The organism is Micromonospora palomenae (assembly GCF_007829925.1).
GTDB lineage: Bacteria > Actinomycetota > Actinomycetes > Mycobacteriales > Micromonosporaceae > Micromonospora > Micromonospora purpureochromogenes.
The window spans coordinates 1-57,671 of the sequence record NZ_VIXA01000005.1; the positions used below are offsets into that span (position 1 = coordinate 1).

At 72.4% G+C, this 57,671-nt stretch carries 41 protein-coding genes; 24 read left to right on the plus strand and 17 right to left on the minus strand.

Annotation, left to right across the window (positions count from 1 at the left end; genetic code table 11):
- The 3 genes from FHX75_RS26995 to FHX75_RS27005 all read right to left on the minus strand — a co-directional run.
- Positions 1–492 (minus strand): PepSY domain-containing protein (locus FHX75_RS26995; RefSeq protein ID WP_154943180.1); only part of this gene is annotated, 492 nt, incomplete at its 3' end.
- 90 nt (positions 493–582) lie between these two features.
- Positions 583–1,860 carry a sensor histidine kinase gene (locus FHX75_RS27000; protein WP_154943181.1) on the minus strand — a complete coding sequence of 426 codons (1,278 nt, stop codon included), beginning with the start codon at positions 1,858–1,860 and terminating at the stop codon, positions 583–585.
- A complete protein-coding gene (locus FHX75_RS27005) occupies positions 1,857–2,555 on the minus strand; it encodes a response regulator transcription factor (protein ID WP_154943182.1) in 699 nt (232 codons plus the stop codon). Before FHX75_RS27005 ends, FHX75_RS27000 begins: the two co-directional genes overlap by 4 nt.
- Before the next feature lie 103 nt (positions 2,556–2,658).
- Here FHX75_RS27005 and FHX75_RS27010 point away from each other — a divergent pair, with 103 nt between their 5' ends.
- The 4 genes from FHX75_RS27010 to FHX75_RS27025 all read left to right on the plus strand — a co-directional run bounded on the left by FHX75_RS27010 (position 2,659) and on the right by FHX75_RS27025 (position 7,281).
- Complete coding sequence (locus FHX75_RS27010) at positions 2,659–3,120, plus strand: septum formation initiator (protein WP_154943183.1); 462 nt, start codon at positions 2,659–2,661, stop codon at positions 3,118–3,120.
- Positions 3,121–3,401: 281 nt separating this feature from the next.
- Positions 3,402–3,794, plus strand: coding sequence for a cupin domain-containing protein (locus FHX75_RS27015; RefSeq protein ID WP_088963697.1), 393 nt, complete (start codon positions 3,402–3,404; stop codon positions 3,792–3,794).
- 93 nt (positions 3,795–3,887) lie between these two features.
- On the plus strand, positions 3,888–5,672 hold the full coding sequence (locus tag FHX75_RS27020) for a glycoside hydrolase family 15 protein (protein WP_154943184.1): 1,785 nt from the start codon (positions 3,888–3,890) through the stop codon (positions 5,670–5,672).
- A gap of 280 nt (positions 5,673–5,952) precedes the next feature.
- Complete coding sequence (locus FHX75_RS27025) at positions 5,953–7,281, plus strand: pectate lyase (RefSeq protein ID WP_246158712.1); 1,329 nt, start codon at positions 5,953–5,955, stop codon at positions 7,279–7,281.
- 97 nt (positions 7,282–7,378) lie between these two features.
- Here the strand turns inward: FHX75_RS27025 and FHX75_RS27030 are convergent, their stop codons facing one another.
- A complete protein-coding gene (locus tag FHX75_RS27030) occupies positions 7,379–8,572 on the minus strand; it encodes a threonine synthase (protein WP_154943186.1) in 1,194 nt (397 codons plus the stop codon).
- 14 nt (positions 8,573–8,586) lie between these two features.
- On the minus strand, positions 8,587–9,633 hold the full coding sequence (locus tag FHX75_RS27035; RefSeq protein WP_154943187.1) for a DNA polymerase ligase N-terminal domain-containing protein: 1,047 nt from the start codon (positions 9,631–9,633) through the stop codon (positions 8,587–8,589).
- A gap of 85 nt (positions 9,634–9,718) precedes the next feature.
- On the opposite strand from FHX75_RS27035, the gene FHX75_RS27040 reads away from it, so the two are divergent.
- The 6 genes from FHX75_RS27040 (at position 9,719) to FHX75_RS27065 (ending at position 25,972) form a co-directional block, all read left to right on the plus strand.
- On the plus strand, positions 9,719–10,507 hold the full coding sequence (locus FHX75_RS27040) for an aldo/keto reductase (RefSeq protein WP_154943188.1): 789 nt from the start codon (positions 9,719–9,721) through the stop codon (positions 10,505–10,507).
- A gap of 714 nt (positions 10,508–11,221) precedes the next feature.
- Positions 11,222–14,356 (plus strand): FG-GAP repeat protein, encoded by a 3,135-nt coding sequence (locus tag FHX75_RS27045; RefSeq protein ID WP_154943189.1) that lies wholly within the window; start codon positions 11,222–11,224, stop codon positions 14,354–14,356.
- A 92-nt stretch (positions 14,357–14,448) separates the two neighbouring features.
- On the plus strand, positions 14,449–17,955 hold the full coding sequence (locus tag FHX75_RS27050; RefSeq protein WP_211364628.1) for a LamG-like jellyroll fold domain-containing protein: 3,507 nt from the start codon (positions 14,449–14,451) through the stop codon (positions 17,953–17,955).
- A 107-nt stretch (positions 17,956–18,062) separates the two neighbouring features.
- Complete coding sequence (locus FHX75_RS27055) at positions 18,063–24,863, plus strand: polymorphic toxin-type HINT domain-containing protein (RefSeq protein ID WP_154943191.1); 6,801 nt, start codon at positions 18,063–18,065, stop codon at positions 24,861–24,863.
- Positions 24,864–24,885: 22 nt separating this feature from the next.
- On the plus strand, positions 24,886–25,266 hold the full coding sequence (locus FHX75_RS27060) for an Imm32 family immunity protein (protein ID WP_154943192.1): 381 nt from the start codon (positions 24,886–24,888) through the stop codon (positions 25,264–25,266).
- Positions 25,267–25,702: 436 nt separating this feature from the next.
- Entirely contained in the window at positions 25,703–25,972 is a 270-nt protein-coding gene (locus tag FHX75_RS27065; protein WP_154943193.1) for a hypothetical protein, read from the plus strand.
- A gap of 83 nt (positions 25,973–26,055) precedes the next feature.
- Here the strand turns inward: FHX75_RS27065 and FHX75_RS27070 are convergent, their stop codons facing one another.
- Positions 26,056–27,186, minus strand: a complete 1,131-nt coding sequence (locus tag FHX75_RS27070; RefSeq protein WP_154943194.1) for a glycoside hydrolase family 12 protein — start codon at positions 27,184–27,186, stop codon at positions 26,056–26,058.
- 384 nt (positions 27,187–27,570) lie between these two features.
- On the opposite strand from FHX75_RS27070, the gene FHX75_RS27075 reads away from it, so the two are divergent.
- Both FHX75_RS27075 and ctaD read left to right on the plus strand, forming a co-directional pair.
- Positions 27,571–28,677 carry an FAD-dependent monooxygenase gene (locus tag FHX75_RS27075; protein WP_154943566.1) on the plus strand — a complete coding sequence of 369 codons (1,107 nt, stop codon included), beginning with the start codon at positions 27,571–27,573 and terminating at the stop codon, positions 28,675–28,677.
- A gap of 129 nt (positions 28,678–28,806) precedes the next feature.
- Positions 28,807–30,561 carry an aa3-type cytochrome oxidase subunit I gene (gene ctaD, locus FHX75_RS27080; RefSeq protein WP_154943195.1) on the plus strand — a complete coding sequence of 585 codons (1,755 nt, stop codon included), beginning with the start codon at positions 28,807–28,809 and terminating at the stop codon, positions 30,559–30,561.
- Positions 30,562–31,170: 609 nt separating this feature from the next.
- Here the strand turns inward: ctaD and FHX75_RS27085 are convergent.
- The 4 genes from FHX75_RS27085 to FHX75_RS27100 form a co-directional block, all read right to left on the minus strand.
- Positions 31,171–32,394, minus strand: a complete 1,224-nt coding sequence (locus FHX75_RS27085) for an MFS transporter (RefSeq protein ID WP_154943196.1) — start codon at positions 32,392–32,394, stop codon at positions 31,171–31,173.
- A 64-nt stretch (positions 32,395–32,458) separates the two neighbouring features.
- Positions 32,459–33,040: an isochorismatase family protein gene (locus FHX75_RS27090; protein ID WP_154943197.1), complete on the minus strand. Its 582-nt coding sequence runs from the start codon at positions 33,038–33,040 to the stop codon at positions 32,459–32,461.
- Positions 33,041–33,056: 16 nt separating this feature from the next.
- A complete protein-coding gene (locus FHX75_RS27095) occupies positions 33,057–34,343 on the minus strand; it encodes a nicotinate phosphoribosyltransferase (RefSeq protein ID WP_154943198.1) in 1,287 nt (428 codons plus the stop codon).
- 16 nt (positions 34,344–34,359) lie between these two features.
- Positions 34,360–37,038 carry a LuxR C-terminal-related transcriptional regulator gene (locus tag FHX75_RS27100; RefSeq protein ID WP_154943199.1) on the minus strand — a complete coding sequence of 893 codons (2,679 nt, stop codon included), beginning with the start codon at positions 37,036–37,038 and terminating at the stop codon, positions 34,360–34,362.
- A gap of 204 nt (positions 37,039–37,242) precedes the next feature.
- Here FHX75_RS27100 and FHX75_RS27105 point away from each other — a divergent pair, with 204 nt between their 5' ends.
- From FHX75_RS27105 to rdgB, 11 genes are all read left to right on the plus strand, one after another.
- Positions 37,243–38,805 (plus strand): hypothetical protein, encoded by a 1,563-nt coding sequence (locus tag FHX75_RS27105; protein WP_154943200.1) that lies wholly within the window; start codon positions 37,243–37,245, stop codon positions 38,803–38,805.
- 115 nt (positions 38,806–38,920) lie between these two features.
- Positions 38,921–39,211, plus strand: a complete 291-nt coding sequence (gene clpS / locus FHX75_RS27110; RefSeq protein ID WP_088963684.1) for an ATP-dependent Clp protease adapter ClpS — start codon at positions 38,921–38,923, stop codon at positions 39,209–39,211.
- Positions 39,212–39,213: 2 nt separating this feature from the next.
- A complete protein-coding gene (locus tag FHX75_RS27115) occupies positions 39,214–39,708 on the plus strand; it encodes a DUF2017 domain-containing protein (protein WP_179806249.1) in 495 nt (164 codons plus the stop codon).
- A 54-nt stretch (positions 39,709–39,762) separates the two neighbouring features.
- Entirely contained in the window at positions 39,763–40,251 is a 489-nt protein-coding gene (locus FHX75_RS27120; RefSeq protein WP_154943202.1) for a M67 family metallopeptidase, read from the plus strand.
- A gap of 62 nt (positions 40,252–40,313) precedes the next feature.
- Positions 40,314–40,658: a MoaD/ThiS family protein gene (locus tag FHX75_RS27125; protein WP_154943203.1), complete on the plus strand. Its 345-nt coding sequence runs from the start codon at positions 40,314–40,316 to the stop codon at positions 40,656–40,658.
- Between the two features lie 12 nt (positions 40,659–40,670).
- Complete coding sequence (locus tag FHX75_RS27130; RefSeq protein WP_154943204.1) at positions 40,671–41,636, plus strand: PLP-dependent cysteine synthase family protein; 966 nt, start codon at positions 40,671–40,673, stop codon at positions 41,634–41,636.
- A 192-nt stretch (positions 41,637–41,828) separates the two neighbouring features.
- Positions 41,829–42,575 (plus strand): MBL fold metallo-hydrolase, encoded by a 747-nt coding sequence (locus tag FHX75_RS27135; RefSeq protein ID WP_154943205.1) that lies wholly within the window; start codon positions 41,829–41,831, stop codon positions 42,573–42,575.
- 91 nt (positions 42,576–42,666) lie between these two features.
- Entirely contained in the window at positions 42,667–43,806 is a 1,140-nt protein-coding gene (locus tag FHX75_RS27140) for a glycosyltransferase family 4 protein (RefSeq protein ID WP_154943206.1), read from the plus strand.
- Complete coding sequence (locus tag FHX75_RS27145) at positions 43,803–44,972, plus strand: glycosyltransferase (RefSeq protein ID WP_246158717.1); 1,170 nt, start codon at positions 43,803–43,805, stop codon at positions 44,970–44,972. Before FHX75_RS27140 ends, FHX75_RS27145 begins: the two co-directional genes overlap by 4 nt.
- Positions 44,973–45,018: 46 nt before the next feature.
- On the plus strand, positions 45,019–45,747 hold the full coding sequence (gene rph / locus FHX75_RS27150; RefSeq protein ID WP_154943207.1) for a ribonuclease PH: 729 nt from the start codon (positions 45,019–45,021) through the stop codon (positions 45,745–45,747).
- Positions 45,744–46,361, plus strand: a complete 618-nt coding sequence (rdgB, locus tag FHX75_RS27155; protein WP_154943208.1) for an RdgB/HAM1 family non-canonical purine NTP pyrophosphatase — start codon at positions 45,744–45,746, stop codon at positions 46,359–46,361. The genes rph and rdgB overlap by 4 nt, the downstream gene beginning before the upstream one ends.
- 103 nt (positions 46,362–46,464) lie before the next feature.
- Here the strand turns inward: rdgB and hutH are convergent, their stop codons facing one another.
- The 6 genes from hutH to FHX75_RS27185 all read right to left on the minus strand — a co-directional run bounded on the left by hutH (position 46,465) and on the right by FHX75_RS27185 (position 54,450).
- Complete coding sequence (hutH, locus tag FHX75_RS27160) at positions 46,465–48,000, minus strand: histidine ammonia-lyase (protein WP_154943209.1); 1,536 nt, start codon at positions 47,998–48,000, stop codon at positions 46,465–46,467.
- Positions 47,997–49,166: an imidazolonepropionase gene (gene hutI / locus FHX75_RS27165; RefSeq protein WP_154943210.1), complete on the minus strand. Its 1,170-nt coding sequence runs from the start codon at positions 49,164–49,166 to the stop codon at positions 47,997–47,999. Before hutI ends, hutH begins: the two co-directional genes overlap by 4 nt.
- A gap of 57 nt (positions 49,167–49,223) precedes the next feature.
- Positions 49,224–50,582 (minus strand): formimidoylglutamate deiminase, encoded by a 1,359-nt coding sequence (locus FHX75_RS27170; RefSeq protein WP_154943211.1) that lies wholly within the window; start codon positions 50,580–50,582, stop codon positions 49,224–49,226.
- 151 nt (positions 50,583–50,733) lie between these two features.
- Positions 50,734–51,933, minus strand: coding sequence for an allantoate amidohydrolase (locus tag FHX75_RS27175; protein WP_154943212.1), 1,200 nt, complete (start codon positions 51,931–51,933; stop codon positions 50,734–50,736).
- The gene (gene hutU, locus FHX75_RS27180) at positions 51,930–53,585 is read right to left on the minus strand and encodes a urocanate hydratase (protein WP_154943213.1); all 1,656 of its coding nucleotides are present in this window, start codon (positions 53,583–53,585) and stop codon (positions 51,930–51,932) included. Before hutU ends, FHX75_RS27175 begins: the two co-directional genes overlap by 4 nt.
- A 13-nt stretch (positions 53,586–53,598) precedes the next feature.
- A complete protein-coding gene (locus FHX75_RS27185) occupies positions 53,599–54,450 on the minus strand; it encodes a MurR/RpiR family transcriptional regulator (protein WP_154943214.1) in 852 nt (283 codons plus the stop codon).
- A gap of 186 nt (positions 54,451–54,636) precedes the next feature.
- Here FHX75_RS27185 and FHX75_RS27190 point away from each other — a divergent pair, with 186 nt between their 5' ends.
- Complete coding sequence (locus FHX75_RS27190; protein WP_154943215.1) at positions 54,637–55,929, plus strand: hypothetical protein; 1,293 nt, start codon at positions 54,637–54,639, stop codon at positions 55,927–55,929.
- A 48-nt stretch (positions 55,930–55,977) separates the two neighbouring features.
- On the opposite strand, the gene FHX75_RS27195 is transcribed toward FHX75_RS27190, so the two are convergent.
- Entirely contained in the window at positions 55,978–57,582 is a 1,605-nt protein-coding gene (locus FHX75_RS27195; RefSeq protein ID WP_154943216.1) for a hypothetical protein, read from the minus strand.
- Positions 57,583–57,671: the final 89 nt, after the last annotated feature.

Below are 57,671 nucleotides of genomic sequence, written 5' to 3' on the forward strand. Positions count from 1 at the left end.
CGTGCCGGACGCGTCGTCGCCGTGCCGGTCGTCCGCGTCGGCCGGGTCGCCACCCCGGTCGCGTGAGCCGGTCGCGTCGGCCCGCCGACCGTCCAGAGCTGTCCGGACGTCGCCGGTCTCCGGCCGGACGCGCAGCACCGCACCGGTGTCCCGGTCGACGTGCACGTCCCAGCCGGCGGCGCCGGACACCACCTCGACGTTCCACACCGGACGGCCGTGCTCGTGCTCGGCCTCGACGTCGACGACCCAGCCGCCGCCCACCGCGGCGAGGGCGATCGCCCCGGCCCGGTCCCGGTCGACCCCGGCCGGCGTCGCCCCGGCGGTGGACGGGCTGTCGTCGGGCGTGGGGGTGTCGTCGACGCTCACGGCCGTGAGGGCGGCGCGCGGGGCGTCGGCCTGCCGGTCGGCCGCGGTGACGCCGAGCGCCGCGCCGGTCACCGCCAGCACCGCCACGCCACCGGCCGAGGCCAGGATCAGAGAGGTACGCCGCATGATGTCCACCTTCCGTCGGTCCCGTTCGCTGTCCTGCCGAGCATCGACCGGAGGCGGATAGCGGCGCGCTGTCCCGACGCTAAACGGTGGTTATCCCGGCGGTCGACCCAACCGCAGGCGCGCCACGGCCCCGCCGCCCGGCCCGGTGCCGAGTTCGAGGTGACCGCCGCCGGCCCGGGCCGCCCGGTCGGCGATGTCCAGGCCGAGGCCGGTCGACCCCGCTCCGCTGGACCCCCGCCGGGCCGCCCCGGCGGGCAGCCCGGGCCCCTCGTCGGCGACGGTCAGCAGCACCCCGTCGGCGTCCGCCGCCAGCCGCACGGCGAACGGGGTGCCGTCCGGGGTGTGCGCGAAGACGTTGCCCAGCAGGGCGTCCACCACCGCCGCCAGCTCGTCGGCGGCCACCCCGACGGGCAGCGGCCCCGGCGCCAGCTCCAGGGTCACCCGCCGGCCGGTGTCCTCGGCCAGCACCGACCAGAACGCCACCCGCTCGCCGACCACCGCCGCCGCGTCGCTGACCGCGCGGCCGGCGGCGGGCGAGCTGCGCCAGCGGGCCTCGCGGATCAGCCCGCTGACCGCCCGTTCCAGCCCGTCGACGGCGGCGGTGACCCGGGCCGCGTCCTCCGGGTCGCGCAGCGACTCCGCCTCCAGCCGCAGCGCGGTCAGCGGGGTGCGCAGCCGGTGCGACAGGTCCGCCACCTGCTCCCGCTCCTCGCGCAGCAGCACCTGGATCCGGCCGGCCAGGTGGTTGAGCGCGCCGGCCACCTCGCGCAGCTCCGCCGGCCCGGCCGGCTCGACCCGGGCGTCCAGCTCGGCGTTGGCCAGCCGGTGGGACACCGTGGACAGCTCGGTGATCGGGCGGGTGAGCGAGCCGGCGAGCCGGTCGGCGACCACCAGCCCCACCACCACCAGGAGCGCCCCGAGCAGCGCCAGCACCGTCCACGCCCGGGTCACCCCGGCGGTCAGCTCGGCCCGGGGCACCACCGTGCGGATCACCGCCGGCCCCTCCGGCCGGCCCTGGACGGCGATGACCACCTCCCGCCCGCCGTCGGACTCCGCGGTCAGGCTCTGCCCCCGCGCGGCCAGCGCCACCGCCGGCGTACGCGGCGCGGGCGCGCCCAGCACCGTGCCGTCGGGCAGGAAGACGGTGACCGGCCGCCCCGACTCGGCGACGAGCTGCTCGACGGTGATCCGGATGGTGTCGAGCTCGGCGGTGCCGACCACCGGCACCAGGCTCTGCGCGTCGGCCGTCGCGCGCACGGTCGTCCGGTCCTCGGCGACGGTGCGGACCAGCAGCGCCAGCGGCACCAGGAAGGCGATCAGGGTGAGCACGCTGACCGACGCGACCAGCAGGGCCAGCCGTCGTCTCACCCGACGGTCCCGGGCGGCGGCGCCAGCCGCACGCCGACGCCCCGGACGGTGTGCAGGTAGCGGGGCTGCTGGGCGTTCTCGCCGAGCTTGCGGCGCAGCCAGGACAGGTGCACGTCGACGGTCTTGTCGGCGCCGCCGTACGGGATCCGCCACACCTCGGTGAGCAGCTCCCGCTTGGTCACCACCTGCCCGGGCCGGCCGGCCAGGTGGTGCAGCAGGTCGAACTCGCGCGGGGTCAGCTCCACCGGGACCCCGTCCAGGCTGACCTGGCGGGTACGCGGATCGATCCGCAGCCCGCCGACCACCAGCGCCGGGTCGGCGTCCCGGTCCTCCGGGGCGGCCCGCCGCAGCACCGCGCGGGCCCGGGCGTCCAACTGCGCGGCGGTGAACGGCTTGACCACGTAGTCGTCCGCCCCGGCGTCGAGGATCCGGACGATCTCCCGCTCGTCGTCGCGGGCGGTGGCCACGATGACCGGCACGGAGCTGACCGCCCGGAGCATCCGCAGCAGCTCGGCACCGTCCAGATCGGGCAGTCCCAGGTCGAGCACGACCAGGTCCGGCCGGTCCTCGAGCGCGTCCCGCAGGCCGGTCAGGGCGGTGGAGGCGGCGGCCACGGCGTGCCCGCGGTCCCGCAGCGCGCGGATCAGCGGCGTACGGATGGTGAGATCGTCCTCGATCAGCAGCAGGCGGGCCACACCTGGCAGGCTAATCCGCGCCGCGGCTGCCGGCCGCCCGCCGCAACCCTCCCTTAACCCTGCCCTGGGCGCGCCGCAACCCGGCGTCCGGCAGACTCGGGGAATGCCCGGTCGCCCCCTGCTCGCCGTGCTCGGTTGGCTCGCCACCGCGGTCGCCGCGCTGCTCGTCGGCCTGGCGGCGATCCGGCTGGTGGGGGAGAGCATCAGCGGCACCCCGGGTGGCGTACGCAGCCAGGATGAGGTGCGGCGGGCCCTCGCGACGGCGCCGCCGTCCGCCGCCGGGGTCACCCCGCCGGCCGCCGGCCCGACACCCTCCGGCGTCGCCGTCACCTCGGCCGCGGGCGCGCGTCGGGTGCTGGCCACCACCGGCGGGACGGCGGTGGCCGAGTGCGGGCCGTCGGGGGTGCGGCTGGTCTCCTGGGCGCCGGCGCAGGGCTACCGGGTACGCGACGTCGACCGGGGCCCGGACGAGCACGTCGAGGTCCGCTTCGCCGGCCCGGCGGGCGAGGACGAGCTGAGGGTGGTCTGCGTCGGCTCCCCGCCCGTGCCCCAACGTCGCCACTGACGCCCAGCCGTTCCACCTGGCGGTGCTGACCTGACAAACCCGGACACGGGCGCACGGCGCCGCTCGACCCCTGGGTCGTCGCGTCGCCGCGCTCCGGCCGTCTCCCACCACCGCAGCCCTTCGGCGGTACGCCAGCGGGGACCTGGCTCGACAGCCGCGCGTACGCAGCCGTCAGTGTGGTCGATGCCCGTTGCGCGGGGCGGCAAACCTCCGACGGGTGGGGAATTCCACCATCTGACAGTCCCGGCGTGACGGAGGCCCGGGCCGGGTATGAGCGCGCCATGGAGCATTTCACGATCGCGACCGTCGCCCAGAAGAGCCCGGACTTCCGCCGGGTGCTCTGGACCGGTGAGAAGACCCAGCTTGTGATCATGACCATCCCGCCCGGCGGCGAGATCGGTGAGGAGGTGCACGACGGGATCGACCAGATCCTGACCTTCGTCAGCGGTACCGGCGAGGCGCGGGTGGCGGGGGAGACCAGGGAGGTCGTCCAGGGCGACCTGGTGGTGGTGCCGGCCGGCACCAAGCACAACTTCGTCAACACCGGGCCGAACCCGCTGGTGCTCTACACCGTCTACGGCCCGCCGGAGCACGCCGACCAGGTGGTGCACCGGACGAAGGAGGAGGCCGACGCGGCGGAGGCGGCCGGCGAGGACGAGCCACCGACGTCCTGACCGCCCCGGCGGCAGCGGTCCACCGGCCCCGCCGACCGGCCCGGCCGGCCCGTTGACCGGCCTGAACCCGGTCGGTCCGGGTACCCGGGGCGGGTGGACCAGCCGCCGATCTCCGACTACGGGTTCCTCTCCGACTGTCGCTCCGGTGCGCTGGTCGGCCGGGACGGCTCGGTCGACTGGTGGTGCCCCGACCGGTTCGACGCGCCGTCGGTCTTCGGCCGGCTGCTCGACCCGGCCGGCGGGTACTGGCGGCTGGCGCCGCTCGGCCCGTCCCGGGTGGAGCGCGCGTACCAGCCGGACACGCTGGTGCTGCGGACGGTCCACCACACCCCCGAGGGGAGCGTCGCGGTCACCGACGCGCTCGCCGCCGAGCTGGGCGCCCGCGGTCACCAACTGGGCATGAACTCCCCGGCGGTGCTGCTGCGGGTGGTCGAGGGGCTCGGCGGGCGGGTCCGGATGGGGCTGGACTTCGCGCCCCGCCCCGAGTACGGCCTGCTCACGCCGTACCTGCACGAGCAGCCCGACGGTGCGGTGGTGGCCGTCGCCGGCCCGGTGGCGCTGACCCTGCGCAGCAACGGGCCGGCGCTGCGCGCCGGGCGGGACCGGGTCCGCCAGGAGTTCGAGGTCACCGCCGGGCAGTGCGTCGGCTTCGATCTGGCGTACGCGCCGGTGCACGGCGAACCGCCGGCCCGAATGGACCCGTTGACCACGCTCGCCGAGACGGTGCAGGCCTGGCAGGCGTACCGAGGGCTCCACCACTACGACGGGCCGTACGTCGAGCAGGTGCGCCAGAGCGCGACCGTGCTCACCGGTCTGACGTACACCCGCAGCGGCGCGGTCGCCGCCGCGCTGACCACGTCGCTGCCGGAGCGGTGCGGCGGCGACCGCAACTACGACTACCGCTACTCCTGGCTGCGCGACTTCGCGATGACGATGCGCGCGTTCTGGGTGGCCGCCTGCCCGACCGAGGCGAACCGGCTCTTCGTCTGGGCGGCCCGCGCGATCGGCCGGATCGGCGACGAGCCGGTCCCGGTGCTCTTCGGCCTGGAGGGGGAACGGGACATCTCCGAGCACGAGCTGGAGCACCTGCGCGGCTACGCGGGCAGCCGCCCGGTGCGGATCGGCAACGACGCCTGGCGACAGCGGCAGCTGGACGTGCCCGGTGAGGTGATCTCGGCGGTCTGGCGGCTGCACGACTATCTCGGCGAGACCTTCGACGAGGAGCTGCGCGAGATGGTCGTCGGGCTGGCCGAGCAGGTCGCAGCGACCTGGCGGTTGCCGGATCACGGGATGTGGGAGACCCGGGACGCCGAGCGGCACCACCTGTCGTCCAAGGTGCTCTGCTGGAGCGCCCTGCACCGGGCGGTCCAGGTGGCGCCCCGGCTGGGTGAGCGGGCCGACCCGCGGCGGTGGGCCGCGATCCGCGACGAGATCCGGGACACCGTGCTGCGCGACGGCTGGAACGACCGGATCGGGGCGTTCACCGGGGTCTTCGGGTCGGCGGAGCTGGACGCCTCCGCGCTGCTGCTGCCGATGTCGCAGTTCCTGCCCGCCACCGACCCCCGGATGCGCGCCACCATCGACGCGATCGAGCGAGAGCTGGGCAACGACGACGGCCTGGTCCGACGCTGGGACAGCGACCCGGCCGGTTTCGTGCTCTGCTCGTTCTGGCTGGTCGAGTGCCTGCTGTTGGCGGGCGAGGAGGGCCGGGCCCGGCGGCTGTTCGAGCAGGTGCTCGGGCACGCCAACGACCTCGGGCTCTTCGCCGAGCAGGTGGACCTGCGTACCGGCGCGCAGCTGGGCAACACGCCGCAGGCGCTGTCGCACATCGGGCTGATCAACGCGGCCTGGCGGTTCGCGGACCTGAGCTCTGGCTGAGCGCCGCGACGAGATCCTGCAACACTCCTGCAAATCGCCAGGCATTGACGACGATGCACGGGCGGTCCTAGCCTCGGGGATACGGGAAAGCCCTTTCCTGAGGCTCACGCCCCCTCATCCCGCCCGGAGACCGGGCCTTCGGCGGGACGCACCGCGGCACCGGCCACCGGTCGCCGTCGCCTCCGCGACGTCGGCCCGACGCCGCCGGTCGTCGCATCCCACCACCTGCTCCACAGGAGGAACTGTGCGCACCAGACCCGTCAGACATCGACGTTCACGAATGCTCGCGGTGGGCGCCGGCGCCGCCGTCGCCGTGCTCGCCGCCGGCATGGGTGGCTCGGCCTTCGCGGCCACCGTCTTCTCCGACACGTTCGCCGACGGCGACGCCTCCGGGTGGTCCAAGTCCGGCGGGACGTGGGCGGTCAGCGGCGGCGTGTTCAGCCAGTCCAGCGCCAGTAGCGAGCTGGCCCACCAGTTCGCCGGGCAGACCGGCTGGACCGACTACCAGGTGCAGGCCCGGGTCCGGCCGGACGGCTTCGGCTCGTCCACCGGCCTGGTCGGGGTCGCCGCCCGCTCCAGCAGCAGCACCAAGATGTACCGGCTGGCCCTGCTCGGCTCCGGCCGGGCGGAACTGCAGGCGGTCAACGGCAGCCAGATCACCGCCCTCGGCTCCGCCTCGGTCGGAGCCTCCGCCGGCACCTGGTACACGCTGCGGATCGAGGCCACCGGCAGCACCATCCGCGGCTTCGTCAACGGCACCCAGATCGCCTCCGGCAGCAACAGCCTGGTCAGCGCCGGCCGGATCGGCCTGGTCACCGCGTACGCCAGGGGCAGCTTCGACGACGTGACGGTGGACTCCTCCGTCGCCACCCCGACCACGCCGCCGACCACCAGCCCGCCCCCCAGCACGCCGCCGCCCACCACCACCCCGCCGCCGTCCGGCTCGTGGCCCACCCCCACCGCCAGCCAGAAGGTCGACGCCACCATCGCCGTCAGCGGCACCTTCGACGGCGGCCTGAAGCGCTACTACGGCATCGGCGACGGCGGGCAGAGCGAGAGCCAGGACCCGATGTTCGTGCTGGCCGCCGGGGCCACCCTGCGCAACGTCATCATCGGGGCGCCGGCCGGGGACGGCGTGCACTGCGAGGGCAACTGCACGCTGGTCAACGTCTGGTGGGAGGACGTCGCCGAGGACGCGGCGACCTTCCGCGGCGGCACCACCTACACCGTCGACGGCGGTGGCGCCCGCTCGGCCAGCGACAAGGTGTTCCAGCACAACGGCCCGGGCACCGTCCACATCAGGAACTTCCGGGTGGAGAACTCGGGCAAGTTCTACCGGGCCTGCGGCAACTGCTCCACCTCGTACCAGCGGCACGTGGTGATGGACAACGTCACCGCCACCTCGACCAAGGTGCTCGCCGGCATCAACACCAACTGGGGCGACACCGCCCGGTTCACCCGGATCACCATCCTCAACGACCCGGACCGGGACACCCGGATCTGCGTCAAGTACAAGGGTGTGCCGAAGGGCAGCGAGCCGACCGAGATCGGTGAGGGCGCCGACGGCGTCAACTGCCTCTACTCCGAGTCCGACATCACCTGGCGCTAGACCGCCCGACCCCGGTGCCCCGCGGACGCCCGGTCCGCGGGGCGCCGGTCCGTGCCCGGCGCCGGCGCCGTCCGGCCGCTCGGCCGCCCCGACCGGGTCAGGCCGCCACCACGGGTACGCCGGAGACGTCCACCGTCTCCGGATACTTCAGCCCCGCCCCGGTGTTCAGCACCACCACCCGCTCGCCGGCCCGGATCCAGCCGCCGGCGCGCAGGTGCCGGGCGGCGGTCAGGCAGGCCGCCCCCTCCGGGCAGAGCAGCAGCCCTTCCCGGCGGGCGAAGTCCCGCAGGTCGGCCAGGATCTCCGCGTCGTCGACCGCGAGCGCCGTGCCGCTGCTCTCCCGCAGCGCGGCCAGGATCAGCTCGTCGCCCAGCGGGGCGGGAACGGTGATGCCGAAGGCGACGGTGTGCGCGTCCGCCCAGGGCTCCGCCCGGTCCTGCCCGGCGGCGAACGCCCGCACCACCGGGGCGCACCCGGTGGACTGCACCGCGACCAGGCGGGGCAGCTTGTCCTCCACCCAGCCCAGCTCACGCAGCTCGTGCATCGCCTTGTGGATGCCGATCAACCCGACTCCGCCGCCGGTCGGATAGATGATCACGTCGGGCACCTGCCAGCCGAGCTGCTCGACGATCTCGTACCCCATGGTCTTCTTGCCCTCCAGCCGGTACGGCTCGCGCAGCGTGCCCGCGTCGAAGACCGTCCCGCCCGAGTCGGCGACCAGCTTCGCCACCCACCGGCCGGCGTCGCTGATCAGCCCGTCCACCAGGCGCAGGTCCGCGCCCGCGGCCAGGCACTCCCGCCGGCAGATGGTCGGCGCGTCCAGCGGCATGGCGATGGTCGCGCCCATGCCGGCCCGGGCCGCGTACGTGGCCCAGGCCGCCCCCGCGTTGCCGTTGGTCGGCATGGCGATCCGCTCGACGCCCAGCTCACGCGCCCGGCTCACCCCCACCGCCGCGCCGCGCGCCTTGAACGACCCGGTCGGCGTCAGCCCCTCGTCCTTGACGATCAGGTCCGGAATGCCGATCTCCGCCCCGTACGCCGGCGCGCGCAACAGCGGCGTCCAGCCCTCGCCCAACGTGGTGACGTGCCGCTCGTCGGCCACCGGCAGCACCTCGCGGTAGCGCCACAGGTCGGCCGGGCGCAGGCCGAACCGCTCCGGCGTCACCGCCTCGGCCACCGCCGCGAGGTCGTAGCGGGCCAGCAGCGGCGAGCCGCACCCACACAGGTTGGCCGGTCGGCCGGCGTCGTGCTCCCGTCCGCAGCGCGGGCACTCCAGGTGGGTCAGGTACACGATGCTCCTCGCCGTCAGCCTGCCTCGATGCTCAGCCAGCGGCGGCTGCGTCGGCCCGGCTCGTAGACCGAGTCCAGCCGCTTGGCCACCACCCCGGGCAGCCCCTGCCCGCGGGCCGTGTCCAGCGCCTCGGCGCCGGTGCCGGGGAACCACGGCGGAGTCTGCCAGTGCGGCCCGGCCAGCGCCAGACCGTCGAGCAGCTCCCGGCGCTGCGCGTACGGCACGTCGAGGCTGGCCACACCCTCCAGCCAGAGCAGATCGAAGAGCAGGAACTGCGCGTCGGGGCCGGCCCGACCCGTCCGCGCCGGACGGACCCGGCCGGCGGAATCGATCCGGACCAGGACGCCGTCCAGCACGGCCTCCGTCGGGGCCAGCGCCTCGGCCATGTCCCGCAACCAGGGGTACGTCCCGGTGACGTCCTCGTCGGTCTCCGACAGCAGCCGCAGCCGGCCGCCGGAGACGTACGCCATCGCCCGCACGCCGTCCCAGCGCAGCTCGTAACCCCACTCCGCGCTGTCGGCGGGCAACCGGCCCGACGGGGTGGGGTGCATCGGGCGCACCAGCTCCGGCATGCTCGTCCAGCCGGGAGGGGGCGGGTCGGTACGGCGGACCATCCAGTCCCGCCCGTCGCGGCCGCCGGTGGCGAAGAGGACGTACCGGCCGCTGGTACGCGCGCCGTGCAGCACCACGATCACCTCGTCGTCGCGCCACTTCTCGCACTGGTAGGTGCCCCGGTCGTGCACGGTCATCGTCCCGCCGCCGTATTCGCCGGCCGGGATCTCGCCGTGGAAGTCGAGGTACTCCATCGGGTGGTCCTCGGTGTGCACGGCCAGGTGGTTGCGCCCGGTGTCCCGGGGCAGGCCGCGCGGCACCGCCCAGGAGGCGAGCACCCCGTCGTGCTCGAGTCGCAGGTCCCAGTGCAGCGCGCGGGCGTGGTGCTGCTGGATCACGAACCGGGCCTCGCCGGCCTTCCGCCGCCGGCGCGGCCGCTCCGGCGGCACCGGTTCCGGGGTACGCGCCGCGTCCCGCTTGCGCCGATACTCCTCCAGACGGTCCGCCACACCGGCATTCTCCGGCAAACCGCCCGGCTCCGCCGGTTGCCCGGTTCCGGGGCATGTCACCGGCGATCACGGGTAGAACGTCGGTATGGACCAGCACTTCAACCAGCCCACCGCGCTGCTCCCCGGCGACGTCCGGATGCCGCTGCTCGGCTTCGGCACCTGGCAGGCCAGCGGCCAGGCTGGTTACGACGCCGTGCTGGCCGCGCTCGACGCCGGCTACCGGCACATCGACACCGCCACCATGTACGGCAACGAGGAGGAGGTCGGCCGGGCAATCAAGGAGAGCGGGCTGCGCCGCGAGGACATCTTCATCACCACCAAGCTGCCGCCGGACCGGGTGGGGCGGGAGCGGGAGACCATCGAGGCCAGCCTGCGCGCGCTCGACACCGATCACGTCGACCTCTGGCTGATCCACTGGCCGCCGTCCTCGCCGGCCGACAGCATCCCGGTGTGGCGGGAGCTGCTGGCGGCCCGGGACGAGAACCTGACCCGGGCGATCGGGGTGAGCAACTACAGCACCGCGCAGATCGACGAGCTGATCCAGGCCACCGAGGAGAACCCGGCGGTCAACCAGATCCGCTGGAGCCCGTCGCTGTACGACCGGCAGCGCCACGTCGAGCACCGCGACCGGGGCGTGGTGCTGGAGGGCTACAGCCCCTTCAAGACCAGCGACCTCTCCGATCCGGTGCTGACCCGCATCGCCACCGCGCACGACGTGTCGCCTGCCCAGGTCGTGCTGCGCTGGCACATCGACCACGAGATCGTGGTCATCCCCAAGTCGGTCACCCCGGAGCGGATCAGGGCCAACGCCGACATCTTCGATTTCTCGCTGACGGCCGAGGAGATGCGCGACATCGACGCGCTCGGCGGCTGAAGGACCAGCGCCTTTACCACCCTGGTGGTGCTCCCGCCAGGTGTCGAAGAGTGGAATGCCTCGGCGGTTCGGTCGCGGTCGCCGAATCGTTCAGATGAACGGCTGCGCATGCATTCGTACGGGTGTGCTAATCCAGTGGTGAGCGTGTCTCAGTGGGCCGCTCACCTGCGTCGATGGGCCGTTCGGGGAGTGTCGACGGGGCGGTGATGAGGGGTTTTCCGTGCCGGCCCGGCTCGACACAACTGCCCGACTTGCCGGGTGTTGCTGAGGGCGCTGAGGCGGACTGCCGTGGGGGTTGCGGTCCCATGGTCGGATGGCGGCTCGGCACATCTCCACCGTGCTGTGCTCGCGGCATTCCCGCGCCCGAGGCGCGCCCTCCACGGCGTGCTCGGCATAATTGCATTGTTTGCCTTTCGTATTGACGTAACTGCATTGCATCGACTATTTTCCGTGTCCGGGCCAGCCCTCTTCGTGGCCGACCGACACGCCCGGGCTGAAGCCCTACGAACAGCCAAGACTCCGTTCGGTGACGGGAGTCGGCGATAAGTCCGTATCGCCACCTTCATCCTCACAGTTCGTGACCATGCTTGTGCGGTGTGCTCCGCGCTCCCTACAGTCCCGGTGCACACACAACTGGAGACTCACGGGGGAGGATTTGTGGCACGTCGGAAGACTGCCACCGTCCGTTCATGTCTTGCGGCAGGCGTTGCGGTGATGACGGCGGTCGCATTGTTCGGCATTTCGGGGGAACCGGCGGCGTACCTCGCCGCCGGCCCGGATGGCGTGACGGGTGGCGTGGAGAACAGGTCCGACGAGGCGGTGTCCCTGCGGACCGCCCGCGAGACCGGCAAGCCGGTGCAGGTCAAGAGCCTCACGTCGGAGACGACGGAGGTCTTCGCGCTACCGGACGGACAGTTCCGGGCGGACATCGCCACGGGCATGCAGCGGTTCCGCCGGGGCGGTGACTGGGTCCCGGTGGACCTCACTCTCAAGGCGGCGGCGGACGGGTCCGTCGCCCCCGTGGCACACCCCAACGACCTGCGGATCTCGGGCCCGGCCGGGCCTGGCCAGCACGAGTTGGCCGCGGTCGGCACCGGCGCGGACCGGGTGGCGATGGGCTGGTCGGGCGCGCTGTCCGCGCCGGTCCTCACCGGCAACCGGGCCACCTACGTGGACGCCCGCCCCGGCGTGGACCTCGTGGTCGAGGCGACCCGGACGGGCTTCGAGCAGTTCCTGGTCCTCAAGACCCGGGACGCCGCCGCGCAGGTCGAGACCGTTGCCTTCCCGTTCACCGGCCCCGGCGTCGCCGGCGCCAACCGGGGCAGGGACGGCTCGATCGCGATCACGGACCGGTCCGGCAAGCAGACCGCGCACATCCCCGCCCCGCTGATGTGGGACGCGCGGAAGAACGCGATCACGGGTGCGCCCGCCGCCGAGAAGCCTGTTCGCACCGAGCTGACCAAGCGCGGTGACGCCGTCGAGCTGACCCTCGCCCCGGACCGCGCCTGGCTGCGCGACCCGGCCACCGCGTACCCGGTGACCATCGACCCGACGGTCAACCCGCTGGGCACCACCTTCGACACCTGGGTCCGGCAGACCGTGACCACCGACCAGAACCAGCAGCCCGACCTGCAGATCGGTCTGCTGGCCACCACGCCGGCCACCCTCACCCGGTCGTTCCTCACCTGGGACACCACGGTCCTGGCCGGCAAGCAGATCAACTCGGCGACCGTCTCGTTCTGGAACTTCTGGTCGCACACCTGCACGCCGACCTCGTGGGAGATCTGGACCACCGCCCCGTCGACCTACACCACGACCTTCACCAACCAGCCCGCCTGGGACACCGTCGGTCCCGACGCCCGGTCCACGGCAACCCTCGGCTCGACGAACTGCACCGACGGCTGGGCCAACATCGACGGCAAGACCTTCTTCCAGAAGGCCGCCACCGCGAACAAGACCCGGGCGGGCATGGGCGTGCGGGCCACCGACGAGACGGTGACCGCCGGCTTCAAGCAGTTCCGGTCCCGGGAGGGCGGCAGCGCCGCCGAGGACCCGAAGGCGACGGTCACCTACAACTCCTGGCCGACCGTCACCTCCCGGGCCACAGTCCCGACCACCAGCTGCGTGACCGGCTCCGGCCGGCCGGCGGTCAACACGCTGACGCCGCAGCTCAAGGCCACCGTCTCCGACGGTGACGGCACCGCGATGACCGTCACCTTCGAGTGGTGGGCGATGAACGCCGACACCCCGATCGGGTCGGCCGTCTACAGCAGCGTCGCCTCCGGGGCCACCGCTGCCACGACGGTGCCGGCGGGCGCCTTCGTCGACGGCGGCATTTACCGCTGGCGGGTCAAGGCCCATGACGGAGTGTCCGGCAGCGACGTCTGGTCCTCGTTCTGCGAGATGCAGGTCTACACCACCGTCGCACCGGTGACCGGCTGCACGGGCGGCACCGAGAGCGACTTCAACGGCGACGGCGTCGCCGACGTCGCGATCGCCGACCCCGAGGCCACCGTCAACGGGCAGGTCCGGGCCGGCCGCGTGAACGTCGCCTACGGCGGCAGCACCACCGTCCACACCCTGCACGAAGGAGTCACCAACGTTCCGGGCGCAGCCGAGGCCGGTGACCGGTTTGGCACCTCGATCTCCGCGTACGACCACAACAACGACGGCTGCACCGACCTCGTAGTCGGCGTGCCCAACCAGGTCGTCGGCGGCCAGTCCTACGCCGGCGCCGTCTACGTGCTGCTCGGCTCGCCCGCAGGCCTGGCCCAGGGACCGGCCCCGGTGGTGTACCACCAGGACGCCGCCAACGTTCCGGACAGCCCGGAGGCGAACGACTGGTTCGGCTACGCCGTCGCGGGGAGCCGAACTGCCAGCGGTGAGCCCTACCTGGTCATCGGCGCGCCCGGCGAGGGCCTCGCCACGGGCGCGGTCACGGGGATCGTCCACTATCTCCGTGGCGGCCTGAACCTCGCGTTCAGCCAGGGGGCTGGCCTGCCCGGTGGTGCGGAGATCGACGACCGCACCGGTTACGCGGTGGCGGCCTCCAAGTACCACTGGGCGGTCAGCTCGCCGGGTGAGGCGATCGGCACCGAGACGTTCGCGGGAGCGGTCAACGTCTTCAACCAGACGTTCGTCAGCGGCCTGCCCACCCTCGCCGCCGAGCTGAACCAGAACCAGACCAACGTCTCCAACGTCTCCGAGGCCGACGACAACTTCGGCAAGTCGATCTCCATCGCCCCGTACCGACCGGTCGGCTCGCCCGCCGGAACGGCGGATTCGCTGGTGGTCGTCGGCGTGCCGGGCGAGGACATCACGGTGGCGGCGACGAACACCCTGGCCACGGACGCCGGCCTGGTGCACCGCTTCCACGTGACCGCCGCGAAGACCTTCACCGAGCTGCCGGAGATCACCTACGTGTCCGAGGACGGCGATTACCTCGGCGAGAAGGTCGTGGTGGCGAACACCGCCCCGGCTGCGGAGGGCACCACCTCGACGATGTTCATCGCGATCGGCGTGCCGGGCGAAGACGCCGGCGAGACGACCGTTGACGCAGGGCGGGTGCGGGTCTTCCCCGCGCTGGCCAACCCGATCGGCACGCCGGTGACGATCGAGCGCAACGGGACGAGCCTGCCGGGCAGCATCCGGGCGAAGGAGATCGTCGGCACCTCACTGGCCGCCACCTCGCAGCGGCTGCTGGTCGGCACCCCGTACGGCAGTGACGCCGTCTACGGCTTCCCGTGGTCGAGCCTCGCCAGCGGATCGACGACGCCCACGGAGACCTGGCGGCCCGGCGCGAACGGCTTCCCGGCCGGCAACAGCACGTTCGGTGAGGCGATCGGCTGATGGATCACATGAAATCGCTCAGTTCAACGGGGGAGGACCGTAGGGTGGCCCGTCGTACGAGAAAGCGGGGTCGGCTCTTCACGCTCGGCCTCATGGTGGGCCTCGCCGGCCTGCTCTCCAGCACGGCGTACGTGGACGCTCCCGACTCGGCTCCGGCGACCGCGCCGGTGGCTGCGCTCGAGACCGACCCGATTCGGGATACCGAGGCCGAGGCGCTGCTGGCGGCGAAGGCGCTCAACCAGCCGGTCGAGGTGCTCGCGGAGCGCAGCGAGTACCGCGACGTGTTCGCCCAGCCCGACGGCACGCTGGTCGCCAACGAGCACACCCAGGCCGTCCGGGTGCTTCAGAACGACGCCTGGGTGCCGGCCGACGCGACGCTCGTGGCCCAGCCCGACGGGACGTACGCGCCCACGGCGGCGCTGCTCAACATGCGGCTGTCCAACGGTGGCACCACCCCGCTGATGGTCGCCGAGCGGGACTCCCGGGTCATGACGCTCACCTGGCCGAACCCGCTGCCGGCGCCCACCGTCAACGGGGACCAGCTCGTCTACCCGGAGGTCTTCCAGGGCGTCGACCTGGTCGCGTTCGTGACCGTTGAGGGCTTCTCACACGTCCTGGTGCTCAAGACCCCCGAGGCGGCCAACCTGCCGGAGTTGCAGAACCTGCGGCTCGGCGTCACCGGTGAGGGGCTCACCATTCAGGAGACCGAGGACGGCGGCATCGTCGCCCTCGACCCGGCCACCGGCAACCCGGTGATGGAGGCCGACGCGCCGACCATGTGGGACAGCGGCAGTCAGGAGGGTGGCGAGGCCGCCACCAGCGGCCTGCGCTCGTCCGCCATGGCGGACACCGACACCGGCTCGGAGGACCCGAACGAGGCGTCCGCCCGGGGCCCCGGTGAGGCCTCGCAGGTCGCCCAGGTCGGTCTCTCCTACTCCCAGGGCACCCTGAGCCTCACCCCGGACGCCGCCATGCTCGCCGACCCGGACACCACCTACCCGGTGTACGTGGACCCGGTGTGGCAGGGCAGCACCAACAGCGCCTGGGCGATGGTCGACAGCGGCTACCCCTCGGAGGAATACTGGAAGTTCGACGGCAAGCGACACGAGCGCATCGGCCGCTGCCCCAGCTCCTGCAACAACTCGCTGGTGAAGCGTCTCTTCTACCGGCTCTCCACCCCTTACGCGGGCAAGACGATCCTGGAGGCCAAGCTCCGGGTGACGATGCAGCACGTCTACAACTCCACCGCCCGGGCGGCGGCGCTCTATCTGATGCCGGCGGGCATCGCCACCACCACCAACTGGAGCAACCAGCCCGGTGGCTCCAGCTGGTCGACCGCGACGCATCTGGACACCAACTCGCCGACCAGCGTGCAGTCGACCTGCACCTCCACTAACCAGAACACCGAGTGGGACGCCAAGGTCGCCGTGCAGACGGCCGTGGCGAAGGGGTGGAGCAACGTCACCCTCGGCTTGAAGTCGGTCAACGAGAGCGACTCCACCCACACCAAGCGGTTCTGCGACAACGCGGTGCTCTCGGTCCGCTACAACCGGGCCCCGCTGATCCCGAACCAGTCCGAGCTGCTCATGTCGCCCGGTGGCGCCTGTGTGTACGGCACCAACGTGCCGTACACCCCCGAGGCACCGCGACTCGACGCTTACCTGCGCGACCCCGACCACTCGTCGTCGCACACCGAGCAGGTGCAGGCCGAGTTCCGGGTGACGTACACGGCTCCGGGCAGCTCGACCCCCACGGTCCTGCTGAGCAAGACGGCCTTCAAGGCCAGCGGGTCGAAGTTCAGCTACGAGGTGTCCGAGAGCATCCCGCAGAACGTCACGGTTTCCTGGGACGTCCGTGGTGGTGACGGCGTGAGCTGGGGGCCCTGGAGCTCCGACGGAACACGAAACGTCTGCCAGTTCATCGTCGACAAGACCAGCCCGACGCCCCCGGATGTCGACTCGGCGCAGTACCTGCCGCTGGACGCCACCGACACCACCTCGGACTGCAAGGACGACGACGAGTGGCGCGGTTCGATCGGCGTGGTCGGCAGCTTCACCTTCGACTCGGCGGCCACCGACGTCGTCGAGTACCTGTACAACTTCAATGGTGGGACCGACATCTCGGTGAAGCCCGCCACCGCGGGTGGCCCGGTGACGATCAACTGGACACCGGACAAGGAGGGTCCGCGCCAGCTCTTCGTCAAGGCCGTCGACGCGGCCAAGCGGGCAAGTTCCCCGGCCACCTGCACGTTCCGCGTCGGTAAGCGGCCTCCGGTGGCGCAGTGGCCGATGGCCGACGCGGCGGGATCGACCCGGGCGGACAACTCCCGGGGCCCGAACGACGCCACGGTCGGCAGTGGGGTCACCTTCGCCACGACCAACAACTTCCGTGAGTGGGACCGCGCCGCCATCTTCGACGGCACGTCCAACGCCTACATGGTCACCGACAAGGCGGTGCTGGCGGACACCTCGCAGAGCTTCGCCATCACGGGGTGGTTCCGGACCGACGACGTCAATCGCCGCCAGATAGCGGTCAGCCAGGACGGCACCGGCGACTCCGGCTTCAGCCTGGGTGTTGACCAGGGTCAGTGGTTCTTCCGCATGCCCACCAACGATCTCATCAACATCGGTGAGTGGCGGGTGAAGACGACGACAGGCGTGACCACGGACTGGACCTTCGTCACGGCCATCTTCGACGGCCCGAACAAGAAGATCTCCATTCAGGCCGACAACAACCCGCCAGTGGAGTGGCAGCGGAGGTCCCTGACCAGGGCGCGTGGCCCGCTCCAGCTGGGCCGTAACACCTACAAGGGCGGCGGGTACTCGGACTTCTGGAAGGGCGGCATGGCGGACGTGTCCGTCTTCGACCGGCCGATCGTGACCGAAGACTCGACCGGGCTGCAGAAGCAGCTGCTCAACCGCAAGGCGTACTGGCAGCTCAACGACCAGACCTCGGGCCAGAGTCCGGAGGTGGGCAACGGCTCACCCCTCGCGCTGAGCAAGCAGAGTCTCTTGTTCAAGACGCCGACTCCGATCGGCCGGATGGTCGGGACGGGTCACCTCCGACTGTCGGGCAAGCCCGACGAGTACGCACAGTCGTCCAGCGCCCTGGTCGACCCGACGGGCAGCTTCACCATCACCGCCCGGGTGAAGCTCACCAGCGGCTCCAACAACCACGCCATGACCGCCTTCTCGGTCAAGGGTCCGAACAACAGCGCCGTCATCGTCCGGGCCAACAGCCAGGGCAAGTGGGAGCTGGCCGCGACGACGGACGACACGGCCGGGGCGGTCTTCCAGTCGAAGGAGACGGAGCGGACTCCGCGCATGGTGGGCGCCGGTGACCACCTCGCGTTGGTCTACGACGGCTACACCCGCCAGCTCACTCTCTGGGTCGAGGGCGAATCGACGGAGCTGGAACCCCTCACCGTGCCCTTCAAGCCCACCTCGATGTCGAGCCTCCAGCTCGGGCGGGCCTTCCTGGGCGCCACACCGGGTGAGCACCTGTCCGGAAACATCGACGAGGTTCGCATCTACGACGGCGTCGCGGACAAGGTGAAGATCGACAAGCTTCGTCTGATCGGCGAGGCTCCCACCATCTGACGACACAGGCGTCGGGGCCGTCCTTTCCGGACGGCCCCGGCGCCTCCTGCTCTCGGCATCAATCGAACTTTTCATAGCTATGTCCAATCGACCCCTGGGGAGGGTGGATGTTCTCCCGACTCCTGGTCGCGTCCGGCGCTATGCAGCGCCGGGTGGTGCGACCGGTGTCCTGGGCGATGGCCGGTGTGATGAGCGTCAGTCTCATCCAGGTGGCCAACGCCCCCGCCTCGGCCGCGGCGGAGCGTAAACGCCCGACGGCCACCGACGTGGGCAAGACCGTGCCCAACCGTGCCCCGCTCGGCGTGAAGCCGCGCATGGGCAACCCGGCGGCGGACGCCGCCACGACGACGCCCGCGAAGGTCACCTGGCCGGCGGCGGGCGCCACCGAGATCGGCGTACCCGCTGCTCCGGCGACCGGGCCGGCGCAGGCCGGCGCTCGTGACTCCGCCCGGACCGGCTCAGCCACCACCGGGCCCGCCGCCACCGGCAAGGCCGGCGGCCTCGCCGTGTCGGTCGCTGCCGTGGCCGCTCCCACCCCGAAGGCCGGCGCGAAGTCGGTGGCCCCGGCGACGACGCCGGCCACCGCTCCGGGCAAGGTCCGCATCGAGGTGCTCGACCGCAAGGCCGCCGAGCGGGCCAGGGTCGACGGCCCGCTGGTGCGGGTCAACCGCGCCGACGGTCAGCAGGCCGCCGGCGACATCAAGCTCGGCGTCAGCTACGAAGGCCTGGCCGGCGCGTACGGCGGCGACTTCGGCTCCCGGCTGAAGCTGGTGAAGCTGCCGGAGTGCGCGCTGACCACGCCGGAGAAGGCGGCCTGTGCCGCCGAGCCGGTGCCGACCGTCAACGACGCGGAGAAGCGCACTCTGTCGGCGACGGTGAGTGCGGCGTCCAGCGGGACCACCTTCGCGATGACCGCCACCGAGTCCTCCTCGCAGGGCGACTACGGCGCGACCAAGCTCGCGCCGTCGTCGAAGTGGTCGGTGGCCCCGTCCACCGGTGGCTTCTCCTGGAGCTACCCGGTGCGCACGCCCCCGGTCCCGGGCGGCGGGGCGCCGGGAATCACCCTGGCCTACTCGTCGCAGTCGGTCGACGGTCGCACCGCGGCGACCAACAACCAGGGCTCCTGGGTCGGTGAGGGCTTCAACTACGAGCCCGGTCACATCGAGCGCCGCTACAAGTCGTGCTCCGACGACGGCCACGACCAGTACGTCGACCAGTGCTGGGCGTACGACAACGCCACGATCCTGCTCAACGGCAAGTCCACCGAGCTGGTGAAGAGCGGCAGCACCTGGAAGTTCGCCACCGACGACGGCTCCAAGGTCGAGCGGTTCACCGGCGCGGCCAACGACGACAACGACGGTGAGCACTGGAAGGTCACCACGACCGACGGCACCGAGTACTACTTCGGGCTCAACAGGCTGCCCGGCTGGGTCACGGGCAAGGAGACGACGAACTCGACCTGGACGGTGCCGGTCTTCGGTGACGACGCCAACGAGCCCTGCAACAAGACCGCCTTCCTGGACTCGTTCTGTGACCAGGCGTGGCGGTGGAGCCTCGACTACGTCAAGGACCGCTACGGCAACGTCAGCTCCTACTACTACGCCCGCGAGACGAACCACTACGCCCGGTCCAAGAAGACCGACGTCAACGGCGTGCCCTACCACCGGGGCGGCTACCTCAAGCGGGTCGACTACGGGCAGCGGCACAACGCCGTCTACACCACCAACGCCCCGGCCCGGGTGCGGTTCGACGTCAAGGAACGGTGCCTGCCGACCGGGACCATCGACTGCGACCCGCAGGACCTGACCACCACCACCGCGCCGTACTGGCCGGACGTGCCGTTCGACCGCAACTGCAACGCGAACATCAAGTGCAAGCTCGACCAGATCAGCCCGACGTTCTGGACCCGGGCGCGGCTGACCGGTATCACCACCGAGATCCGTGAGGGCACCGGCTGGACCCCGGTCGACAACTGGAAGCTCGACCACCTGCTCACCGACAACGGTGACGGCTCCCGCACCCTCTGGCTCCACAAGATCACCCACACCGGCATGTACGGCGCCGGCGCGGACATCGCGATGCCGTCGGTGGAGCTGGGCGGCCTCCAGCTGCCGAACCGGGTGGACCGGGACAACGACAACATCGGGCCACTGGTCCGGTTCCGCCTCGCCACGGTCTGGACGGACACGGGTGGGCAGATCGACGTCAACTACGCCACCCCGGACTGCACCGCCACCACCCTCCCGACGGAGGGCAACAGCACCAAGCGCTGCTACCCGGTGAAGTGGAACCCGCTCGGCACCGGCGACCCGATCACGGACTGGTTCTTCAAGTACGTGGTCGCCGCGGTGATCGAGACCGACCGGACCGGCGGCGCGCCGGACATGGTCACCAAGTACGACTACCTGGACGGTGCCGCCTGGCGTAAGTCCGACCCGGACGGGATCTCCGACCCGAAGGACCTCACCTGGAGCGAGTGGCGGGGCTACGGAAAGGTCGTCGTCACCGTCGGCAACGGCCAGACCCAGACCACCAAGACCGAGTACCGCTACCTGCGCGGCATGCACGGCGACAAGATCCCGAACAGCACGGCCACCCGGGACATCCGGGTGACCGACTCGGCAGGAGTCGAGCACGTCGACTACGACGAGTTCTCCGGGCACCAGTTGGAGAGCACGGTCTACAACGGCTCGGCGGTGGTCAGCCGGAACATCGCCACGCCGTGGCGGCACAACACCGCTACCGAGTCGCACACCTGGGGCGACAAGAAGGCCTGGTTCACCAACACGTCGACCACCCGCAGCTTCGTCGCGCTGGCGGCGGGCGGCCTCCGGGAGACCAAGAACGTCTCCACCTTCGAGACGACCTTCGGCCGCGTCACCCAGACCGAGAACCTGGGCGACGTGGACGTCACCGGCGACGAGGCGTGCAACCGCACCACCTACGCCGACAACTCCGCAGCCCACCTCTACAGCCTGGTGGCGCGCACCGAGTCGGTGTCGGTGGCGTGCTCCGTCACGCCGGACCGCAGGACCCAGGTCATCTCCGACACCCGGACGCTCTACGACGGCAAGGCCTTCGGCGTGGCCCCGACGCTGGGCAACCCGACCAAGTCGGAGCGTCTGAAGAGCCACGACGGCACCACGGCCACCTACATCACGGCCGCGTCGGGCACCTTCGACTCGTACGGTCGGCCGCTGACCGCGACCGACGCGATGGGCAAGACCACGACCACCGCGTACACCGAGACGAACGGCCTGACGACCAAGGTGGTCGAGACCAACCCGCTCACCCACGTCACCACGACCGAGTACGCCCCCGCCTGGGGCAGCCCGATCAAGCAGACCGACCCGAACAACCTGGTCAGCCAATTGGAGTACGACCCGCTGGGCCGGCTGACCAAGGTGTGGATGCCGGACCGTACGGGTGCGGCCGGGCTCGACCCGAGCATCAAGTACACGTACCTGATCCGCACGGACAAGCCGGTCGCGGTCAAGACCGAGAAGCGGCAGAAGGACGGCACCTACAGCGTCGAGTACAAGCTGCACGACGGCCTGCTGCGTCCGCGCCAGGTGCAGACCGAGGGGCCGAACGGCACTCGCATGGTCGCGGACACCATGTACACCCCGACCGGCAAGCTCGACCGGACGTACGCGACCTACAACGCCGCGGGCGCGCCGGCCGACACCATCTTCCCCGCCACCATCGGCGAGGTCGAGGGTCAGACGTTCTACGTCTACGACGGTGCGGACCGGGTCACGGCGGAGATCACCTCCGTCGCCGGCAACGAGAAGTGGCGCACCACCACCACCTACGGCGGCGACCGCACCTCGGTCGATCCGCCGCAGGGTGGCATTCCTACCACGACGATCACCAACGCCCTGGGGCAGACCACCCAGCTGCTGCAGTACAAGGGCACCGGCCCGTCAGGCGCGTTCGACAAGACGGAGTACACCTACACGCCGTCCGGTCAGCTCGCCACGGTCAAGGACCCGGCCGGCAACCTCTGGAAGCACGAGTACGACCAGCTCGGCCGCGAGGTCAAGTCGATCGACCCGGACGCCGGCACGTCGACGATCACCTACGACAACCTGGACCGGGTCACCAGCACCACCAACGGCGTGGGCCAGAAGATCAGCACCACCTACGACGAGATCGGCCGGACGACCGCCACCTACAAGGGTGAGGCCGAGACCGGCGTGCGGCTGAGCAGTTGGACCTACGACCTGGAGATGCTGGGCCAGGTGTCCTCGGCCAGCCGGTGGGTTGGGGACGAAGAGTATGCGACGTACTACACCGCCTACGACGAGTTCTACCGGCCGCACGCCACCTACTACCAGGTGCCACAGCACGCCGGCGCGGAGCTGGCGGGGCTCTACACCTTCTCGACCGAGTACAACAGCGACGGCACCGTCGCCTCCGTCGGCATGTCCGAGGGCGGCGGCATGCCCTTCGAAGCGATCGCCTACACCTACGACGGCCTGGAGCGCCTCACCGCCACGAACGGTGACGCCCCGTACCTGACGGACGTCGACTACTCGACCACCGGCGAGGTCATCCAGACGGAGGCGGCGCTGGGCGCCAACAAGGTCTGGTCGACCTACCAGTACGAGCAGGGTTCGAAGCGGCTGACCAACCTGCGGCTGGACCGCAGCGGCGCGCCGGTCATCGACCTCGACGCGCGCTACACCTACGACGCGTCCGGCAACATTCTGCGGATCTCCAACACCCCGTCCGGAACCCGGGACGTTCAGTGCTTCACCTACGACTACCTGCGCCGCATGGAGCAGGCGTGGACGTCGGCGAGCACCGCGACCGACCCGTGTGCCGGCGGACCGTCGGTGACGGGTGTCGGTGGGGTGGCTCCCTACCACCACGCATACACGTTCGACCTGACCGGCAACCGGAAGACCGAGACGCAGTACGGCACCGACGGCAGCACACTGATCAATCGGGCGTACACGTACCCGACGGCGGGCACCGCGCAGCCGCACACGCTTCGCCAGATGACCGAGACCACCCCGCAGGGTGACCGTCTCTACTCCTACGAGTACGACGCCGCCGGCAACACCAAGCGGCGGACCAAGGTCGGCGAGGACCAGAACCTGATCTGGGACGCCGAGGGGAACCTCGAGTCGGTCACCGACGCCGCCGGCAAGAAGACCAGCTTCTTCTATGACGTCGACGGCTCGCGGATGCTCCGTAAGGAGCCGAATGCTACGACGCTCTACCTGCCGGGGATGGAAATCCGGCTCAACCACACCACCCGGGCCACGGACGCCACGCGTTACTACTCGCTACCGGGCGGCGGCACGGTCGTCCGCAAGCTCAACGGCCTGTTCTACGTCGCCTCCGACCATCACGGCACCGGCCAAGCGACCGTCGACGAGACCGGCGCGATCACGCACCGGCGGACCACCCCGTACGGCGAGAGCCGGGGCAACCCGCTCACGCCGGGGCAGTGGCCAACGGAGAAGGGCTTCGTCAACGGCAACCAGGACTCGACCACGGGCCTGGTGAACATCGGCGCCCGCGAGTACGACATCATCACCGGTCGGTTCATCTCCGTTGACCCGATCATCGACAACGGCGACCCGCAGCAGATGAACGGGTACGCCTACGCCAACAACAACCCGATCTCGTTCTCCGACCCCGACGGCCTCAAGGCATGCTCCGACGACGCCTGCGGCCCCGGTGCTGATTACGAGGACATGTACGGCAACTACCACAAGGTCAAGGGCCACAACGACGGTTGTGGTGGTTGCTCGAAGACGTACGACCCGGACGAGCCGCACATTAACGCCTGGAACAATCCTCGTGCCAGCGAGGCCGATCGCCGCGCGGCGGCGGCTGCCGCTGCCGAGAAGGAGCGTCAGGCGCGGATCGCCCGGGCCAAGCAGAAGATCCTCGACTCGGCCAAGGCGCTGGCGAAGATCCTCGCGGACGAGTTGGGCATCACGGATGCCCTCAGCTGCATAACGCAGGGCGACATGGGTGGGTGCCTCGCCACCGCTGGCAACATCGCCGGCGCCATGCTCGGCGGCGTCCTCGGCAAACTGGCCGCCAGGTATGGCGCTCCCTGGAAGTGGAAAAAGCTCGCCAATCTCACTACCAGGGTTAAGGGTCTGCTCGGCGACCTTGTTGACGGCGTCAAGACCCTCTTCAAGAAGGGCTGTCACAGCTTCGCGCCTGGAACGCTCGTCTTGTTGGCCGACGGCTCGGTCCGTCCCATTGAGAAAATTCGGTTGGGCGACAAAGTCGTCGCTGCGGATCCCAGCAGTGGCGAGTCAGCGCCGCAGACAGTCGTTGCTACGCACATCAATGTCGACGTAGAGCTGACCGACCTGACCCTGTCGCTGGACGGCGGTCGCAATGTCGACCTAGAAACCACCGACAACCACCCGGTATGGAGTCGTGACCGGAGTGACTGGGTGCACGCTGGTGACCTCCGGGTCGGCGAGAAGTTGCTGGCTTTCGACGGGGAGCTCGTCACTGTCACCGGTGTGCGGTCGTACCTCGCGACGAGGGTCATGCACGACCTCACGGTGGACACACTCCACACCTACTATGTGGCTGCAGGTGACACCCCGATCCTGGTTCACAATAACGACATTTCCATGGACGAAGCCCTGGACCGTGCTGCGGCGCATGTCGGCGACAACCCGATGTCGCGTGAGTCGGGCAGCAAAGCTGTGCAGTTCGAGAACGAGTCGATCGATGAGAATGGCAACAAGGTGCGCAAGATCGCACGTTTTGATGTAAATCCCAACGTCAAGCACGTTCAGAAGCTCGGACCCCATCTCAACTTGGAGACGCAGATCAACGGCAGGCCGGTGACCTCCGGGCCGCTGAAGGATCCGCACCTTATGATCGACCCGTCTACGATCAGGCCCGGCGACTACTGCTGATGTCCGATGCGGAAGGTTGAAAATGAAGGTTCTATACGCCGAGGACACCAAAGAGTTGGAACTATCTGGAACGGGCCAGGAACTGCGGGATTTGGCGGCATGTTTGCGCTCATCCCGGGGGATTCTTCCCCTAGATACGGGTGGCGATCCATCGCCGTACGACAAGGCACTGTCATTGATTGAATTTGAATGCACCTCTGGTCATGTCGTGATTTCCCACGTCTCGGCTCGGGACGCCTTGCGGATACAGGGTGGCGCCGATGAATTGGATGTGTTCGCGTCTAGCGTGGAAGAGTTCGGGAATGAAGGTGACCCTTCCGCTCATATCCATGTCGAACATGTGCCTGGACACGAATACCTTGCACCTAGTACCGAGCCTTTGGTGATCGCATTATTGGATTGAAGGGCGTCGCTGCAAGGTCTGGCCGGTGGTCCTTGACAATCTGCCGCTTCAAGTTATGGGCGGCAGGGGCTGTCCAAGCGTCGAATGTCGCAGCGAGCCAGGGTTTAGGGTGAATGTGGAGGGGGCGTGCCGCTGGCTTGGTGCGCCCCCCTTCCCTTTCGCCGAACGGGTCATCGTTCAGCGGGTGTATCTTGTTTGAGAAGGGCCTCGCCGCTCGGTTCGCTGGCTGCGGCCTGCCCGCACCTGCGATGTTTGTTGGCGAAGAGCCTAGGGTCCTCGAAAATGCCCCGACGGTGCTTGGAGGAGCCCTTCGTGGTGGTCAGGACGGCAGGTTCTATCATGGATTGACGGAGACCGATGGTATGGGCTTCGAGAGTTGCAGGAGTCAGTGGGAACATGGAGAGCATCTCAAGCTCTCGCCTATGGATCATTAGCCGTGAATGTGCCTGAACTGCTCTTTCGCCTCACCCGTCGATGGCGGATGTATCTGCTGGACGACAGGTACCTGACGGCGGTCGCGTTCATTGAGGGGTTTGATCAGGCATTGGATCGGCGGCTTCTGGACGGGTTTCACGAGTGGGTGTGCCAACGCGTCCTAGAGCGCCACGTCGGCCTTTCGTGGCCGAACATCATCGCCTCCTTAGAAGTCCCGGAGGCGCTGTCGGGGCCGCTGCAACCTGAACGACCTCGACCTGGAGGCGGGTGACGTGACGATCGGGTAAGGCCTCGAACACCGGAGGGGCGTGACCCGCTGGGTCACGCCCCTCCGTCTCTTGCCCGGGGGGAAGGTCAGGACCGCGTGCAGGCCACCCCGTTGAGCGAGAAACTCGTCGGCGACGAGTACGCCCCGCTCAGCGTCCCCTGATACCCGAAGTTCGCCGTACCCCCCGGAGCGATCGACCCGTTGAAGCCGACGTTCCGCGCACTCACCGCCGACCCGCTCTGCGTGACGGTCGCGTTCCAGGCGTTGGTGACCTGCTGCCCGGCCGGCAGGTTGTAGGTCAGGTTCCACCCGTTGATGGTGCTGGAGCCGCGGTTGGTGATCGTCACGTCGGCCGTGAAGCCGTTGTTCCACGCGTTCGGCGTGTACTTCACCGCGCACCCGCTCCCCGTCGGCGGCGGGGTGGTCGGCGGAGGAGTGGTCGGCGGGGTCGTCGAGCCGCCGCCGTTGACGCTGGCCGAGAAGGAGGTCACCCCGAGCCCGGCGCCACCCTGCCACGGCTCGAAGCCGGCCTGGATGCTCGTCAGGTACCAGCTGCTGGTGATCGCGCCGCGGTTCTTCACGTCGTTGATGAAGTCGAGGACGCTGAAGTTCATGCTCGTGATCGGCGACGGGGCGACGTACGAGATGACGTTGTTGGAGCCGTTGCTGCCCCGCCAGACCTCCCACGTCCGGCCGACCAGGGTGGTCGTGCCGACCGGGGAACCGATCGGCTGGATCGAGCCCTGGCGGTTGAGCCAGATCATGATCTCCATCTGGTTCACCCCGTCCCTCTTCGGCGTGGGGTCGAGCCAGATGTCGTACGAGGCGTTGTAGATGGCCCCGCTGACGTACTTGTAGGCGATGCTGCTGGTGGCGCTGCTGATCTGGCTGACCTGGATCGGCAGGTTGGTGCCGGGGGAGCAGTTGGTGTAGTGGCAGCCGAAGAAGACCGACGGGTACGCCGTGGGGGCGCCGTTGGTGGGGTTGCTGCCGTTCTGGGTGGTGATCTCGAAGCCGGTGCTGGTGACGTTGATGCACTGCTGGGCGGTGGTGCCCCAGCGGTTGTTCTGCACGACGTACCGGTTCTGGATCACGGTGGAGCCGAACTGCTCGCAGATCTGGGTGTCGGCTGAGGCCGTGCCGCCGAGCGCGACGGCGACCAGCGATCCGGCGGCCAGCAGGCCGGCGGCGGCGATGGCGCGGAGTGGACGTTTCATCATGCTCCTCGAGATTCCGGCGTGGGGGCGCCAGTGGGGACGGGGGTGGGCGCGGGAGCGCTCCCATATCATTCGACACATTTACATGTCTGCAACACGAGTGCAACCGGACCGGCTTCGCTAACGCGCCCGGACGGCGGGCGGGGCTGCGGTGGTACTTCCACGCCGCTTCCGTATCGCGCCATCGCAGACGGGCGAAGCCGCAGCTCAGTCAGGGAGTGACAGGCGTCGGCGTACCGGGGGATGGTGGGTCGGCCGGGCGGCGACATGAATCATTTACGCATCGTGCGCGCCAGGCCGATCAGGCCTACCGTGTGTCAATCGCGCGGAGTAGTGTCTTGCCTCCAACGCGTGCCGATCCCCCCTCCGGAGGCGTACACCACCATGGGTGGCTCCCCCCTGCGCATCCTTGTCGTCGGCGCGGGCATCGCCGGTCTGGCCGTCGCCCGGGCGCTGCGGATGGCGGGTTTCCGGCCGGACGTCACCGAGAAGCTGCCCCCGAACGAGCTGGTCGAGACCGGTCTCTATCTGCCCGGCAACGCCGACCGCGCGCTGCGCCGGCTCGACCTGGACGGCCCGGTCCGCCGGCTCGGCCAGGTGATCCACCGCCAGCGCTTCCTCGACGCGGCGGGCGAGCCGCTCTGTGAGGTGGATCTCGACGCGCTCTGGTCCGGCGTCGGTGAGTGCCGGGCGCTGCTCCGGCGCGACCTCTACCAGGTGCTGCTCAGCGGCGCCGGCGGCGCGGTGCGGCACGGTGCCGAGGTCAGCGCCGTCGAGCTGCTGCCGGCCGGCGTCGCGGTCACCTTCACCGACGGCACCGGCGGCGAGTACGACCTGGTGATCGGCGCCGACGGGCCCCGTTCGGCGGTGCGCTCCCTGGCCGCGCTCGGCGGGCCGCCCCGCCCCGCCGGCCAGGTGGTCTACCGCGGCGTGGTGCGCGACGGCCCGGAGGTCACCGACTGGACGGCCCTGCTCGGGCAGCGCGCCGGCTTCCTGGTGGTGCCGATCGGCGCGGGCCGGCTGTACTGCTACGCCGACGAGGCCGGCACGGTCACCCCGGCCGATCCGGGCGCGCGGCTGCGCGAGCTCTTCGGGGAGTACGGCGGACCGGTGCCCGCGGTGCTGGACGCGCTGCGCGACGTCCAGGTGAGCCTCACCGACGAGGTCGAGCTGGGCCGCTGGCACCGCGGGCGGGTGCTGCTCGTTGGCGACGCCGCCCACGCCACCGCGCCGACCCTGAGCCAGGGTGCGGCGATGGCGCTGGAGGACGCGGTGGTGCTCGCCGAGTCGCTGACCGCAGCCGGCAGCGTCGAGGCGGCGCTGGTGGCGTACGAGAGTCGCCGCCGTCCGCGTACCCGATGGGTGCGGGACCGGACCCGCGACCGCAACCGGACCCGGGACGTGCCGCCGGCGCTGCGCGACCCCCTGCTGCGCGGGCGCGGCGGTCGAATCTTCCGCGAGCACTACCGGCTGCTCGTCGACCCGCTGTAAACGGCCCTCCATCCTGCCCCACCACCCCGAGCGGCGCACCCACCTGCCGGGGACTATCCTCCTTGCGGATGACGGCTCGCAGATGACATGCGCGTGCCGAGCGGGACAACCGAGAACCGGAGGCCATTCGTGACCACCGTCGCACCCAAGCCGGTCGTGACCCGGCCATGGCCGGTCCGAGAGCCGGTCAAGGGGTCGGCCATCGCGCGGCTGCTGCGCACCACGGACGCGAAGCAGATCGGGATCATGTACATGGTCACCGCGTTCGTGTTCTTCATGATCGGTGGCCTGATGGCCCTGATCATGCGTGCCGAGCTGGCGCGGCCGGGCCTGCAGTTCCTGTCGCCCGAGCAGTACAACCAGCTGTTCACGATGCACGGCACGATCATGCTGCTGTTCTTCGCGACGCCGATCGTGTTCGCCTTCGCGAACTACGTCGTGCCGCTGCAGATCGGCGCCCCTGACGTCTCCTTCCCCCGGCTCAATGCCTTCGCCTACTGGCTCTACCTCTTCGGTGGCACCATGGCGACGGCCGGCTTCATCAGCCCGGGTGGCGCCGCCGACTTCGGCTGGACCGCCTACACCCCGCTGAGCACCGTCGAGCACTCGCCGGGCGTCGGCGCCAACATGTGGGTCGTCGGCCTGGCCATCTCCGGTCTGGGCACGATCCTCGGCGCGGTCAACCTGATCACCACGATCCTGACCCTGCGGGCCCCGGGCATGACCATGTTCCGGATGCCGATCTTCACCTGGAACATGCTGGTCACCAGCCTGCTGGCGATCCTGGTCTTCCCGCTGCTGGCCGCCGCGCTCTTCGCGCTCGCCGCCGACCGGCTGATGGGCGCCCACGTGTACGACCCGGCCACCGGCGGGCCGATGCTCTGGCAGCACCTGTTCTGGTTCTTCGGCCACCCCGAGGTGTACATCATCGCGCTGCCGTTCTTCGGCATCATCAGCGAGGTCATCCCGGTCTTCTCCCGCAAGCCGATCTTCGGCTACAAGGGTCTGGTCGCCGCGACCATCGCCATCGCCGCGCTGTCGATGAGCGTCTGGGCGCACCACATGTTCGGCACCGGCCAGGTCCTGCTGCCGTTCTTCAGCTTCCTGAGCTACCTGATCGCCGTGCCCACCGGTATGAAGTTCTTCAACTGGATCGGCACCATGTGGCGGGGCCAGATCACCTTCGAGACGCCGATGCTCTTCTCGATCGGCTTCCTGGTGACCTTCCTCTTCGGTGGTCTCACCGGTGTGCTGCTGGCCAGCCCGCCGCTCGACTTCCACCTGCACGACTCGTACTTCGTGGTGGCGCACTTCCACTACGTGCTCTTCGGCACGATCGTGTTCGCCGTCTTCGCCGGCATCTACTTCTGGTTCCCGAAGATGTTCGGCCGGATGCTCGACGAGCGGCTCGGCAAGATTCACTTCTGGCTGACGATGATCGGTTTCCACACCACGTTCCTGGTGCAGCACTGGCTGGGCAACGAGGGCATGCCGCGTCGGTACGCCGACTACCTGCCCAGCGACGGCTTCACCACGCTGAACACGATCTCCACGATCGGCGCGTTCATCACCGGTATCTCGACCCTGCCGTTCATCTGGAACTGCTGGAAGTCGTACAAGACCGGCCCGGTGGTCGAGGTCGAGGACCCGTGGGGCCACGGCAACTCGCTGGAGTGGGCGACCACCTCCCCGCCGCCCCTGCGCAACTTCGACCGGATGCCGCGGATCCGCTCCGAGCGGCCGGCCTTCGACTACAAGTTCCCGGAGCTGGCCGCCGGCCACAGCCTGGCCGGTCCGCCGGAGGGCGGCTCCAAGCCGCTCACCAGCGAGTCCGACGGTGGCGCCAGCTACCGCGAGGACACCGCGAGCAACATCGACCGCTGACGCGCCGCACGCGACACCGACGACGGGCGCCGCACCCCACCAGGGGTACGGCGCCCGTCGCCGTTCCGGCTCGTACCGGCCGTCGGTCGTGGCGTCATCCGGTCTGGCGGTACCCGTCGCCGTTCTGGCTCGGACCGGCGTGGGCCGTGGCGTTCCGGTCTGGGTGGCGCTCGGTTGCCGGTCGGGCCTGGACGGCGCTCGGCTGGCCGGTCGGGTCTGCGCGGCGGCGTCTGCCTCGGTTCTGGGCTCGGCTCTCCTGGCGCCGGCCCCCGCATCGCGAACAGTCGGTCCGCTTGACCCCGGCTCGCCGGCGACGGCGATATCTGGGCGGGTGGATCGCGGACCATCACGCCCGCCGGGAGGCGGATGCGCTCGTGAGCGATATACCTGAGAGGCATATATATGCCTCTCAGGTATATCGCTCATCGGGTATGTGTCCGACCGCCGCGACACGCCGACCCGGGGCCACCGCGACACGCCGATCCCCGACCCCGACCGCCGGGCTGCAGGGCTGCCGAGCTGCAGGGCCGCCGGGCTGCGGGGCCGCCGGGCTGCGGGGCCGCCGGGCAGGAGACGAGAGCGGTGCCGGATCGCCCGACGGACGGCGGGTCAGGTGGTGGCGGGGGCCAGGTCGGCGGCGTCGCGCACGTCGGACGCGGCGGCGGTCTCGCGTCGGTGGCGCAGCTCGACGGGGAGCACGGCCAGCGTCACCACCAGCCCGATCGCGCCGGTGACCGCGAAGCCCCACAGCGGCAGCGAGGCGTCGATCACCGCGCCGGCGAGCGGCGCGCCGAGCGCGATGCCGACCGTGACGGCGGAGCCGTGCAGGCCCATCGCCTCGCCGCGTACGCCCGCCGGGGCGAGCCGGCTGACCGCGTCGGAGGTCGCCGCGATGGTCGGGGCGCAGAGCGCGCCGGCCGGGATGAGGGCCAGGCAGAGCAGCCACCAGTGGCCGCCGCCCAGCCCGACCGGGATGGTGCAGAGGCTCAGCGCGGCGGTGAGCGCCAGCGGCGAGAACGAGCGGCGGACCGCCCCGTACGCGAAGCCACCGACCAGCGAGGCGACCGCCCACATGGTGAGCACGGCGCCGGTCCAGCCGACCTCGCCGCTGGCCCGCAGCACGGCGACCACCGCGACGTCGGTGCCGCCGAGCACCAGGGTCGCCGCGCCGCTGACCGCGAGCACGGCCAGCATCCGGGGGGTGAGCCACTCCCGGCGGGGCGTGCGGGGCTGCGGACCGGCCGGCTCGTCCGCGCTGCGGGTGGGCGGGTTGAGCAGCCAGAACGCGACGCCCGAGGCGACCACGCCGGTGCCGACCGCCCAGAGGGTGGTGCGCGCCGAGACGGTGGTGGCCAGCGCCACGGCGAGCGCGGGCCCGACCATGAACGACAGCTCGACGGACATCGAGTCCAGCGCGTACGCGGGGCGTCGCCGGTCCTCGGGGGCGAGCGCGGCGATGGACTGCCGGATCACCGAGAAGATCGGCAGGGCGAGCAGGCCGGCGAGGAACGCCGCCGGCAGCAGCACCGGCAGGGAGAGCGTCGGCGCGCTCGCCCAGAACACCGCCTCGGCGACGGTGGTCAGGGCGACCACCGGGCGCAGGCCGCGCCGGTCGACCAGGCGGCCGAGCAGCGGCGAGCCGAGCGCCGCCCCGACGGTCATCGCGGCACCGACCAGACCGGCGGCGCCGTAGCCGCGGCCGAGGTCGAGCACCACGAAGAAGGTGAGCGTCACCCCGGTCGCGGTGAGCGGGATGCGGGCCAGCACGGACACCAGCAGCAACGACCGGAGCCCGGGCAGGGCGAGCGCTTGCCGGTAAGGCGTCAAGTTCATGATGGTCCGTACCTCCGGCGGCCATCCTTGACCGGAGGTACGACATCGGCAAGCGATTACCGGCTCAAGCGTCCCTGATCACAGGCTCGCCCCGCAGGGTGACGCCGGCGCCGTCCATCGCCCGCAGCGCCACGTCGAGGGTGTTCCGCGCGACGGCGGCGGTGAGGTCGAGCAGCACGGTGGTGGCGAAGCCCTCCCGGGCGGCGTCCAACGCGGTGGCCCGGACGCAGTGGTCGGTGGCGATCCCCACCAGGTCGACCCGGTCCACGTCGTGCCGGCGCAGCCAGTCGGCGAGGCACTCGCCGTCGTCGGCGTGCCCCTCGAAGCCGGAGTACGCCGCGGCGTGCTCGCCCTTGTGGAAGATCATCTCGATCCGGCCGGTCTCCAGGTCCGGGTGGAACTCGGAACCGGCGGTGCCGACGACACAGTGCCGGGGCCACGAGTCGACGTAGTCCGGCGGATCGCCGAAGTGTGCGCCCGGGTCGACGTGGTAGTCCTTGGTGGCGACCACGTGGTTCCAGCGGTCCGGCTCGGCGGCGAGCAGCCGGGAGACGCCGCCCGCGACTCCCGCGCCACCGGCGACGGCGAGGGACCCGCCCTCGCAGAAGTCGTTCTGCACGTCCACGATGATCAAGGCGTTGGCCATCGGAGTGACTCCTTCGTCAGCTTGCCGGGACGACGGTGACCGGCACCGCCGGGTCACCGCCGGAGAGCTTGAGCCCTTCCCAGGGGATGGAGATCAGGCACTGCCGCAGGTGCTCCCGCGACTCGTCGAGCGAGGGCAGCGTGACCGGCTCCCCGTCGACGATGAAGGAGCGCTGGAGCAGTCGGTCGTTCGGTTGCCGGTCCGGCACGCCCTGCGGCACGATGATCTCCTCGGTGGCGGTGCCGGTCGGCTTGTGCCGGCGTACCGCGACCTTCCGGCCGCCGATGGTGGCCTTGTGCTCGGAGCGCTTCACCACCGGCCGCCCGTCCACCTCGACCAGCTTGTAGACCAGCCCGACGGTGGGCGCGCCGGAGCCGGTGACCACGGCGGTGCCGGCGCCGTACATGTCCACCGGCTCGGCGGCGAGGGCGGCGATGGCGTACTCGTCGAGGTCGCCCGAGACGATGATCTTCGTTTCGGTGGCGCCGAGCGAGTCGAGCAGTTCCCGGGACTGCTGGGCGATCACCGCCAGGTCGCCCGAGTCGATCCGGATCGCCCGCAGCTCCGGCCCGGCCACCTCGATCGCGTTGCGGATGCCCTGGCTGATGTCGTACGTGTCGACCAGCAGAGTGGTGTCCTTGCCCAGCGTGGCGACCTGCGAGGCGAACGCCGTCTTCTCGTCGTCGTGCAGCAGGGTGAACGCGTGCGCGGCGGTGCCGGCGGTGGGGATGCCGTAGCGCCGACCGGCGGCGAGATTGGAGGTGAACCGGAACCCGGCCAGGTACGCCGCCCGCGCCGCGGCCACCGCCGCCTCCTCGTGGGCCCGCCGGGAGCCCATCTCGATCAGGGTGCGGCCCCGGGCGGCGGTGACCATCCGGGCGGCGGCGGCGGCCACCGCGCTGTCGTGGTTGAGTACCGACAGCACCAGCGTCTCCAGCACCACGCACTCGGCGAAGCCGCCGGAGACGGTGAGGATCGGTGAGCCCGGGAAGAAGAGCTCGCCCTCGGCGTACCCGTCGACGTCGCCGGTGAAGCGGTAGCTGCTCAGCCACTCGGCGGCCCGGTCGTCCACCACCCCGGTGCGGCGCAGGAAGTCCACCTCGTCGGCGTCGAAGCGGAAGTCGCGGATCAGGTCGACCAGCCGGCCCGTCCCGGCGACCACCCCGTAGCGCCGCCCGGCGGGCAGCCGCCGGCTGAACACCTCGAAGGCGCAGCGGCGTTCGGCGGTGCCGTCCCGGAGGGCGGCGCTGACCATGGTCAGCTCGTAGTGGTCGGTCAGCAGCGCGGGGCGAAGGGAACTCACCGGCCCAGCCTAGAGTTCACGCCGGCTCCGTGCCGTCGTGGCCCGTGATCGACCGCAGCGCCGCCGGCAGCTCCGCGCGCCCGGTGATGCCCAGCTTGCTGTAGACCCGCTGGAGGTGGTTCTCCACCGTGCGGGTGGAGAGGAACAGTCGCTCGGCGATGGCCCGGCTGGTCACCCCGGCGGCGGCCAGTGTGGCGATCTGCCGTTCCCGGTCGGACAGTGCCGGGCGCAGCGCCTCCAGCGCCGGTGTGCGGATCTGGTCGCAGCCGCCGAGCAGGCCCGCGAGCCGCTGGTGGGCGGCGCCGGCCGAGGCGGCGCGTTCCCGGCGCAGCTCGCGCAGCGCGGTGGCGGTCGCCTCGGCGGCCCAGACCGGCAGGTCGAGCGCGGCGAAGCCGTCGGCCACCGCCAGCAGTTCGGCGTCGTCACCGGCGACGGTGGCCCGGGCGTACCGGGCCAGCAGCGGCGGCAGCACCCCGTCGACCTGCTCGGAGAGCTCACCCAGCCGTTGCGCCACCGTGCGCCGGCTGCCGTCGGTGCAGGTCGGGCCGACCGGGGCCGTCGCCTGCCCGAGCCGGACCAGGTCGTGCAGGACCAGCACCTCGTGCCCGGCGAAGCCGTCGCCGCGGAGCCGGTCGGCCAGGTCGCCCAGGTGCTTGGTGGCCCCCGGCAGGTCGCCCCCGGCCGCCAGCACCGCCCCGCGGGCCTGCTCCAGCCAGGGGTAGAGCACCACCATGCCGGGCGCGTGCGTCCGGTCGGCCTCGGCCATCGCCTCGGCGGCGTGCTCGGCCTCGCCGCGCAGCGCCGCCGCCTGGGCCCGTTCGGCCTGCGCCAGCCCGGCGTAGACCCGGCTGGTGGCCAGCACCGCGCAGGCGCCGAGGCTGACCTTGAGCGCCTCGCCGCTGCGGCCGCGCAGCCGCGCCGCGTACGCCTGGAGGATCGCCAGGTAGCCGGTGCCGAGCCGGAAGTCGCCGGCCCCGGCCAGGTCGGCGAACTCGTCGGCGACGATCGCGTCGATGCCGGCCAGGTCGCCGGCGAGGGCCAGCCGGGTGCCCCGGGCCAGTTCCATCGCGAGCTGGAGGTAGGGCATGTCGCTGCGCCAGTGCGGCGCCTCCGCCGCCACCCGGGCGATCGCGGTCGCGCTGCTGCGGAACTGCCCCCGCGCCGCGTCCAGGTGGGCGATGGTGCAGCGGGCCAGCTCCCGCGCCGCGACGCTGGCGGCCGGTCGGTCCAGCACCGACCGGGCGAGCCGGAGCGCCGCTGTGCCGTCCAACCCGTGCAGCCGCATGATCGCCTCGAAGGCGCGGACCCGCGCCTGGTCGCCCGGGTCGGTCAGGGCCGCGCCCGCCTGGGCGATCTCCTCCACGGTGGACTCCCGGCTGAGCCCCCAGTAGCTGACCATGCCGCGCACGGTCAGCCAGCGGCTGCGCCGCTGGTCGCAGTCGATCTCGCCGGCCACCGCGTCGAGCACCCGGATCGCCTCGTCGGGCCGGTCGGCGAACATCAGGATGGTGGCGAGCAGCTCCGCGGCGTCGAAGCCGCCGCCGGCGTCGAGCGCCGCGCGGGCCAGCCGGGTCGCCAGGGGTACGTCGTACCGGGCGAACGCCTGGGCGGCCGCGCCGAGCAGCAGCGTGGCGTCCTGGGCGGTGCCGGAGTCCAGCCGCCACACCGCGACCCGGAGCAGGTCGCCCCGGCGCCGCGCGCCGACCAGCTCCAGCAGCTCCGCCAGGCGGGCCTGCAGCCGCCGGGTACGGGTGACCGGGCAGCGGCGGCGCATCATCTCGCCGTAGAGGGGGTGGGCCAGCCGGACGTCGAGCCGCCGGTCGTCGCGGACCATGGTGATCAGGCCCCGCTCCTCGGCCAGCTCCACGTCGGCCTGCTCGGCGGCCTGGTAGAGCAGGTGCAGGCCGAGCGGTTCGCCGAAGGCGACCAGCTCCACCACGGCGCGCACCCCCGGCTCCAGCCGCCCGATCCGGGTGTCGATCAGATCGGTGAGGCTGGGGGCCAGCTCCAGCCGGCCGGTCCAGCGCCAGACGCCGTACCGGCGGTCCAGCTCACCGCCGCCGGCGGCGGCCAGCACCAGCTCGCGCAGCAGCAGCGGGTTGCCGGCGGAGAGCCGGAACAGCCGGTCCGCCGAGCCGGCGTCGACCGGACCGTCCAGGATGGCCGCGAGCAGGTTGGCCGTCTCGGCCGGACCGAGCGGGGCGAGCTCGAAGTGCTCGACCAGGTCGTCGGTCCACAGCGCCCGGATCGGCAGCGGCACCTGCTCGCCGTTGCGCAGCGTCCCCAGGATGGTGGTGTTCTCCTGGCGGGCGAGCAGGTGCACCAGCGCGGCCGACGGCGGGTCGAGCAGGTGGGCGTCGTCGATGGCGAGCACGATCCGCCGCCCGGCGGCCTGCTCCTGCAACACCTCGACGCCCCAGCGCAGCACGCCGGCGGGGGAGAGCCCCTGTGGCTGCTCGGCGGGGAGCACCTGGGCCAGCCCGCCGAACGGCAGCGCCGCGGTGGCGGTGCTGGCCGCCACGTACCAGATCGCGTAGCGGTCGGCGGGTAGCGCGCTGACCCCCTCGCGCAGCAGCCGGCTCTTGCCGATGCCGGCGTGGCCGCTGAGGATGAGCCCGCGCCCCTCGGCTCCGTCCACGGCCGAATGCAGACGGTCAAGTTCATCCGTTCGGCCGACGAAGCCCCACCGACTCATCGGTGCAGCATATCGACGGAAATCCGTCCGCGCGCACACCGTCACGCTGCGAAGTTGAGTAATGTCGTGGTTACCGGTGAGTATCCGCGGTTTTCGGTACTGGGGGACGTCGGAACGTACCCTTCCGGAATCCGGGTGCCACCGCACCGGATGTCCATGCGGGCTGCTCACCGCCGCCCGCCCGCCAGCCACGGGAGGCCGCCGATGAAGCCCGGTCCACTCCCCGGGGTCGACGTGCCCGGCGGTCCCGGCGGGGCGGCTGAGCTGCCCCGCTGCGGTCCGCTCCCCGCCCGCGTGGGGGTCACCGAGCCCGGCCCCGACGAGCCGCTCGCGGTGGTCGCGGCCGGTCCGGCCGCCGCGGCCCGCCGCGAAGTGCTCGCCGCCCTGCTCGGCGTCGCCTCCGGCATGCTCGACGTCCCGGCGGGCAGTTGCCTGCTGGTCCGGCACGCCCGGGTCGCCACCCGCGCGGCGTACGTGCCGGGCTACCGGCAGCCCCACTCCTACGGCGCCGACCAGGCGGCCGCCGGGCCGGCGCTGGCCCGTCCGCCGCGCCGGGTCGAGCTGAGCCTGCCCGAGCCGCTGCTGCGCCACTTCGCGGTGCTCGACACGCCGGACACCGACACCCTCGGGGTCGCCGGCGGCCGGGTGCTTCTCGACGCGGTGGGCCGCGGCGGCGCGCTGCTCTACGTCATCGGCGCCGACCAGGCCTTTACCGGCGCGGAGCTGCACCTGCTGGCCGAGGTGGCCCGGGCGCCGGTCGAGGTCTTCTTCGTGGTCACCCCCGGCGCGGGCGGCTGGGCCCCGGCCGAGGCGGCGGGCGGGACGGACGACACGGAGGCGCCCGTCCCGTCGCCCCGCGACGCGTCGTCCGAGGCGCCGGCCCTGCTGGACCCGGCGGAGGTCAGCGTCGAGGCGCACCGGGCGGCCCTGCTCGCCGCCGTGCCCGCCCTCGCCGGCGCCCGCTGGTTTCCGGTGCACCGGGCCGAGCACCCCGGCCTGCGCCGGGCCCTGGTCGGCTGGGCCGCCGACGAGGGGCTGCGCCGGGCCAGCCTTCAACCGCCCGTGCTGCCCGGAGCCCACGGCCGGGTGGCCGTCGCGCCCGACGCCGACGCGGGGGACTGGTCGGAGGGGCTGGAGCGGCAGACCCGCACCTGCGCCCGCAGCATCCGCCAGCACCTCGCGCTGGAACTGGCCAACATCCACCTGCGCGCGGTCCAGGAGATCGTCTTCGGGGTGGGCTGCGCGGGCCTGCCGCAACTGCTCGACCGGGAGATGGAGGCGCTGTCCCTGCTCGCCACCGCCCAGTGCGACCAGGCCGTGCGCGCGGTCATCGACGACGCCGCCGCGCGGGTCCTCGGCGCGCCGCTGGCCGAGGGGGTCCGGCAGCGGATCGCCGCGGCCGTGCGGTGGGGCCTGGCCGACCAGCCGCAGGGCCGGGACCTGGAACGGGTGCTCCTGGTCACCAGCACCGCCGGGGTGGGCGACCTGGTCGGCACCGGCGCGATCGACGCGCTGGCCGGCCATCCCGGTGCGCACCGCTCCGAGGTGCTGCCGCCGGTGGCGGTGGCGCTCTCCGGCGGGTGCTGGCAGCACTGGCGCACCCCGGGCAACAACGACCCGATGGCCGCCCGGTCCTGGGCCCAGCGCGCCCTGCGCGAGGTGGAGCTGGAGCTGTCCCGCGAGGTGTCCCGGCGCTTCGAGGCGGTCCGTCTCTCCCTCGGCGCGGTGCTCTCCGATGCCCTCGACCACGGCATCCTGCTCGCCTGAGCGCGGCGTCGTCACGTCGCCGCCCCGCCCGGTCCGTGCCGCCCGGGAGGGTGATCCGGGCCGCCCCGGCGTTCCGGTTCATCGGTTCGCCGAATCCGGTGGCACGATGGGGGGCATGGCGGCTCCACAGGTTGCACCGGTCGAGACGCCGGACACCGACGAGGTGCCGGTCTCGGACCGGCCTTGGGTGACGATCGTCTGGGACGACCCGGTCAACCTCATGACGTACGTGACCTGGGTCTTCCAGAAGCTGTTCGGGTACAGCCGGGAGAAGGCCGAGAAGTTGATGCTGGACGTGCACCACAAGGGTCGGGCCGTGGTGTCCAGCGGTGCCCGGGAGCGGATGGAGCACGACGCGTCGCAGCTGCACGCGTACGGGCTGTGGGCGACGGTGGACCGCTCGTGAGCATGTTCCGCCGCCAGGGCGGCCGCTACGTCGCCACCTTCGCCGTCGACGAGGTGCGGGTGCTGCGCAAGGTCGCCTCCGAGGTGGTCGGGCTGCTCACCGACGGGTTCGACCACTCCGACCCGGTGGTCGGGCGGCTCTTCCCCGACGCGTACCCGGACGACCCGGCGAACACGGCGGAGTTCCGCCGGTACACCGAGGGCGACCTCAAGACCGCCAAGATCGACCAGGCTGGCGCGATCCTGGCCGCGCTGCCGGACGAGGCGGGCGGCGAGGTGCGGCTGGACGCCGAGGCGGCCGAGGCGTGGCTGCGGGCGCTCAACGACGCCCGGCTGGCGATGGGCGTCCGGCTGGAGATCAAGGACGGCACCGACCTGGGCGAGGAGCTCGACGACGCGGTCGCCGAGGACCCGACCTCCTCGCGGGTGTTCCAACTGTCGGTCTACGCCTACCTGGGATATCTCCAGGAGTCCCTGCTCAACGCCCTGATCGACTGAGTGTGACGGTCACCGCCTCGCAGTCGGCGGCCGGTGGGCGCTAGGCTGGGCGGCGTGCTGAGCATCGACCGGTCGATCGTCGAGGCGATCGTGGCGCACGCGCGCCGGGACCACCCGGACGAGGCGTGCGGCGTGGTCGCCGGTCCTGTCGGCAGCGACACCCCCACCCGGCACATCCCGATGGACAACGCCGCGCGCTCGATGACGTTCTACGAGTTCGACTCGATGGAGCAGCTGCGGGTGTGGCGGGAGATGGACGACCGCGACGAGGAACCGGTCGTCATCTACCACTCGCACACCGCGACGGAGGCGTACCCGTCCCGGACCGACATCTCCTTCGCCGGCGAGCCCGGGGCCCACTACCTGCTGGTCTCCACCCGCGAGCCGGACAGCGAGGAGATCCGCTCCTTCCGGATCGTCGACGGCGTGGTGACCGAGGAGCCGGTGCGGATCGTGGACGCCGCGGTGGACCCGCACGCCGTCCAGTCCTACATGTTCGGGCAGAGCCCGGCGACGGTCGACTACGAGTGTTCCGGCCGCTGACCTTCAGCGCCGTTCACTTCCCGTCCGTCACCGAGGCACACCCGATCAAGGAGCACGACACCATGGCCATCGAGGTTCGCATCCCCACCATCCTGCGCAGCTACACCGGCGGCGCGAAGGTCGTCGAGGGCGCCGGGGACACCCTGGGCGACCTGCTCACCGACCTGGACTCCCGGCACGCCGGCCTGCGGGGCCGGCTGGTCACCGACGCCGGCACGCTGCACCGCTTCGTCAACGTCTACGTCAACGACGAGGACGTCCGCTTCCTCGGCGCGCTGGACGCCAAGCTCACCGACGGCGACAGCGTGACCATCCTGCCGGCCGTCGCCGGTGGCGCGTTCGGCTTCGCGGCCGCGGCCGCCATCGCGTCGCACGCCGTCTCCCGGCGCGCGCCCGTCGCCCGCTGACCGGCGGGCGTCATGGCTCGCTACGACAGCCTGCTCGACGCCTGCGGCGGCACCCCCCTGGTGGGGTTGCCCCGGCTCTCGCCGACGGTGCCCGAGGGGGCACCGCCGGTGCGGCTCTGGGCCAAGCTGGAGGACCGGAACCCGACCGGCAGCATCAAGGACCGGGCGGCCCTGTTCATGGTTCGCGCGGCCGAGGAGTCCGGCCGGCTCCGGCCGGGTGACACCATCCTCGAACCGACCAGCGGCAACACCGGCATCTCGCTGGCCATGGTGGCCAAGCTGCGCGGCTACCGGCTGGTCTGCGTGATGCCGGAGAACGTCTCCACCGAGCGGGTCCAGCTGCTCCGGATGTACGGCGCGGAGATCATCTTCTCGCCGGCCGCCGGCGGCTCGAACCAGGCCGTCGCCACCGCCAAGCAGATCTCGGCGGAGCACCCCGACTGGGTGATGCTCTACCAGTACGGCAACGAGGCCAACGCCCGGGCGCACTACGAGACGACCGGCCCGGAGCTGCTGCACGACCTGCCCACCATCACCCACTTCGTGGCGGGCCTGGGCACCACCGGCACCCTGATGGGCACCGGCCGCTACCTGCGGGAGAAGGTCGACGGCATCCAGGTCGTCGCGGCGGAGCCGCGCTACGGCGAGCTGGTCTACGGCCTGCGCAACATCGACGAGGGGTACGTCCCGGAGCTCTACGACGCCACCGTGCTGTCCCGGCGCTTCTCCGTCGGTACCCGGGACGCGGTGCTGCGGACCCGGCAGCTGGTGGAGGTCGAGGGGATCTTCGCCGGCTTCTCCACCGGCGCGATCCTGCACGCCGCCCTCGCGGTGGCCCACGAGGCGGTGCGGGACGGCCGCCGCGCCGACGTCGCCTTCGTGGTCTGTGACGGCGGCTGGAAGTACCTCTCCACCGGCGCCTACGGCGGCACGCTCGCGGACGCCGAGGACGCCCTGGAGGGGCAGCTCTGGGCCTGAGGCCCGACCCCGGGCCGGCCGGTCCACGCCGGCCGGCCCGTGGGTGTCACGTTGATGACAACTTCCATTAGATGATTCTTGCCCCGCCGTCGCTGCGCGTAGGCTGCGCAGCGTGGCGTACGCGTCGGTAGAGATCATCGGCGAGGCTCGCACCGGCGTGTCGACTACGGTGAGTAACGACAGGGCGACCGGATGAGACTGACCGTTCTCGGCTGCGCGGGCAGCTTTCCCGGCCCCGAGTCCCCCTGCTCCGCCTACCTCGTCGAGGCGGACGGCTTCCGGCTCCTGATCGACTTCGGCTCCGGGTCGCTCTCCACCCTCCAGCGCTACGCGGGGCTGCACGCCCCGGACGCCATCCTCCTGACCCACCTGCACTGCGACCACATCCTCGACGCCGCCTCGTACGTGGTGGTCCGCCGGTACGCCCCCGACGGGCCGTACCCGCCCCTGCCGGTGTACGCCCCGTCCGGCGCGCCGGACCGGCTGGCCGCGGTCTACGACCAGGGGGACGGCACGGTCGAGGACGTCTACCAGTTCTACGGCCTACAGCCCGGCACCTTCCCGATCGGCCCGTTCACGGTCACCGTCGACCGGATGAACCACCCGGTCGAGACGTACGGGGTGCGCCTGGAGCACGACGGGCGGGTGCTCTGCTACTCCTCGGACACCGCACCCTGCGACGCGCTGCTGCGGCTGGCCCAGGACGCCGACGTCTTCCTCTGCGAGGCGAGCTACCTCGATGGCATGGAGAACCCGCCGGACCTGCACCTGACCGGCCGCGAGGCCGGGGAGGCGGCCACGAAGGCCGGGGTCGGGCGGCTGCTGCTGACCCATCTCGTGGTGGCCTGGGGCAGCGAGTCGCACACCGTCGAGTCCGCCGCCGGCGCGTACGCCGGGCCGCTGGAAGTGGTCCGGGCCGGCGCCGCGTACGACGTCTGAGTAAGGCCCGGCGCGCGTTCGTGGTGGAATGTTCGCCACCACGTCAGCAGCCGGTCGTCCCGTGCACCGCTGCCGCCCGCACGGTGACACCATGCGGATCGCCATCGTGACCGAGTCGTTCGCGCCGGACGTCAACGGCGTCGCGCACTCGGTGGTCCGAACGGCGGAACATCTCGTCGCCCGAGGCCACGAGCCCATGGTCATCGCCCCGTCGCCGCCCGGTGCCAGACGGCGTCCGGTCGACCGGTTGCCGTATCCGGTGGTCCGGATCCCCAGCGTGCCGCTCCCGCGCTACCAGGGCTTCCGGCTCGGGATGCCCAGCGTCCGGCTGGCCGAGGCGCTCCTCGGCCACGCGCCCGACGTGGTCCACCTGGCCAGTCCGTTCGTCCTCGGCGCGCGGGCCGCCACGCTGGCCCGGCGGCACGGGCTGCCCACGGTCGCCGTTTACCAGACCGACGTCGCCTCGTACGCCAGGGCGTACCGGGTCGGGTGGGGGGAGGCGGCGGCCTGGCGGCGGCTGCGGGAGATCCACAATTCGGCACAGCGCACCCTCGTGCCCTCCACCCGGTCCGCCGCCGACCTGATCGCCAACGGCGTGCAGCGGATCTGGCTGTGGCGTCGCGGCGTCGATGCGGAGCGGTTCCACCCCGACAAGCGCTGCGCCGGGCTCCGCCGCGCGCTCGCGCCGCGCGGCGAGATCCTGGTCGGGTACGTCGGACGCCTCGCCCCGGAGAAGCGGGTGGAGCTGCTGTCGACCGTTGCCCGGTTGCCCGGCGTGCGGATCGTGGTCGTCGGGGACGGCCCCGCCCGGCGGCAGCTGGAGAAGGCCCTGCCCGAGGCGCGGTTCCTCGGCGTGCAGCACGGCGAGGCCCTGGCCCGGCTCTACGCCAGCCTCGACATCTTCGTGCACACCGGGCCGCACGAGACCTTCGGCCAGACCCTCCAGGAGGCGGCCGCCAGCGGACTGCCGGTGGTGGCGCCGGCCAGCGGCGGCCCGGTGGATCTGGTCGAGCCGGGCGTGACCGGGCTGCTGGTGCCACCCGGCGACGCGGACGCCCTGGCCGGGGCGGTGGCGACGCTCGCCAGCGACGCGCGGCGGCGGACCGAGTACGGGGCCGCCGGCCGCGCCGCAATTGGCCGGCGCAGCTGGACCGCCATCGGCGACGAGCTGATCGGGCACTACCAGGCGGTTCTGGCCGGTGTCCCGGCCGGCGGCCTGCCGGTCCCGTGACCGGCGGCGCCGCCCCGGCCGCTCGGGGGCTGCGGATCGTCCGGCTGGCGAACTTCGTCACCGCCCGCTCCGGCGGGCTGCGCACCGCCCTGCGACACCTCGGCGAGGGCTACCGGGCGGCCGGACACGACCCGGTGCTGGTCGTCCCGGGGCGCCGGCCCGCGGTGAGCCGCCAGCCCTGGGGCACGGTGCTGACCGTGCCGGGGCCGGCCGTGCCGGGCAGCGGCGGCTACCGGGTGCTCACCGGCCGGCGGACGGTCGAGCGGCTGCTGACCCGGCTCGCCCCCGACCGGCTGGAGGTCTCCGACCGCTCCACGCTGCGCTGGACCGGCCACTGGGCCCGCGCCCACGGGGTGCCCTCGGTGATGGTGTCCCACGAGTGCCTGACCGGGCTGCTCGGCCAGTGGCGGCTGCCGGAGGCCACCGCCCGCCGGGTGGCGGACCGGCTCAACCGGCTCACCGTGGGGGCGTACGACCGGGTCGTCTGCACCACCCGGTGGGCGGCCGAGGAGTTCGACCGGATCCACGCCCCCCGGGTCGACCTGGTACCGCTGGGCGTCGACCTCGACACGTTCCACCCGGACCGGGTGGAGCCGGCCCTGCGGGAGCGGTACGCCGACCAGACCGAGGTACTGCTCGTCCACTGCGCCCGCCTCTCTCCCGAGAAGCGTCCTGAGCTGGCGGTCGACGCCCTGGTCGAGCTGCGCCGCCGGGGCGTACCGGCGGTTCTGGTGCTGGCCGGCGACGGGCCGTTGCGGGGCGCGCTCGCTCGGCGGGTGGCCGGGCTGCCGGTGCACCTCACCGGCTTCCTGCCCGACCGGACCGCGGTCGCCGCCCTGCTGGCCAGCGCCGACGTGGTGCTCGCGCCGGGTCCGGTGGAGACGTTCGGGCTGGCCGGCCTGGAGGCGCTGGCCAGTGGGACGCCGGTGGTGGTGAATGCCGCCAGCGCGCTGCCGGAGGTGATCGGCGGAGCGGGACTCGCCGCGTACGGCACGGCGGCCTCGATGGCCGACGCGGTCGTCCGGCTGCTGGACCGGCCGGAGGCGGCGCGGCGGGCTACCGCCCGGGCGCGGGCCGAGGAGTTCGGCTGGCCCGCCGCGGTCGCCGGTTTCCTGCGGGTGCACGGGGCGGAACCGGGCGGCACGCCGCCGCGGCTGCCGGGCTGAGGACACCCCGGGGCGGTTGGCTCACGGCACCGCATAAGGTGCAGGCATGGCGCGACCTGACGGGCGGCTGCCCGACCAACTCCGACCGGTGACCCTGACCCGCGGCTGGAGCACCCATCCGGAGGGCTCCGTGCTCGTCGAGTTCGGTGGCACGCGGGTGCTCTGCACCGCCAGCGTCACCGAGGGGGTGCCCCGCTGGCGCAAGGGCTCCGGGCTCGGCTGGGTGACCGCCGAGTACGCGATGCTGCCCCGGGCCACCAACACCCGCTCGGACCGGGAGAGCGTCAAGGGCCGGGTCGGTGGCCGTACCCACGAGATCTCCCGGCTGATCGGGCGGAGCCTGCGGGCGGCCATCGACCTCAAGGCGCTCGGCGAGAACTCGATCGTGCTCGACTGCGACGTGCTCCAGGCCGACGGCGGCACCCGGACGGCGGCGATCACCGGCGCGTACGTGGCGCTGCACGACGCGGTGACCTGGCTGGCCGGGCGCAAGGCGCTGGCCGGCAAGCCGGAGAAGGTGATGCACCGGTCGGTGGCGGCGGTCAGCGTCGGCATCATCGCCGGCGAGCCCCGGCTGGACCTGGACTACTCCGAGGACGTCGCCGCCGAGGTCGACATGAACGTGGTGTGCACCGGCGAGGGCGACTTCGTCGAGGTGCAGGGGACCGGCGAGGCCGGCATCTTCTCCCGTACGCAGCTCGACTCGCTGCTCGACCTGGGGCTGTTGGGCTGCGTGGAACTGGCCGACGCACAGCGGAAGGCACTCGCATCATGAACAAGGTCCTGCTCGCCACCCGTAACCGCAAGAAGCTGATCGAGCTCCAGCGGATCCTCGACGGCGCGCTCGGCGCGCACCGGATCGCCCTGATCGGGCTGGACGACGTCGAGGAGTACCCGGAGCTGCCGGAGACCGGCCTGACCTTCGGCGAGAACGCGCTGATCAAGGCCCGGGAGGGCTGCCGCCGCACCGGGCTGCCCACCATCGCCGACGACTCGGGGATCGCGGTCGACGCCCTCAACGGCATGCCGGGCGTGTTCAGTGCCCGCTGGGCGGGCCGGCACGGCGACGACCGGGCCAACCTCCAGCTGGTGCTGGACCAGATCGCCGACCTGCCCGACGAGCACCGCGCCGCCTCGTTCGTCTGCACCGTCGCGCTGGTGCTGCCCGGCGGCAAGGAGCACCTGGTCGACGGCCGCCAGGCCGGCCGGCTGCTGCGCGCCCCGCGCGGCGAAGGCGGTTTCGGGTACGACCCGATCTTCCTCGGCGACGGTCAGGACCGCACCAACGCCGAGCTGACGCCGGAGGAGAAGGACGCGATCAGCCACCGCGGCAAGGCCCTGCGCGAACTCGCCAAGCTCGCCGCCAAGGTCCTCCCACCCACCCCCTGACCCCCACCCCACGAGGGCGCACTTTCCCGGAAAGAGTGGCTGTTCCATGCGGAATGGCCACTCTTTCCGTGAACGTGCGGGCGGGGAGGGGGAGGGGGGCGGGTCAGGCGAGGGGGCCGATCTCGCGTTCGATGGCGGCGCGGAGGTCGGGGCCGGCCAGGACGGCGCGGGCGGCCTCCATGACCGGGGCGAGGAAGACGTCCGGGCCGGGCTCGCCGGCGACCGGGGCCAGCGCCTCGACGGCGGCCCGGCCGGCGGGTGACGGGGTGAGCGGCGCGCGCAGCTGGAGCCCGCGTACGGCGGCCAGCAGCTCCACCGCGAGCAGGCTGGTCAGGTTGTCCAGCACCGTGCGCAGCTTCTTGGCCGCCGCCCAGCCCATCGAGACGTGGTCCTCCTGCATGCCGCTGGTGGGCAGCGAGTCCACCGAGGCGGGGGCGGCGAGCCGGCGGTTCTCCGCCACGATCCCGGCGGCCGTGTACTGGGCGATCATCAGGCCGGAGTTGACCCCGGCGTCGGGGGAGAGGAACGCCGGCAGCTCCCGGTTGCGGGCCACGTCGAGCAGCCGGTCGACCCGGCGCTCGGCGATCGCGCCCACCTCGGCGGCGGCGATGGCCAGGTAGTCGGCGGCGAAACCGAGCGGCGCGCCGTGGAAGTTGCCGGTGGACTCCACCCGGCCGTCGGGCAGCACCACCGGGTTGTCCACCACCGAGAGCAGCTCCCGCGCGGCGACCGTCGTGGCGAAGTCCAGGGTGTCCCGCGCGGCGCCGGCCACCTGCGGGGCGCAGCGCATCGAGTACGCGTCCTGCACCGCGTGCGCCAGGTCGTCGCGGTGCGAGTCCATCACCCGCGAGTCCTGCAGCAGCCGGTGGATGTTCGCCGCCGACGCGGCCTGGCCGGGGTGCGGCCGGATGGCGTGCAGCTCGGGCAGGAACGGCCGCTCGGAGCCGAGCATCGCCTCGATGGCCAGGGCGGCGGTCACGTCGGCCATGGTGAACAGGTGCCGGGCGTCGTGGATCGCCAGCAGCAGCATGCCCAGCATGCCGTCGGTGCCGTTGATCAGCGCCAGCCCCTCCTTGGCGGCCAGCGCGATCGGCTTCAGCCCGACCCGGCTCAGCGCGTCGGCGGCGTCCAGCCGCTCGCCGGCCGGGCCGAGCACCCAGCCCTCACCGAGCAGCACCAGCGCGCAGTGCGCCAGCGGCGCCAGGTCGCCCGACGCGCCGAGCGAGCCGTGCTCCGGCACCCACGGGGTGATCTCGTGGTTGAGCAGGTCGACCAGGGCCTCGGCGACCAGCGGGCGGACCCCGGAGTGGCCCAGCGCCAGCGAGCGGACCCGCAGCAGCATCATCGCCCGGACCACCTCGCGGGGCATGGGCGCGCCGACCCCGGCGGCGTGCGAGCGGATCAGCGCGTGCTGCAGCTCGGCCCGCCGCTCGGGCGCGACGAAGGTGTTCGCCAGCGCGCCGAAGCCGGTGGAGACGCCGTAGACGGGTCGGCCGGCGGCCTCGATGCCGTCCACGATGGACCGGCTGGTGCTCATCGCCTCCACGGTGGCCGGGTCGAGGACGACCTTGGCGGTGCCGCGGGCGACCGCGAGCACGTCGGCGGGGGTGATCCCGGTGGGCAGGATGGTCACGGTCATTGCGGGACTCCGTTGTGCAGAACCTGGCGGATCAGTGGTACACCCGGCCGGTAGGCCAGGTGCAGGTGGGACGGGGCGTCGAGGATCACGACGTCGGCCCGGGCGCCCGGGGTGAGCACCCCGATGTCGTCGCGGCGCAGCGCCCGCGCGCCCCCGGCGGTCGCGGCCCAGACGGCCTCCGCCGGGGTCATCCGCATCTCGCGTACGGCGAGCGCGATACAGAACGGCATCGACGAGGTGTACGACGAGCCGGGGTTGCAGTCGGTGGCGAGCGCCACGGTGACGCCCGCGTCGAGCAGCCGGCGGGCGTCCGGGTACGGCGAGCGGGTGGAGAACTCCGCGCCAGGCAGCAGGGTGGCCACGGTCGGCGAGCCGGCCAGCACGTCGACGTCGGCGTCGTCCAGGTGGGTGCAGTGGTCGACGCTGGCCGCGCCCAGCTCCACTCCGAGGCGTACCCCCGGGCCGGGGCCGAGCTGGTTGGCGTGCACCCGAACGCCCAACCCGGCCGCCTGCCCGCAGGTGAGGATCGCCCGGGTGTGGTCGGCGTCGAAGGCGCCCCGCTCGCAGAAGACGTCCACCCAGCGCGCGTACGGGGCGGCGGCGGCGAGCATCGGCCCGCAGACCAGCCCGACGTAGTCGTCGGGGCGGTCGGCGTACTCGGCGGGGACGACGTGCGCGCCGAGGAACGTCGTCTCCGTGCTGACCTCGGCGGCGATCCGCAGCGAGCGGGCCTCGTCGGCGACGGTGAGGCCGTACCCGCTCTTGATCTCCATGGTGGTGCTGCCCTGCCGCATCGCCTCCGCGCGCAGCCGGCGCACGGTGGCCCGCAGCTCCTCGTCGGAGGCGGCCCGGGTCGCGCCGACCGTGGTGCGGATGCCGCCGCCGGTGTACGGCTCCCCGGCCATCCGGGCCGCGAACTCGGCGGCCCGGTCACCGGCGAAGACCAGGTGGGCGTGGCTGTCCACGAAGCCCGGCAGCACCGCGGCGCCGCCGGCGTCGATCCGCCGGTCCGCGGCCGGGGCGTCCCGGGACGGGCCGATCCAGGCCACCCGGCCCTCCTCGACCAGCAGCGCCACCCGGCGGCGGATGCCCAGCGGGCCGCCCTCGCCCGCGCCGGCGACGTTGGTGACCAGTTCGCCGATGTCGTCGACGAGCAGGCTGCTCACGGCGTTCCTCCGCTCTTCGGCCCGGTGCCCCGGAACCCGCCGGCCGCCTCCGCGCGGCTACGCACCGGACACCGCCGCGATCGCGTCGCGCAGCTCCGCCGGCACGTCCACGGTCAGGTGCACGCCGTCGCGCACCACCTGCCGCCCGTCGACGACCACCGCGCTGACGTCGGCGGCGGTCGCCGCGAAGAACGCCCCCACCGGCGGCACCCCGGCCGTGCGGGCGGTGTCGAGCCGTACCGTGACCAGGTCGGCGCGGTCACCGACGGCGAGCCGGCCGGCGTCGGCCCAGCCCAGCGCGGCGTGCCCGCCGGTGGTCGCGGCGGCCAGCAGGTCGACGGCGGTGAAGTGCCCCCGCCGGCGGGTGCGCAGCCGCTCGTCCAGCTCGACCGCGCGCGCCTCCTCGAAGAGGTCCACCACGGCGTGGCTGTCGCTGCCCAGGCTCAGCGGGCTGCCCGCCTCGGCCATCCGCCGGGCCGGCCCGATGCCGTCGGCGAGGTCCCGTTCGGTGGTGGGGCAGAGGCAGATGCCGGTCCGGCTCTCCCCGAGCAGCGCCAGGTCGGCGCTGGTGGGATGAGTGGCGTGCACTGCGGTGGTGTGCCGGCCGAGCGCCCCGTGGTCGGCCAGCAGACGGGTCGGCGTACAGCCGTGCACCGCCCGGCAGGCGTCGTTCTCGGCGGGCTGCTCGGAGAGGTGCACGTGCAGCGGCACACCGGCGCGGTCGGCCAGATTGGCGACGGTGGCGAGCTGCTCGACCGGCACGGCGCGGACCGAGTGGATCGCCGCACCGACCCGCGCGTGGTCGTTCTCCGGCCGGAAGGCGCTGACCCGGTCCGCCCAGCGCAGCGCGTCGCCGTCGCCGAAGCGCCGCTGCGGCCCGGCCAGCGGGGCGCCGTCCACCGTGGCGGTCAGGTAGCAGGTGTCCAGCAGGGTGATCCGGATGCCGGCCTGCGCGGCCGCCTCGACCAGCGCCGCCGACATCGCGTTCGGGTCGTCGTACGGGGTGCCGTTCGGGCCGTGGTGCAGGTAGTGGAACTCGCCGACGCAGGTCACCCCGGCCAGCGCCATCTCCGCGTACGCGGCCCGGGCCAGGGCCAGGTACGAGTCCGGGTCGAGTCGCTGCGCGACCGCGTACATCCCGTCCCGCCAGGTCCAGAAGTCGCCCCGCCCGGCGTGGGTGCGCCCGCGCAACGCCCGGTGGAAGGCGTGCGAGTGGGCGTTGGCCAGGCCGGGCAGCGTCAGCCCGGGCAGCCGGACGGCGTCACCGAGCACCTCCACCCCGGCGGTGGGCCGGCCGCCGGTCAGCGGGGCGACCGTGGTGATCCGCCCGTCGACCGCCTCGATCAGCACGTCCGGGGTGGGCTCGGCGTGGTCGGGCAGCCAGGCGTACTCGGCGAGCCAGCGGGTGGCGGTCATGGTGTCGACTCCCTGTGGAGCTGAATCGTCTGCGACATCACCCGATCATGGCCGCACCGAATCGTCTGCGACATCAGCTCGACAGCGCACGACGGGGCCGGTGCCGCCCGCCCCCGGACCGCCGTCGTCGGCCCGTCCGGCCGGGCCGGGCTCAGCGACATGCCAGCTCCTCCAGCACCCGGGCCAGGGCGGTGACCCCGGCGGCGCAGTCCGCGTCGGTGGCCGACTCGGCGGGGGAGTGCGACACCCCGGTCGGGTTGCGCACGAAGAGCATCGCGGTGGGCAGGTGCGCGGCCAGCACCCCCGCGTCGTGGCCCGCCCCGGTGGGCAGCACCGGCGCGTCGAGCAGCTTGGCCAGCCGGTCGGCCAGCCCGCCGTCGAAGGCGACCAGCGGGGTGGCCGACTCCTCCGTGCAGGTCAGCTCCGTGCCGTCCCGCTTCGCCCGCTCGGCGGCCTTGGCCTGCACCGCCCCGACCAGCCCGCGCAGCGTCTCCGGTTCGGCCGCCCGGGCGTCCAGCCAGCCGGTCACCCGCGACGGGATCGCGTTGGTGGCGTTCGGCTCCACCGCCACCCGGCCCACGGTGGCGTGCGCGTCGCGCAGCCGGGCCTCCTTGTTCGCCGCCAGCACCGTGAACGCGTACGTCAGCATCGGGTCGCGGCGGTCGGCCATCCGGGTCGTACCCGCGTGGTTGCCCTCGCCGTGGAAGTCGAAGCGCCAGCGGCCGTGCGGCCAGATCGCGCTGGCGACCGCGACCGACGCGTCGGTCTCGACCAGCGCGCGGCCCTGCTCGACGTGCAGCTCCACGAAGGCGGCGAAGCGGCCGAGCAGCGCCGGGTCGGCGCCCGCGGGCCGGTCACCGAGCGCCTCGGCGAAGCTCACCCCGGCCGCGTCGCGCAGGCCGGCCGCGCGCTCCACCGCGATCTCCCCGGTGAGCAGCCGGGACCCCAGGCACGGTACGCCGAACCGCGCCCCCTCCTCCTCCACGAACGCCGCCACCGCGATCGGCCGGTCGGGCCTGACGCCCGCCCCGCGCACCTCGTCGACGGCGAGGAACGCGCTGACGATGCCGAGCGGCCCGTCGTACGCCCCGCCGTGCGGCACCGAGTCGAAGTGGCTGCCGGTGAGCACCGCGCCGCCGGCCTGCGGGTCACCCCACCAGGCGAAGAGGTTGCCGTTGCCGTCGGCGGTGACCGGCATGCCCCGGTGCTCGGCCTGCTCGCGGAACCACTCCCGCAGCCGCAGCTCCGGCTCGGTGAGCGCGTAGCGCAGGTAGCCGCCGCTGCCGGCGTCCCGCCCGACCGGCGCGATCTCGTCCCACAGCGCCCGGAACCGGCCGGCGAGATCCGTCACGCCGGTCCCTCGGCCATCGGCACCCGCACCCCGGTCCGGCCGGCGACCTCGCGGGCGGCCTCGTACCCGGCGTCCACGTGCCGGATCACGCCCATCGCCGGGTCGTTGGTGAGCACCCGCTCGATCTTCTGCCCGGCCAGCGCCGTGCCGTCGGCGACGCAGACCTGCCCGGCGTGGATGGACCGCCCGATGCCCACCCCGCCGCCGTGGTGGATGGACACCCAGGACGCCCCGCTGGCGGTGTTGACCAGCGCGTTGAGCAGCGGCCAGTCGGCGATCGCGTCGGAGCCGTCGGCCATCGCCTCGGTCTCCCGGTAGGGGCTGGCCACGCTGCCGCAGTCCAGGTGGTCCCGACCGATCACCACCGGCGCGGACAGCTCACCGGAGGCGACCATCTCGTTGAACCGCACCCCGGCCTTGTCCCGCTCGCCGTAGCCGAGCCAGCAGATCCGCGCCGGCAGGCCCTGGAAGGCGACCCGCTCGCCGGCCATCCGCATCCACCGGGCCAGCGACTCGTTCTCGGGGAACAGCTCCAGGATGGCCCGGTCGGTGGCGGCGATGTCCTTCGGGTCGCCGGAGAGCGCCGCCCACCGGAACGGGCCCTTGCCCTCGCAGAACAGCGGCCGGATGTACGCCGGCACGAAGCCGGGGAAGTCGAACGCCCGCTCGTAGCCGGCGAGCTGGGCCTCACCGCGGATCGAGTTGCCGTAGTCGAAGACCTCCGCGCCCGCGTCGAGGAAGCCCACCATCGCCTCGACGTGCTGCGCCATCGAGGCCCGGGCCCGGTCGGTGAACTCGGCCGGCTTCGCCGCCGCGTAGTCCCGGGCGTCGGCCAGCTCCACCCCCACCGGCAGGTACGACAGCGGGTCGTGCGCGCTGGTCTGGTCGGTCACCACGTCGATCTCGACGCCGCGCACCAGCAGCTCGGGGAAGACGGTGGCGGCGTTGCCGACCACGCCGACGCTCAGCGCCCGGCGGTCCCGCTTCGCGGCGAGCACCCGCTGCACCGCGTCGTCCAGGGAGTCGGCGATCTCGTCGAGGTAGCGGTCGTGCACCCGCCGCTCCAGCCGGCTGCGGTCCACGTCCACGATCAGGCAGGCGCCGCCGTTCATGGTCACCGCGAGGGGCTGCGCCCCGCCCATCCCGCCGCAGCCGGCGGTCAGCGTCAGCGTCCCGGCCAGCGTGCCGCCGAAGCGCTTCGCCGCCACCGCCGCGAACGTCTCGTAGGTGCCCTGGAGGATGCCCTGGGTGCCGATGTAGATCCACGAGCCGGCGGTCATCTGCCCGTACATGGTCAGGCCGAGCTGCTCCAGGCGGCGGAACTCCGGCCAGGTGGCCCAGTCGCCGACCAGGTTCGAGTTGGCCAGCAGCACCCGGGGCGCCCACTCGTGGGTGCGCATGACCCCCACCGGGCGGCCGGACTGCACCAGCATCGTCTCGTCGTCGCGCAGCTCGGTCAGCGTACGCACCAACGCGTGGTACGACGGCCAGTCCCGGGCGGCCTTTCCGGTGCCGCCGTAGACGACCAGGTCGTCCGGGCGCTCGGCCACCTCCGGGTCGAGGTTGTTCATCAGCATCCGCAGGGCGGCCTCCTGCGGCCACCCCTGGGCGGTGCGTGCGGTGCCGCGAGCGGCGCGGACGGGCTGGTGCATCTCGGAACTCCTCTCAGCCGAGGAACAACTGGCGACGGGCGGCGGACGACTCGAACGCCTCCAGGCGGGACTGCGTGTCCGCCGGGGAGGCGTCGCAGATCGCCTGCAGGACCACCATGGCCAGGGTCATCGGGGCGGTGTGCAGGTCGAAGACGAGGTCGGTGCCGACCGTGGCGGGCAGCACCAGTTCGGCGTACTCGGTCGCCGGGCTGACCGGCGAGTCGGTGATCGCGACCACGGTCAGCCCGGCGTCGCGGGCCTCCCGCAGCGCCTCGAAGGTCTCCCGGGGGTAGCGGGGCAGGACGAAGGCGAGCAGGGCACTCGCCCCGGACGCCGCCGCCTGCTCCAGCCGGTCGGTGAGCAGGCTGCCGCCGTCGTCGAGCACCCGGACGTCCGGGTGCACCTTCGCGGCGAAGTAGGCGAAGTACGCGGCCAGCGGCGCCGCCGCGCGCAGCCCGAGCACCGGCAGCGGGCGGCTGGCCGCCAGCAGGTGCCCGGCGGCGGCGATCCGGTCCCGGTCGGCGAGCTCGCCGGCGAGCCGCTCCAGGTTCGCCATCTCGGCGCGGACCGCCCGCTGGAGTTCGTTGCCGTCGCCGTCGCCGCCGGTGCCGCCGCCGGAGGTCAGCTCGCGCAGCCGCCGCCGCAGCGCCGGGTAGCCGTCGTGGCCGAGCGCGACGGCGAACCGGGTCACCGACGGCTGGCTCACCCCGGCCAGCTCGGCCACCTCGGCCGCCGACAGGTACGACGCGGCGGCGGCGTGCTGCACCAGGCAGTGCGCGATGCGGCGCTGGGTGGGCGTGAGCCGGACGCCGTGGAACAGGTCGAGCACCCGGTCGGGGGGTGCGGCGACGGCTCCGTCATTCATGGCGTGACTGTATGCATGAAAACTTTCAGACGCAACCGTCGTCCGTTCGGTCACACCCGCCCGACCGTCGGGCGTCCACTCGGGAGGAGGCCCTGGTGGGGCGGGGTGCGTCCGGAACTGCCGGCGGCCGCCGCGCTCGCGACGTTTCTGTACTATCCGCACGGCGGGTGAGCAGAGGAGTGGGGCATGCAGCCGGACGGTCCGTACAGGTTCACCGAGGTGATGGGCGTCTGCCAGGTCGGCAGAGCCTGGTGGGCCGTCGACGGGCAGGACCGGCTGGTGACCGTCGCGGTGCTCGAACCCGTGGTGGCCGAGGATCCGGCCTGGCGTCGGGCCTTCTCCGGCATGGCCGACGCGCTGGCCGCCCCGGGCGGTGGCGGCGGGCCGTACCTGGCCGCCGACTTCACCGCGGCCGCGCCCTGGGTGGCGTACGCGGCCGACGGCGGCCCGGGTGCCGACCGGCTCTTCCTCGCCCTGGGCCACGAGATCCACAGCGAGGAGGCGGGCGAGGACAGCACCGTGGCGATGCTCCAGGTGCCCCAGTCGCAGCCGGCCCCGTGGGCGGTGCAGGGCGACCCGACGCAGGTCTCCGCCCCGCCGCAGCAGGTCTCCACCCCGCCGGTGTCGGCGCCCCCGCAGCCCGTGTCGGCCCAGCCCGTGTCGCCCCAGCCCGTGTCGGCCCAGCCGGTGTCGGCCCCGCCGCCGGTGTCCGCGCCCCCGCACCAGGTCTCCACACCGCCGCACCAGATCTCCGGGCCGCCGGTGTCGCCGGCGTACCCGCAGCAGACCAGCGTCCCGGCGGACGACCCGTGGGATACGTCCCGGGGGCGACGGATCGCCCCCGTGCGGCCGGAGCCGAAGCGGCGGGACTGGATCTCGGTCGCCGTGGCACTGGTGCTCACCGTGGTCGCCGGCACCGCCGGGTTCTTCCTCGGTGGGGGCGGCGACAAGGAGGCCGCGACGCCCTCGCCGTCGGCCAGCCCTTCGCTCCAGCCCTATGAGGCGACGCAGTTCTCCATCAACAAGGCCAAGTTCGAGGGCGAACTGGCGCCCCTGGCCGAGCCCTGGCTGACCCGGATCGGCGGCTGCGTGGTCTACGGCGTGCCCGGCGCTCCGAAGATGCCGGCCGACGAGAAGAAGCACGTCTTCTGCAACTACGGCGGCGCGTGGCTGCACTTCGCGCTCTACCCGGGCGCGAAGCAGAAGGAGACGGCGCGTTCGTACCGACAGCAGCTCAACGTGGCCGCTGGCGCGTTGGCGCCGGGGGTGCGCGAGGCCACCACCACGACCGGCGGCGTGACCGGCACGACCGGCAACTACGTGGAGTACGCCTTCAAGGGCGAGGACGGCCGGCCGATCTGCGGTGTCTGGTGGGACCGGGACGACATCGAGGGCGCCTTCTACGTCGAGACGCTCTGCCAGGAGGGCGTCGCCGGCGACTGGGACGCCCTGCGGGACCTGTGGCGCCGGGGCAGCTGATCTCGGACCCCGCGGGTGGATCGGGCGGGCAACCATCGTGCGGACCGGTCATCCCTGGCTGATCAGCGCGACCGGCTCCACTCCCTCGGTGACCAGTTCCACCCGGTAGTCGGCGAGCGCCTGCCGCCAGGCGTCCACCTCCTCGCCGATGACGTGGGAACGGATCACCCAGACACGTGCGTCGCCGTCTCGTCGACCGGCCAGCTCCAGCGCCTGCCGGAGCCCGGCACGGATGGCCGTCGTGTCGTGCCCGGTGACCACGACGGCATCGGGCCGGGTGGGCATCGCGACCCACCAGCCCACCGTGTTGCCGTACGGCGCGACCAGCTCAACCGCGTCGCGCTCGGAGTAGAACGCGAAGCCGTACCAGGCCGTGCTGTTCAGGACCACGACGTCGTTCGGCGCGCGGTTCCTGGCCACGTACTCGGTCGCCGACCGGACGTCCGTCACGGCCACCGCGGTGTAGTAGAGCCCCGATTCGTTCCCGTCGAACCGGTACCAACGGCTGTTGCCGATGCCGAACGCCCCGAGCAGGACCGCGCAGATCCCCGCGGCCAGGACCGCCGGCCGGACCCGGGGAAGCCCGCGGCGGGCCAGTACCGCCGCCCGGTCCGCCAGACCGGCGACCCCGATCCCGGCCACCGCCGCCATCGTCACGAGCAGGAAGTGTGAGGTACGCAGTTCCAGCAGCGGGTAGACCCCCGCGATGCCCAGCGTCACCACCACCAGCGGCAGCAGGGTCACGGCGGTCGCGGTGGCGGGGCGGCCACGCCGTAACAGGGTCAGCGTGCCGGCGACGAGCAGGCCGGTGACGACCAGCCCTGGGGCACCGACCACCGGGGACAGGAGCTCGAACTGCCGACCGAGGTAGCCGGGTAGCTCGGTCGGCGCGGGGAAGCTGTCGACCCAGTACCGCTCCATCGCCTCGTTCCGCCCCCGCGCGGAGATGCCGAAGTAGACGGCCGTGACGATCACTCCGGCGTTGAGCCCGGCCAGGGTCACCTCGACGAGCCGGGGCCACTGCCGCCGGATCGCGGTGGTCAGCATCAGCGCGCCGAACGCGCACGGTGCGACGATCGCCGTCACGTGGCTGACCAGCACCCCCACGGCGACCACGGCGGTGAGCACACCGAGCCGCCTCCTGGACCAGGAGTGTTCGGTCCACGAGACCAGGACGAGCAGAGCCACCGCGACGGCGGCGTCGGCGGTGTACTGCTTGAGGTCGTGGCGGACCTGTTGAGCGGGCAGGAGCAGGACCGTCACCGCGCAGGCCGTGCCCGCCACGATGCCCCGACCCGGCGTCGCCCAACGCAGCGAGCGGCCGAACATGTACGCCGCGACGACCACGAGCCCGTGGAACACCAGCGGTACCAACCGCAGCTGGTCGGTGTCCGGGACCAGCCGCAGCAGGAAGCTCCAGCCGATCGGGCTCGACGAGGTGGTCACCGGCAGGTCGCCGAGCGGGAACCGCACGGACAGCGCCACCCACGCCTCGTCGACCCAGTACGGCGCCGACAGCATGGTCCTGACATCGTGCACGACCGGGATGAGTTCCAGCAGAACGGCGACGGCGGCGATGTCCCGTACGGTCGGGCGGGGCCTGCGCGTGACGGCCACCGGTGCGTCGGCCGTGCCGACGTCCGCTGGTTCCAATTGTGCAACCACGCAGGTCCCTATCCCGACTGCCGACCGGCCGGGCGTCACCCTAACCCACTCCGGGCAGGTGGCCCGGGAGCGGTCCA

What these genes read in the sequence shown, in the direction of transcription:
- FHX75_RS27050 (WP_211364628.1), top strand. Translation starts at nt 14,449, where the DNA reads ATGGTGGGCCTCGCCGGCCTGCTCTCCAGCACGGCGTACGTGGACGCT.
- hutH (WP_154943209.1), bottom strand. Translation starts at nt 48,000, where the DNA reads ATGACCGTGACCATCCTGCCCACCGGGATCACCCCCGCCGACGTGCTC.
- FHX75_RS27185 (WP_154943214.1), bottom strand. Translation starts at nt 54,450, where the DNA reads ATGAATGACGGAGCCGTCGCCGCACCCCCCGACCGGGTGCTCGACCTG.
- FHX75_RS27055 (WP_154943191.1), top strand. Translation starts at nt 18,063, where the DNA reads ATGTTCTCCCGACTCCTGGTCGCGTCCGGCGCTATGCAGCGCCGGGTG.
- FHX75_RS27140 (WP_154943206.1), top strand. Translation starts at nt 42,667, where the DNA reads ATGCGGATCGCCATCGTGACCGAGTCGTTCGCGCCGGACGTCAACGGC.
- clpS (WP_088963684.1), top strand. Translation starts at nt 38,921, where the DNA reads ATGGCGGCTCCACAGGTTGCACCGGTCGAGACGCCGGACACCGACGAG.
- FHX75_RS27090 (WP_154943197.1), bottom strand. Translation starts at nt 33,040, where the DNA reads ATGGCCAACGCCTTGATCATCGTGGACGTGCAGAACGACTTCTGCGAG.
- FHX75_RS27045 (WP_154943189.1), top strand. Translation starts at nt 11,222, where the DNA reads ATGACGGCGGTCGCATTGTTCGGCATTTCGGGGGAACCGGCGGCGTAC.
- FHX75_RS27135 (WP_154943205.1), top strand. Translation starts at nt 41,829, where the DNA reads ATGAGACTGACCGTTCTCGGCTGCGCGGGCAGCTTTCCCGGCCCCGAG.
- FHX75_RS27075 (WP_154943566.1), top strand. Translation starts at nt 27,571, where the DNA reads ATGGGTGGCTCCCCCCTGCGCATCCTTGTCGTCGGCGCGGGCATCGCC.
- FHX75_RS27100 (WP_154943199.1), bottom strand. Translation starts at nt 37,038, where the DNA reads ATGAGTCGGTGGGGCTTCGTCGGCCGAACGGATGAACTTGACCGTCTG.
- FHX75_RS27190 (WP_154943215.1), top strand. Translation starts at nt 54,637, where the DNA reads ATGCAGCCGGACGGTCCGTACAGGTTCACCGAGGTGATGGGCGTCTGC.
- FHX75_RS27085 (WP_154943196.1), bottom strand. Translation starts at nt 32,394, where the DNA reads ATGAACTTGACGCCTTACCGGCAAGCGCTCGCCCTGCCCGGGCTCCGG.
- FHX75_RS27025 (WP_246158712.1), top strand. Translation starts at nt 5,953, where the DNA reads ATGCTCGCGGTGGGCGCCGGCGCCGCCGTCGCCGTGCTCGCCGCCGGC.
- FHX75_RS27130 (WP_154943204.1), top strand. Translation starts at nt 40,671, where the DNA reads ATGGCTCGCTACGACAGCCTGCTCGACGCCTGCGGCGGCACCCCCCTG.
- FHX75_RS27060 (WP_154943192.1), top strand. Translation starts at nt 24,886, where the DNA reads ATGAAGGTTCTATACGCCGAGGACACCAAAGAGTTGGAACTATCTGGA.
- FHX75_RS27170 (WP_154943211.1), bottom strand. Translation starts at nt 50,582, where the DNA reads ATGACCGCCACCCGCTGGCTCGCCGAGTACGCCTGGCTGCCCGACCAC.
- FHX75_RS27115 (WP_179806249.1), top strand. Translation starts at nt 39,214, where the DNA reads ATGTTCCGCCGCCAGGGCGGCCGCTACGTCGCCACCTTCGCCGTCGAC.
- hutU (WP_154943213.1), bottom strand. Translation starts at nt 53,585, where the DNA reads ATGCACCAGCCCGTCCGCGCCGCTCGCGGCACCGCACGCACCGCCCAG.
- FHX75_RS27015 (WP_088963697.1), top strand. Translation starts at nt 3,402, where the DNA reads ATGGAGCATTTCACGATCGCGACCGTCGCCCAGAAGAGCCCGGACTTC.
- rdgB (WP_154943208.1), top strand. Translation starts at nt 45,744, where the DNA reads ATGAACAAGGTCCTGCTCGCCACCCGTAACCGCAAGAAGCTGATCGAG.
- FHX75_RS27040 (WP_154943188.1), top strand. Translation starts at nt 9,719, where the DNA reads ATGGACCAGCACTTCAACCAGCCCACCGCGCTGCTCCCCGGCGACGTC.
- FHX75_RS27070 (WP_154943194.1), bottom strand. Translation starts at nt 27,186, where the DNA reads ATGAAACGTCCACTCCGCGCCATCGCCGCCGCCGGCCTGCTGGCCGCC.
- rph (WP_154943207.1), top strand. Translation starts at nt 45,019, where the DNA reads ATGGCGCGACCTGACGGGCGGCTGCCCGACCAACTCCGACCGGTGACC.
- FHX75_RS27125 (WP_154943203.1), top strand. Translation starts at nt 40,314, where the DNA reads ATGGCCATCGAGGTTCGCATCCCCACCATCCTGCGCAGCTACACCGGC.
- FHX75_RS27010 (WP_154943183.1), top strand. Translation starts at nt 2,659, where the DNA reads ATGCCCGGTCGCCCCCTGCTCGCCGTGCTCGGTTGGCTCGCCACCGCG.
- FHX75_RS27105 (WP_154943200.1), top strand. Translation starts at nt 37,243, where the DNA reads ATGAAGCCCGGTCCACTCCCCGGGGTCGACGTGCCCGGCGGTCCCGGC.